Genomic DNA, 57,671 nt, shown 5'->3' on the forward strand with positions numbered 1-57,671 from the left:
TACAGACCGTCGACGTCCCAGTCCCGGTTGTCCGGGAACTCCGAGATCGCGTCGACCCCACCCGCCACCAACTCCCACAGCTTCTCCGGAGTGTCCACACCCCCCGGATAACGGCAGGCCATCCCGATGATCGCGATCGGCTCGTCGCTGGTGACCCGGGTGGTCGTCGTGGTCTCCGGCGCGGCCTGCGGGCCGAGCCGCGCGACCAGCTGCCCGACCAGGGCGGCCGGCGTCGGGTAGTCGAAGATCAGCGTCGCCGGCAACCGCAGGCCGGTCGCTGTCGCCAGCCGGTTACGCAACTCGACGGCGGTCAGCGAGTCGAACCCCAGCTCCTTGAACGCCCGCGTCGGGTCCACACCGTCCACCGAGGTGTGCCCTAGGATGACCGCGACCTGCGCGCTGACCAGGTCGAGCAGCGCCTCCGGCGAGGCCGGGATGGTGCTGCCGCTCGCGGCCACCGGTGCCTGCACACGCCGCCGGGGCACCCGTACGAGGCCGCCGAGCAGTGCCGGCAGCGTGCCGCCCGCGGCCCGTGCCCGCAGCGCCGCCCGGTCCAGGCGAGCCGCCACCACGAGTTCCGCCGGGCCGGCCAGCGCCGCGTCGAACAGGGCCAGACCAGCCTCACTCTCCATCGGCGCGACGCCGTTGCGGCTCATCCGCCCGATGTCGTCACCGGTCAGGTGCCCGGTCATCCCGCTGGCCGTGTCCCACAGGCCCCAGGCGATGCTGGTCGCCGGCAGTCCGGCTGCCCGCCGGTGCCGGGCCAGGCCGTCGAGATAGCCGTTGGCGGCCGTGTAGTTGCCCTGCCCCGCGCTCCCGAGCGTGGCCATCACGGAGGAGAAGAACACGAGGTGTACGTCGGTGAGCCGGTGCAGGTGCCACGCGGCGTCGGCCTTGGGCCGCCAGGCGGCGTCCAGGCTCTCGTCGGTGAGGTTGGCGATCGTCGCGTCACTCAGCGTGCCGGCCGTGTGCACCACAGCGGTCAGCGGCGGCGCGATGCCGGCGATCAGGTCGGCGAGCGCTTCCGGGTCGCTGGTGTCGCAGGCGACGACGGTGCCGATCTCGGCGAGTCGGTCGGCGCCGGGCGCGTCCGGCCCGCTGCGGCTGGCGAGCACGAGATGGCGGTAGCCGCGATCGAAGAGGTGCCGGGCGACGAGCGTACCGAGCGTGCCGGTGCCGCCCGTGATCAGAATCGTGCCGTCCGGATCGAAGGGTAGCGGCGCCGCCGGCACGGTGGCCGCCGGGACGAGCCGCGGCACGTAGCCACGGCCGTCGCGCAGCGCCAGCTGCGGCTCGCCCGAGGCGAGCGCGCCGGACACCGCCGCCCGGCTCCCCGCCGCGTCGTCGATGTCCAGCAGCACCACCCGGTCGGGCTCCTCGACCTGCGCGGTCCGCACCAGACCCCAGACGGCGGCGGCCGCCGGGTCCACGTCGTCCGCGGTGGCGACGGCGACACCCTTGCGGGTCACCACCAGCAACCGGGCGGCAGGGTCCGCTTCGGCGGCCAGCCAGTCACGCAGCCGACCCAGCACGTCGCGTACCCGGGCAACAGCCGATTCGGGCCCGCCGTCCGACGCGGCTGACGGCAGGTCGACGACCTCCGCGCCGAGCGCCGCGGCCAATTCCGGGTCACCGGCCACCGCCCAGCTGCCGGTCGCCGGGCTACCGGTGGGAACCGGTATCCAGGTCGTCTCGTACAGGGCGGTGTCCGGGGTCGCGGCGGTGGTCAGCGCCTGCGCGTCGACCGGGCGCAACGCCACCGCGTCGACGGCCGCGATCGGTTCACCCTCCGGGCCGGTGAGCAGCAGCTCGACCGAGTCCCGGCCGGCCGGCCGCACCCGCAGTCGCGCCGACGCCGCGGCTGTCGCGTACAGCCGCAGGCCGGTCCAGCTGAACGGCAGCCGGGGCCGGTCGGCGTCGCCGGCCGGGCCGAGGACGAGCGCCGCGTGCAGCGCCGCGTCGAGCAGCGCCGGGTGCAGACCGAACTCGGTCGCCTCGGCCTGCTGCTCGAGGGGCAGGGCCAGTTCGGCCCAGACGTCTGTTCCGTCCCGCCAGGCTGCCCGCAGGCCCTGGAACATCGGGCCGTACTCGTAGCCCTGCCCAGCCAGCTCCTGGTAGACCCCGGTGAGGTCGACCGGCTTGGCGGTCGCCGGCCGGGTGATCGCGGACGGTGCGCCGCCTACCGTGGCCAGCCGGCCGCTGGCGTGCAGCGTCCACTCGTCGCCGTCGTCCGGCCGCGAGTGGATCCGCAGCGGGCGGCTGCCGTCCTCGGCGGGCTCGCCGACCGCCAACTGCAGCATCACGGCCGCGGCCTCCGGCACTGCCAGCGGCGCGTGCAGGGTGAGTTCGTCCAGGCCGTCCAGACCGAACTGGGCGCCGGCGTGCAGGGCCAGTTCGGCGAAGCCGGTCCCGGGCAGGAGGACGGTGCCGAGCACCGCGTGGTCGGCCAGCCAGGGGTGGGTCCGCAGCGACAGCCGGCCGGTGAGCAGCAGGCCGTCGCCGTCGGGCAGCGCGACCAGCGCGCCGAGCATCGGATGGCCGGCCGCGGTCAGTCCGAGCGCGTCCGGCGAGGTGGCCGGGTGCGCCGGGCTCAGCCAGTAGCGCTGCCGCTGGAACTGGTACGTCGGCAGGTCCGGTCGAGGCCCGTCGGCGCGCAGACCCAGCGGCGCCCAGTCCACCCGTACCCCGGAGACGAAGACCTGCCCGAGCGAGCGCAGGAAGCGTTCCCGGCCGCCCTCGTCCCGGCGCAGCGACGGCACCGTCGTCGCGGCCACGGCCGGCTCGGTGTCGTCGATCGTCTCCTGCATGCCGACGGTCAGGACCGGGTGTGGGCTCGCCTCGACGAAGAGTTGGAAACCGTCGGCCAACAGGGTGCGGGTGGCCCGCTCGAACTCGACAGTCTCGCGCAGATTCCGGTACCAGTAGTCGGCGTCCAGCTCCGTGGTGTCCAGGTAGTCGCCGGTGACCGTGGAGCAGAACGGCACCTCGGCGGCCCGCGGTCGCACCGGCGCCAGCACGTCGAGCAGTTCCGCGCGGATCGCCTCCATCTGCGCCGAGTGGGACGCGTAGTCAACAGGCACCCGTCGCGCCCGGACGCCTTCGGCCTCGCACTCGGCCAGCAGCTCGTCCAGGGCGTCGTCGGCGCCGGACACCACTGTGGACGACGGCCCGTTCACAGTGGCGACGCTCAGTCGGCCCGCCCAGCGGCCCAGCCGATCGCGTACCTCCGCTGCGGGCAGCGTCACGGACGCCATTCCGGCGCCGCCGGTCAGTGCGGCGAGCGCCTGGCTGCGCAGGGCCACCACCCGGGCGGCGTCGGCGAGCGAGAGCGCCCCGGCCACGTACGCCGCGGCGATCTCACCCTGGGAGTGGCCGACGACCGCGCCGGGGCGCAGACCGCAGGCACGCCACAGCTCGGCCAGCGACACCATCACGGCGAACAGGGCCGGCTGCACCACGTCCACCCGATCCAGCGAGGGCGCGCCCGGCGCGCCCCGCAGCACGTCTTCCAGATCCCAGTCGGTGTGCTCGCGCAGCGCCTCAGCGCAGGCCCGCAACTGCCTGGCGAAGACGTCCACGGTGTCCAGCAGCTCGACAGCCATGCCGGCCCACTGGCTCCCCTGGCCGGGAAAGACGAAGACCACAGTGGGATCGGCGGCAGCCGCCGGGCCGGTGACCAGAAGCGGGTCGTCGCCCGCGCGGGCCAGTGCGGTCAGTCCGGCGGTCAGGCCGGCCCGGTCGTGGGTGACAAGCACGGCGCGGTGCTCGAAGAGCGCCCGCCCGGTCAGGGCCGTGGCCAGGTCGGCCGGGTTCACCTCCGGGTCGGCGGCGACGAGGTCGCGCAGCCGTCCCGCGTACTCGTGCAGGGCGGCCGGCGTGCGCCCACTCAGCGCCAGCGGTACCGGGCCGTCCGGCGCCGGCGCCGGCGCCGCGGTCTCGTTCGACACCGGCTGTTCGAGGATGACGTGCGCGTTCGTGCCACTGATCCCGAACGAGGACACGGCGGCGCGTCGCGGCCGGTCGGCCGGCCACGCCCGGGCCTCGGTCAGCAGCGCGACCGCACCGGCGGACCAGTCCACGTGCGGGGTGGGCTCGTCCACGTGCAGGGTCCGTGGCTGCACGCCGTGTCGCATCGCCAGCACCATCTTGATGACGCCGCCGACGCCGGCCGCCGCCTGCGCGTGACCGATGTTCGACTTGAGGGACCCCAGCATCAGCGGTTGGTCGGCCGGCCGGTCCCGACCGTAGGTGGCCAGCACCGCCCGCGCCTCGATCGGGTCGCCCAGCGTGGTGCCGGTGCCGTGCGCCTCGACCACATCCACCTCGGAAGGCTGGAGACGGGCGTTGGCCAGCGCCTGCCGGATGACCCGCTCCTGGGCCGGGCCGTTCGGCGCGGTGAGGCCGTTGCTGGCGCCGTCCTGGTTCACCGCGCTGCCGCGCAGCACGGCCAGCACCGGATAGCCGAGCCGTTCCGCCTCGGAGAGCCGGGCCAGCACCAGCATCCCGGCGCCCTCGGCCCAGCCGGTCCCGTCCGCGCCGGCGGCGAACGCCTTGCACCGGCCGTCGGGGGAGAGGCCCCGTTGCCGGCTGAACTCGACGAACATGCCGGGGCTGGCCAGCACTGCCGCGCCGCCGGCCAGGGCCAGGGCGCACTCGCCGTTACGCAGCGCGGTCGCGGCCAGGTGGATCGCGACAAGCGACGACGAGCACGCGGTGTCCACTGTGAGCGCCGGGCCGTGCAGCCCGAGGGTGTAGGCGATCCGCCCGGAGATGACGCTCGTCGTGGTCCCGGTGAGCAGGTACCCGTCCAGCCCGTCCGCCGGGTCGTGCAGCCGGGGGCCGTAGTCCTGGGCGGTGGCGCCGACGAACACGCCGGTCGCGGTGCCGCGCAGCGTGGTCGGGTCGACGCTGGCGCGTTCCAGCGCCTCCCACGAGGTTTCCAGCAGGAGTCGCTGCTGCGGGTCCATGGCGGTCGCCTCGCGCGGGCTGATGCCGAAGAACGCCGCGTCGAACTCGGCCGCCCCGGCCAGGAAGCCGCCCTGGCTCGTGTACGAGCGTCCGGTCGCGTCCGGATCCCGGTCGAAGAGATGCTCCAGATCCCAGTCGCGGTCGGCCGGGAACGCGCCGACCGCGTCGACCTCGTCGGCTACCAGGCCCCACAGCTTCTCCGGCGTGTCCGCGCCGCCCGGGTAGCGGCAGGCCATGCCGACGATCGCGATCGGCTCGTCCAGCGCCGCCGTGTACGCGGCCACGTCCGCGCCGCCATCCCCACCCGCCAGGAGCGTGCCCAGGTGAGCGGCGAGCGCGGCCGGGGTGGGGTGGTCGTAGGTGAGCGTGGACGCCAGCGGCCGGCCGATCTCCCGGCCGACAGCGCTGACCAGCTCGACCGCGGTCATCGAGTCGAAGCCGAGGCTCTTGAAGGTCTCGCCGGCCGGGACCGCGTCGGCCGAGCGGTGACCGAGGACGACGGCGACCGCGGACCGCACAGTGCCGAGCAGGTCCGCGACGGGCGCCGCCGGGGGTGCCGGCGGTGTGCCGACAGCGGGCTCGGCGCCGAGCCAGTGCCGTTCCCGCTGGAAGGCGTAGGTCGGCAGCGGAACCGGGACGGGCCGGTACGGCGCGAGCAGCGTGGCCCAGTCCACCGCCACGCCGTGCGTGAACAGTTGCCCGAGAGCCGTCACGAAAGCGGGCTCCGCCTGGCGGTCGCGACGCTGGGCCGGAACGAGCACCGCCTCCTCGGGCGCGAGGCAGTCGCGGACCAGCGGGATCAGCGTCGCGTCCGGTCCCACCTCGAGGTATCCGGTCGCGCCGGAGGCGGCGGCGGCGCGCACGCCGTCGGCGAAGCGGACGGCGGCGCGGATGTGCCGCACCCAGTACTCGGGGTCGCGCAGTTCCGGTCCGGCCGGCGCGCCGGTCAGGTTGGACACCACCGGCAGCTCGGGTTCGCGGTAGGTCAGCTGCTGTGCCACCTCCCGGAACCGGTCCAGGATCGGCTCCATGTGCGGCGAGTGGAAGGCGTGACTCACCCGCAGCCGGCGGGTCTTGCGGCCACGATCCCGCCAGGCCGCCTCGATCATCAGCACTGTCGCGGCGTCGCCGGAGACGACCACCGAGTCGGGACCGTTCACCGCGGCGATGTCGACAGGCCCGGCAAGGGTGGCGCGGACCTCGTCCTCGGTGGCTTGCAGGGCGACCATCGCGCCGCCCGACTGGGCCTCCTGCATGAGCCGGCCGCGCGCGGCCACCAGGGTGCAGGCGTCGGGCAGGTCGAGGACGCCGGCCACGTGCGCCGCCGCCAACTCGCCGATGGAGTGGCCGAGCAGCACGTCGGCGGTGACGCCGAGAGAGGCGAACAGCCGGTACAGGGCCACCTCGTAGGCGAACAGGGCCGGCTGGGTCCAGGCGGTCGAGTCGAGCAGGCCCCCTCTGGTGCTCTCCCGGGCGAACATCACCTCGCGCAGCGGGCGGTCCAGGTGGCGGTCCAACTCGGCGCAGATCTCGTCCAGGGCCGCCCGGAAGGCCGGCTGCGTCTCGTACAGTTCCCGGCCCATGCCGGGCCGCTGGCTGCCCTGGCCGCTGAACAGCACCGCCAGGCGCGGCTCCGGCGTCACCCGGCCGGTGACCACTCCGGCCGCGGGACCGCCGGCGGCGACCGCGTCCACCGCGGCGCGCAGCTCGTCCGGGTCGGCGCCGACCAGCACGGCGCGACTGTCGAACGCGGTCCTGGTGGTGGCCAGCGAGAAGGCGACGTCGACAGGTACGCCCGGGGACCGTTCGGCCAGTCGCGCCGCCTGGCCGCGCAGCGCCTCCGGGGTCTGTGCCGAGAGCACCCACGGCAGTGCCCCGGTCGCCGCCAGCCGCCGCGGTGCGGCGGCTGGGGCCGGCGCCTCGGTCAGCACCAGGTGGCAGTTGGCGCCGCCCATCCCGAACGAGCTGACGCCCGCGGTGAGTGGCCGGTCCGGGTGTGGCCACGCGCCGTGCTGCCGCTGTACGCGCAGGCGTAGCGCGTCCAGATCGATGTCCGGGTTCGGGGTCTCGTAGTTCAGGCTGGCGGGCAGCTCTCGGTGGCGGATCGCCAGCGCGGCCTTGAGCAGCCCGGCGATGCCGGCGGCACCCTCCAGGTGGCCGACGTTCGTCTTGGCCGAGCCGACAGCGAGCGGCTCGGCGGCCGGACGGGCCCGGCCGAGGACGGCACCGAGCGCTGTCGCCTCGATCGGGTCGCCGCGCCGGGTACCGGTGCCGTGCAGCTCGACGTACTGCACGCTGGCGGGGTCCACCCCGGCCCGCTGGTACGCCCGGCGCAGCATCGCGGCCTGCGCGTCGGCGCTCGGCACGGTCAGGCTGGGGGTGGCGCCGTCGTTGTTGAGCGCGCCGCCGGCGATGACACAGGTGATCGGGTCGCCGTCGCGGATCGCGAGGTCCAGCGGCTTGAGGACGACCATGCCGCCGCCCTCGCCGCGCACGTACCCGTTGGCGCGCGCGTCGAAGGTGAAGCACCGGCCGTCGGGGGAGAGGCCGCCGAACTTGGCGGTGGTGACGGTGGTCTCGGCGGCCAGGTTCAGGTTCACGCCGCCGGCCAGGGCCAGGTCGGCTTCGCCGCGGCGCAGCGCCTCGCAGGCGAGGTGGACGGCGGCCAGCGCCGATGACTGGGCGGTGTCCACCGTCAGGCTCGGGCCCCGCAGGCCGAGGACGTACGAGATGCGGTTGGCGATGACGCTGCGGTGCAGGCCGGTGATGGTGTGCGTGCCGATCGCCTCGATGCCCGCCCGGTAGGTCAGGGTGGCGTAGTCCTGTGCCATCGCGCCGATGAACACGCCGGTCTCGCCGCCGCGCAGCCGGTCCGGGACGATCCGGGCGTCCTCCAGCGCCTCCCAGGCCAGTTCGAGCATGAGCCGCTGCTGCGGGTCCATCTCCGCGGCTTCCCGAGGGGAGATGCCGAAGAAGCCGGCGTCGAATCCGTCCACCCGGTCGAGGAAGCCGCCGAACCCGGCGCCCGGGTTGCCCGCCGCCTCCGCGTGCCGTCCGGTGAATCCGGACGAGCCACGCCGGTCGGCCGGCAGTTCGGTGATGGCGCTCGTGCCGGTACGCAGCAGGTGCCAGAAGGCGTCGGGGTCCGGGGCCTGCGGTAGCCGGCACGACAGGCCGACGACGGCGATGGTGCGATCGGTCATGTCAGGTGTCCGTCCTTCGTCGCGGGATGGCCTTAAGCCGGGCGGGTCAGAGCTTCTCCAGGGCGTATCCGGCCTTGAGCCACTTGCTCGACTCGACGGCCAGGCCCACCGCGCGATCACCGCCGGCCATCCGGCGCAGCAGCCGCTCAAGCTGTAGGAACGGCAGCGCGTTGCCGTTGTTGCCGGTCTCGCTGATGCAGGACACCTCGAGCGCGCCGGGCAGGCCGAGCTGGTCGACGATCCGGCTGGTCATCCGCACCGAGAGCTGGGGTGGCAGGAGGTAGTCCACGTCGTCGTCCTGCCAGCCGAGATCGTCGAGTAGCTCGCGAAGGATCTCGCCGGCCATCCGCGGCACCGATTCCTCGATGGCCTTGTAGTCCTCTGTCGCCGCCGGACGGAGCGAGTCCCGGTCGGCCAGCCCGAACCAGTCCAGCACGTGGCCGGGCGCCCGCCCCCGCCCGGTCAGCCGGTTGAGCAGGCGGCGGATCACCACCCGGCCCGGCCCGGGTTCGCTGCTGAGCACGGCGGCGCCGGCCCCGTCGCCGAAGAGCACCACGTTGATCAGCTGGGCGGGTGGCAGGGCGGCCAGGTCAAGGCTCAGGTCGAAGTACTTCGCGCAGACGTCACCGCCGAGCACCAGCGCGGTGCGGTGCCGACCGGTGGTCAGCAGGGCCTGCGCCACGTCCAGTGCCTGCACCGCCCCGGCGCAACCGGTCTGCAGCTGGTAGGTGGGCAGGTCGTTGACGCCCAGCTGATCGGCGACCACGTTGACGGTGGCTGGCATCAGCTGGTCCGGCGTGGCCGTGCTCATCACGATGACGTCGATGTCGTCCGGGGTCAGGTCGGCCGACTTCAACGCCTGTTGGGCGGCCGCGGTGGCCAGCTCGGCCAGGTTCGAGTGGAGCTCACCGCTTGCCAGATCCACGCAGAGGTGCCGCTGGCGGGTGCCGACGAAGACGTCGACCCACTGCTCCCACAGGGTGTCCATGCCGAACCGGCGGGCCAGCGCAGCGTTGTCCACGGCCGGGCCGGGCAGAGCCGCGCCGGCGGACAACAGATAGGTCTCTGGAATACGCACGCTCGTCCCCCTCCTTGGGCGGCCAGCGAACCGGCCGTGCGCCGATGATCCGGAGTGGGGCTAAAGCAGCGCTTAGGAAGGGCTTGGCCGCCCGTGCCTGGACGGAAGAAGGCCCGGGCCGCACCGCGTCCCACGGGGAAGGGACGGGTGCGGCCCGGGCGGCCGGGGCGGGAGGATCAGACGGTCTCGTCGACGAGCGACATGGGGGCGGCCGGATCCGTCGACGGACGCCGACTGGGTGCCTCGACGGACAGGTGCGGCAACATCCGGTCCACCGGTCGGGGCAGCCACCAAGCACCCCGGCCCGCCAGGTGCAGCAGGGCGGGTACGAGCACGTTACGGAGCAGGAACGCGTCGAACAGCACGGCGATGGCCAGGCCGATGCCGAACTCGGCGACCAGCCGCTCGCCGATCAGGGCGAACGAGCAGAACACCAGCACCATGATGACGGCGGCGATGGTGATCACCCGGGTGGTGCCGCGCTGGCCGTTCAGGATCGCTCTGGTCGGGTCACCGGTGTTGGTCCACTCCTCGTGGATGCGGCTGATCAGGAACACCTGGTAATCCATCGACAGCCCGAACAGGATGGCCGTCATGAGCACCGGCAGGGTCGGGTCGATCGGCCCGGCGCCGCCGAATCCGGTCAGGTCGTCCAGCCAGCCCCACTGGAACAGCGCGGTGAGGACCCCGAAGGTGACGCCGACCGCCACCACGTTCATCACCGCCGACATCAGCGCCACGAAGACGCTGCGGAACGCGATAAGCAGCAGGATGGCCCCGAGCGCGATGACCACCGCCAGGAAGAGACCGAAGCTGTCGGTCAACACCTCGGCGAAGTCGTCGAACGTGGCCGTCACCCCGCCGACGTGGGCGCTTACCCCGCTGTTGGCGGTGACGGGCGGCAGGACGTCGTCGCGGAGCCGGTCGATGAGTCGGCTGGTGTCCTCGTCCTGCGGTCCGGTGGTCGGAATGACCTGGATGATGGCCGTCGACTTGTCGGCGCTGCTCACCGGCGGCGCCACCGAGGCAACCCCGGGCGTGCCGCGCAGCGCGTCCTGCAGGGCGGTGAGGGTCGCCGGGGCGACTTCACCCGCCGGGGTGCTGACCGCCACCACGAGCGGCCCGTTGATGCCGACTCCGAAGCCGGCTGACAGCGTGTCGTACGCCTTTCGGGTCGTCCACGACGCAGGGTCGTTGCCCGAGTCGGAGTGGCCCATCCGCATTGCGAAGAACGGTGCGGCAAGCAGCACCACCACGACGGCGACGACGCCGGTGAGCAGCGCCGGATGCCGCCGAGTGAACTCGTTCCACCGGGACGGCTTGCCCTCCACCACGTCAGCCGACTCCGGACCCTCGGCGGCCAGCCGGCGTCGCTCCCGACGGCTGAGGACCCGAAGCTTGAAGAAGCCGAGCAGGGCCGGCAGCAGGGTCACCGCGGCGAAGACGGTGAACAGCACTGTCACCGCGGCCGGCACCGCCATGCCGTCGATCAGCTCGACGCCGATCAGCAGCAGGCCGAGCAGGGCGATGCAGACCGCCAGCCCCGCGAAGAGGACCGCACGGCCGGCCGTGTTCAGCGCGCGGACGACCGAGTCCTCGACTGTCATGCCGGCCTTCAGGTTCTTGCGGTGCCGGGTGACCACGAACAGCGCGTAGTCGACGCCGACACCCAGCCCGACCAGCGCGGCCAGGGTGGTGGCGATGGTGGAGACACCCATCGCGTGGGACAGCAGACCGATGACCCCGGTGGCGGCGCCGAGGGCCAGCACCGCGACGATCAGCGGTACGAGTGTGGCGAGCAGCGAACTGAAGGCCAGGAAGAGCACCACGCCGGCGGCCAGGATGCCCACGATGGTGGGCAGCGACGGCGGTTGCTGCTGGCTCAGCGAGATGCCACGGCCGCCGAGATCGACGCTCAGGCCGTCGGTCTGCGCCTTCTGAGCGGTCTCCACCACGTCCTTGAACAGGGCGACGGGCAGGCCGTCGGCCGGCTCGTCGAACAGCACAGTCGCGTACGCCACGGTGCCGTCCGCGCTGATCTGGGCGGCGCCGGCAGGATCGTACGGGCTCACGACGCCGACGACGTGCTCGGAGGAGCGCACCTCGTCGAGCATCGGGAGGATCCGCGACTGGACCTGCGGGTCGGAGACCGAGCCGGAATCCACCTTCCACACGATCGTGTCCACGTCACCGGACTGTTCGGGGAAGGTCTTGCGCAGCAGGTCGTACGCGTCGGTGGAGTCGGTCCCGGAGGCGTTGAACGAGTCGGAGTAGGCGTTGCCGACGGCGCCACTGACCACGCTCACCCCGACCAGGCCCAGGATCCACAGCAGCAGCACGATCACCCGGTGCTGATAGCACCATCGGGCAAGTGATGTCATGTCCGTTTCCTACGCTTTCAATGTGATGTGTTGTGATGTGGGGTGGTCAGGGTAGGGCCGGCTCGACGGTGGGCAGAGCGGCCTCCGGTTCCGCGGCGGCACGCCGCCTGCGGATCACGGTCACTGTGATGATGAAGCCCGCGGCGGCCAGCACCGCTCCGGCGATGAACGCGGTGGCCATGCCGTCGGCCAGCACGATCCGTTGGACTAGGTCGGGGGCCAGGCCGGGGTGCGGCTCGCGGGCCGCGCTCTGCGACGCGGTGCCGAACACGGCGACCAGTACGGCGAGGCCGAGCGCGCCGCCGCCCCACTGCATCGACTCCAGGAAGCCGGACGCCGCCCCGGCGTCGGACTGCGGCACTCCACTGAGGATCGCCTGGTTCAGTGCGGTGAAGGCGAAGCCCGGGCCCATCCCGAGCAGCACCATCGGCCCGAGGATGCCGGCGGCGTAGGTGCTGTCGACGCTGAGCTGGGTGAGCCACGCCGAGCCGATGATGATCAGCGCGGTGCCGAACAGGATCAGCGGTTTGGCGCCGGTGCGGCGCAGCAGGCCGCTGGCCACCCCGCCGCCGATGAACAGCCCGGCGCACATCGGCAGGAAGGCCAGGCCGGCCCGCAGCGCGCCGTAGCCGAGCACGTTCTGCAGGAAGAGGGTGCTCAGGAAGGATGCGCCGACCAGTGGCGCGGACAGCAGGAGGATGTTGCTGTAGGACCCGGAGCGGTTGCGGTCGCGGAACAGCCGCAGCGGCAGCACCGGCTGCTCGGCCCGGCTCTCGATGAGGACGAAGGCGCTCAGCAGCACGACGCCGCCGACCAGTGCGACAACCGTGGTGCCCGCGGTCCAGCTGGTCGAGGCGGCGTGGATGAAGCCGTAGACCACCGCCGCGATGCCCAGCGTGGAGGTGAGCGCGCCGGCCAGGTCGAAGCGACCGGGGTGGCGGGCGGACTCGTTGACGAACCGCGGGGTGAGCACGACAAGCACCGCGCCGATCGGAACGTTGATGAACAGGACCGATCGCCAGCCCAGCCATGCGGTCAGCACGCCGCCGAGGATCATGCCGAGCACGACGCTGAGCCCGTACGCCGCGGTGACCGCGCCGAGTGCCCGGTCACGGGCCTTGCCCTCGGCGAAGTTGGTGGCGATCAGGGCCAGCGTGCCCGGGGCGGCGAACGCGGCGCCGAGGCCCTGGAGGATGCGGGCGCCCAGGAGCCACTCGTCGGTCTGTGCCACACCGCCGAGCAGGGAGGCCAGCGTGAAGACCACGATGCCGAGGATGAACAGCCGGCGTCGGCCGAGGATGTCGCCGGCCCGGCCGCCGAGCAGCAGCAGGCCGCCGAAGGTGAGGGTGTAGGCGTTCGCCACCCAGGCCAGGTTTGTCGGGCTGAAGTCGAGGTCCTGCTGGATGGTCGGTAGTGCGATGTTCATGGCGTTGCCGTCCAGCGCCACCATCAGTTGACAGGTGACGAGGACGAGCAGAGCGATGCCCGGGTGGGCCAGTGGCCGCGCCTCCGCAGCCGCGCCGCTCGATGTCTGGGCCGGAGCCGACATGCGTACCTCCTAATTGTGTGTGACACTGAACGGGCCGAAGCGTTGGCGCTTAGTGAACGGTGCGTTCACTATAGAGGTGAGTTTCCCCACGACGCAAGCGCCTGGGTCAGCTGTCGAGCACGGCGCGAGCTTCGGATGTGCTGCCGGCCCCGTGACAGACTGGGGAGTGTGCCGATGACTCCAATTTCCGCCACCGACAACGTCGCTCCCGCTCCCGTCAAGCGCCGCCGAGGCGACGTCCTGGTCCGAGCGATCCTGCGGGCGGTCATCGAGCAGCTGGAGACACTGGGCTACGCGAAGCTCAGCGTGGAGGGTGTCGCGGCCGCGGCCGGCACCGGCAAGGCGGCGCTGTACCGCCGCTGGTCGGGCAAGGAGGAGCTGGTGGCCGCGGCCCTGGCCGAGGTGCTGCCGTCGCCCGCCGAGGTGCCACGCACCGGCGACACGCGCGCCGACCTGATCGCGCTGCTGGCCTGCATGCGCGACTCCTTCAGCCAGCACGGCACCGCGTTCCAGGTGGTCAAGGCCGAAGCCGAGGCGGGCGAGGCGCTGCTCGCCGGTGTGGTGCAGCAGCGGGTGGTGCAGCCGTGCACCGAGGGCATCCGGGCACGACTGGCCGAGGCGGCAACCCGGGGTGAGCTTGGTGTCGCCGCCACCCAGCCGATGCTGGCGAACGTTGGCCCGGCCATGTTGATCTACCACACGTTGACCAGGGGCATCGATATCGCCGACGACTACCTGGACCACATCGTCGACGACCTGATCCTGCCCGCGGCCCGCTGACCGGGCCACGGGCAGGAGCCGCCGGTTCAGGCCGCCGGGCCGAACCATGACCGCAGGGCCGCAGCCAGGCCGGGTTCGACCACAGCCGGCGGCGTCCGCGGGTCCGCGGCCCAGGCCACGTAACCGTCGGGGCGCACCAGTAGCGCGTCCACGGCCAGGTCCGCGTCCTGGCCGACGACCCGGTCCACCCGATCCTTCCAACCGTTGGCCAGCTCCGTCACCGCGCCGTCCGCTGTGAAATCGAGCAGCACCGGACGGGCGCCACGCATCAGATCGGCAAGCCGGGTCGTGCCGCGCGCCGACGAGAAACGCACGTCCGGTGCCCAGCGGCCGGTCATCGCGTGCGGTTGCGTGGTGTCCGGCGCCGGGTAGTGCAGGTCCGTTCCCGCCATCACCGCCGTGATCGCGCCGAGTGTGTCCGGGTTGCCGATCAGCTCCCCGAACAGCTCCCGCAACGAGGTGACGTTGGCGCCCGGCGCCATCAGGGCGGCCTGGGCCTGGGTCTGCATCACGACCCGCTCAGCGGCCGGGCGGCGCTCCTGCTGGTAGGTGTCCAGCAGGCCGGGCGGCGCCCAGCCGTGCAGCGCGGCAGCCAGTTTCCAGGCCAGGTTCACGCCGTCCTGCAATCCCAGATTCAGCCCGGGGCCGTTGATCCCGGCATGCACGTGTGCGGCGTCCCCGACCAGGAAGACGCGGCCGGACCGGTACCGCTCGGCCACCCGGCTGTCACCGGCGAGTCGATACAACCGGTGCGGTCCAGGACCGGGTGGCTCGCTCATCGGCACCTCGGCCCCGAGGATGCGGCCCAGGCTCTCGGCGACCTCGGCCACCGTCGCCGGGACGGCCGGGTCGATGTGCGCCCGACCCCATTCCCAGGTCGCCACGATCTGCACACCAGGCTGGAACGAGCCGATCGCGTACGCGCCCCGGTCGTTGCGGTGATAGCCGAACGGGACCCGGCCCAGCTCCGGAGTCTCCAACCAACTGTTGCGCTGGAGGATGTCGTCCGAGCCCTGCTCGCCGCCCAGGACCTCGGCGGGCAGCACGACGTCCGCGCCCCGGGAGATGACATCCTGGTCGCCGTAGTCGGGGAACGGAATTCCGGCACTCTTGCGGATCGTGCTGTGCGCGCCGTCGCAGCCGACCAGGTAGCGGGCGACGATCTCCTGCTCGCCGTCCGGAGACCGGACCCGTACCCGAACCCCGTCGTCGTCCTGGTCGAAGCCGAGCACCTCGTGATCGCGGCGCAGATCCACGCCGAGCTCGGCGGCCCGCTCGCCGAGCCGCTCCTCGAGCACCGGCTGCGGGATACGCAGCAGGTACAACGGGTTGACCGGCAACTCGCGCAGGTCCAGCGGCACCCCGCCGAAGTTGAAGAACGGCGTGGTCACCGGGCCGTCCTGCCCTGCGCTGAGCCGGCCGTACAGGCCGCGCCGGTCGAGCAGTTCGAGCACCCGCCCGACCAATGCCTCGGCGCGGATGGCCCGGCTGCGCTCGGGCAGGCGCTCCAGGACCACCGGCCGCAGCCCGGCCAGCCGTAGCTCACAGGCCAGCATCAGCCCGTTCGGTCCGCCGCCGGCAACGACCACGTCGGCGGTCATCCCGTGCCTCCGGCGGCGGCGCGGGCCTCGGCCAGCAGGAACGGGCTGGCCGCGAGCTCGTAGCCACCGTCGACCGGCATCACCGTCCCGGTCGCGAAGCCGCTGCGCATCAGATACAGGTACGCCTCGGCGGCCTGGGCCGGCTTGCCCAGCTCGCGGGTGAGCAGTTGCCGACGCAGCGCCTTGTACATCACCTCCTGGTTGGGCAGATCGACGCCGCCGGTGGGCACCGGACCCAGCCGCACGGTGTTGACCCGGATCGGGCCGAGTTCGACGGCGAGCGCCCGGCTCAATGACTCGACCGCGGCGGTGACCCCGGACTGCGCCGACGTGCCCGGCGCCGGGCGCACCGAGATGATCCCGGAGGTGAAGGTGATCGACCCGGCCGGCCGGATGACGCCGACCGCGTGCTTCGCCGCCGTGAAGGCACCCCAGTACATGGTGCCGAAGAAGGCCTTCGCCGCGTCGAGGGGAATGTCGGTGATGGGGCGGATCCGGATGTGGTCGCCGGCGGTGTAGGCGAGGTGGTCGAACGCGCCGACCCGGGCGAAGAACTCGCGCACGTCGTACTCGTCCGAAACGTCCACCTGCTCGCCCCGGACGCCTGCGGGCAGGCTCTCCAGCGCCGCGTCGATGCGGGTCTTGGTGCGCGAGGCGACGACCACGGACGCGCCGTCCTCGGCCGCGGTGCGGGCCACCGCCAGCCCGATGCCGGAGGTGCCCCCGATGACGACCACCCGTTGGCCGGTCAGATTCATGCTTATCTCCTCACTTGCGCCCGGCGACGGCCGCCGGGATGGCGGGACGGCCCTCGCCGAGCACCTGGCTCGCGATCGGCGCGAGGAGCGCGAGTTCCTCCTCGCTCAGAGTCAGCTCGGTGGCAGCCGCGTTCTCGGCCAGCCGCTGCGGGCTGCGGGTGCCCGGAATCGGGGCCACGGGGACACCGTGGCGTTCGCCCTGCGCCAGCAGCCAGGCGAGGGCCACCTGGGCGGGGGTCACGCCGTGCCCCGCCGCGATGTCCTGGATCGGCTTGAGCAGGCCGGCGTTGTGCGGCGCGTTCTCGGCCGCGAAGCGGGGAATGGACTGTCGGAAGTCGTTCGGCGCGAGCCCTTCGGTCGAGGTCTGCGCCCCGGTCAGGAAGCCACGACCGAGCGGCGAGTACGGCACCAGGCCGATGCCCAGCTCGGCGCAGACCGGCACCAGTGAGGCCTCGGAGTCCCGGGTGAACAGCGACCACTCGTTCTGCACCGCGGCGAGCGGGTGCACGGCATGCCCGGCACGCACCTGCGCGGCGGTCACGTTGGACAGCCCGATGTGGCCGACCTTGCCCGCCGTCACCAGATCGGCCATCGCGCCGACGGTCTCCTCGATCGGCGTGCCCGGCGCCGGGAAGTGCAGGTAGTACAGGTCGATGTGGTCGATGCCGAGCCGAGACAGGCTCGCGTCGCAAGCCTCGCGGACGTAGGCGGCGTCGCCGCGCATGCCGACCGGGCGCCCGGTCGCCTTGTCCCGTACGGCGCCGAACTTGGTGGCCACGGTGATCGCCGACCGGTCGGTGCCGGCCAGGAACTCACCGAGCAGTTCCTCGTTGTCGCCGATGCCGTACGCGTCGGACGTGTCGAGGAAGGTGACGCCCAACTCCACGGCCCGACCCAGGGTCGCCAGCGACTCGGCGCGGTCGGCGTCGCCGTAGAACTCGCTCATTCCCATACAGCCGAGCCCGAGAGCGGAGACCGTCAGCCCGGTTTTGCCCAACGTGGTGGTGTGCATGTTCGCGTGCCCTTCGACGTGACGTGTCTTTTCGGTCGGCCGCCAGCATCCCGGCATCGGCTAGTGGAGTTCTTAAGCCGTTGTTAGGTGGCCGCCGGTCGATTTGGTCTCGCCTTAGGAACGGCAAAGGTCGGTCGTCGAGCATGTGCGGACCATGGCCGCGGGCCCGACGCTTCCGGCCACCGCACCCTCGAGGAGTGGCCGCATGCCTGATCCCGTGATCGTTGCCGGAGCCGGACCGACCGGCCTGATGCTCGCCACCGAGCTGGGGTTGGCCGGTGTGCCGGTGGTGCTGCTGGAACGCCGCGCCACGGTGCCGACCTGGTCGCAGACCTTCGGCTTCCACCTCAGCTCGCAACAGATGTTCCGGCAGCGAGGCCTCGACAAGTTCGACGGCGCTGGCCGGTTTCCCAGCTTCGACTGGGGCTTTCCCGGCCTGACCAACGCGGAGCCGGAGAAGTTCCCGATCGTCTTCCCGCAGCGGCGGGTGGAGAAACTGCTCGCCGACCGGGTCGCCGAACTCGGCGTGCTGACCCGGCGGGGACACGAGGTGGTCGGTGTCGAGGCCGACGCCGAGGGTGTGACCGTGACCGTGAACGGTCCCGACGGTGAATACTCCGTGCGCGGGAGCTACCTGGTGGGCTGCGACGGCGGCCGGAGTGTGGTGCGCAAGGCGGTCGGCATCGGCTTCCCCGGCACCGAGGCCACGTTGAGCGGCCGCACCGGCGATGTCGAGATCCTCAACGAGGAGTACCGCAACGGCATCGGATCACCGTTCTTCCCGACCGGTCTGGCCGCGACCGTGCAGAACCCGGACGACCCGAGCCTGTCCCGGGCCACGGTGGTGGAGTTCACCGCCGAGCGCCCGCCGGACGAGGTGCCGATCACCGTCGAGGAGTTCGTCGCCGCGTTCGAGCGGGTCTCCGGCATCACCCTCAAGGTCGCCAATTCGCCGTGGTTGACCCGGTTCGGTGACGCGACCCGGCTGGCCGAGCGGTACCGCGAGGGCCGCGTGTTCCTGGCCGGCGACTCGGCGCACATCCACTTCGCCTCGGCCGGCCAGGGCCTCAACACCGGCATCCAGGATGCCGTGAACCTGGGCTGGAAGCTGGCCTCGGTGCTGCGCGGATGGGCGGGCGACGAACTGCTCGACACCTACCAGCAGGAGCGGCTGCCGATCGGCCGGGAGGTGACCGTCTACCCGCAGGTCCAGATGTCACTGCTGCATCCGGCGGACAAGGCTGGACCGCTGCGGGAGTTCATCGCCGCGCTGACCCAGTTCGAGGAGGTGCGGCGCTACCTCATCGACCGGGCCACCGGCACCGGCATCCGCTATCCCATGGTCTACGACGGCGACCCCGCGCCTGAGCATCCCCTGCTGGGCCTGCGCGTGCCCGACCTGCCGCTGGTCACTGAGGATGGCCCGACCAGCCTGGCGGTGCTGCTGCAGTCCGGGCACGGGCTGCTGGTCCTGACCGGGGACGGCACCGCGGCCGAGGTCGCCGCTCCCTGGCGGGACCGCCTGACGCTCGTTCGGGCGACGAGCATCGAGGGCTTCGAGGACGGGGCGCTGCTGGTGCGTCCGGACGGCTACGTCGCGTACGCCGGAAGCGGCGCCGACGACGTGCTGCCGGCCGCGCTCCTGACCTGGTTCGGCCAGCCCGCGGCGGGGAGGGCCGTCTGATGAGCGACGTCCTGCCCGTGGTGGTGGCCGGTGCCGGGCCCACCGGTCTGATGCTCGCCGCCGAACTCGCGCTTGTCGACGTGCCGGTGATCGTACTGGACCGGCTGCCCGAGCCGATGAGCGCGGCCCGCGCGTTCGCCATCCACATGAGTTCGGTGCACATGTTCCACCAGCGCGGCCTCGACCAGTTCGAGGGTGCCCGTACCTTCATGAACTACAACTTCGGCTTTCCCGGCGTGACCGCGCTGGATGCGGCCGATCTGCCGCTGGTGGTGTCGCAGCGCCGGGTGGAGCAGGTGCTCGAGGACCGGGTCGCCGCCCTCGGCGTCCGCATCCGCTACGGCCACGAGTTGGTCGGGCTTGAGCAGGACGATCTCGGTGTCACCGTGCGGGTGCGTGGCGGCGGCGAAGAGTACGACCTGCGGGCCTCGTACCTGGTTGGCTGCGACGGCGGCCGGTCGACGGTGCGGAAGCTGGCCGATTTCGCGTTTCCCGGAACCGACTCCACGGTCTGTGGCCGCACCGGTGACGTCGAGATCCTCGACGAGCGCTACCAGGGCGGGATCGGTCAGCCGATCTATCCGACGGGCCTGGCTGCGGTCATTCCGCACCCGGACGAGCCGGGTATGTGGCGGGCCACCGCCATCGAGTTCGACTCGGACCGGGCCGGTGACGAGGTCCCGGTGACGCTGGAGGAGTTCCAGGCCGCCTTCCACCGCATCACCGGCATCGACCTGAAGATCGGCCGGTACGGATGGTTCACCCGGTTCGGCAACGCCACTCGCCTGGCCGAGCGCTATCGGGACGGTCGGGTTCTGCTGGCCGGCGACGCCGCGCACATTCACTTCCCGTCGGCCGGGCAGGGACTGAACACCGGCATCCAGGACGCCATGAACCTCGGCTGGAAGCTGGCCGCGGCAGTGCGCGGATGGGGCGGCGACGAGCTGCTCGACTCCTACCACCACGAACGCTGGCCGATCGGGCGGGAGGCCTGCGTCTACCCGCAGGTGCAGACCGCGCTCATCCACCCACCGCAGACCGCCCGCCCGTTGCGTGAGTTCATCGGTGCGCTGATGAAGTTCGACGAGGTGAGCCGCTACATCATCGAGCGGGCCACCGGCCTGGGCATCCGCTACCCGATGGCGTACGGCGGCGATCCGGCCCCCGAGCACCCGCTGCTCGGCTACCGGATCCCGGACATCCCGCTGCGTACCGCGGCCGGCGAGACCAGCGTGGCCGTGCTGCTGCGGGACGGTCGCGGGCTGCTGATCGACGCGCGCGGGGGCACCGCGTCACCTGGTTTCGAGGACTGGGCCGACCGGTTGCGGGTGGTCGCCGCGGAGCCCGCCGACGGGCTCGGCGGAGCCCGCGTGCTGGTTCGCCCGGACGGTCACGTCGCGTACGTGGACGTCGACGGCACCGGGGACGAACGGCTGCGCACGGCCGTCACCCACTGGTTCGGCACGGTGGACCCGTCGTCCGCCGCCCCCTCGCCCGCCATGTCAGTAGCCAAGTGATTGAGGAGCGCGACATGACCGAAGCACCAACCGTTCCCGGGCCTGTCCTACAGGCGCCCGCGACACTGGAAGAGCGCATCCGCCGCTGGAGCGTGTACCAGCCGTGGTTGCAGGAGGACCCGGTCACGTACTTCCGGGAGATCCAGGAGCACGCGCCGATCGTGTGGTCCGAGGAGTTGGGCGGCTACTGGATCGTCACGCGCTTCGCCGACATGGAGTGGGTGGCCCGCACCCCGGAGATCTTCTCCTCGAGCGTGCTGTCCATTCCGGCGCACCAGATGTCCGAGCACAAGCAGATCCCGATCCAGTTGGACGGCGACGACCACCGGATGTGGCGGCAGGCGCTCACCGATCTCTTCAACCCGGGCGTGGTCAACCACTTCGACGCCCAACTGCGGGAGGTAATCCGCGAGACGGTGGCGTCGGTGGCGGACAACGGGCGCTGCGAATTCATCGGCGAGGTCGCGTCGAGGCTGCCTGCGGAGGCCTTCCTGATCTTCTTCGGCATCGGCCGCGAGTACCTCAAGCAGATCCGCGAGTACAAGGACTGGCTGCTCCGGGCCATCCGACAGGCCGGCAACGACGACGAGATCAAGGCGGCCAACCGCCCGCTGCTGCAGTTCTTCAGCGACGCCATCGACCGGCGCCGCGTTGAGGGCTACGAGGGGCGCCGGGACGTGCTGAGCCGGCTGCTGCAGACGACCTTCGACGGCCGGCCGCTCACCCAGGCCGAGATGGTCAACGTCGCGTTCACCAACATGCTGGCTGCCTTCGACACCACCACCGCGATGATCAGTGTGGTCTTCACCTACCTCGCCGAGCATCCAGAGGTGCAGGACCTGGTGGTCCAGCACCCCGAGAAGATCCCGGCGGTGGTCGAGGAACTCGTTCGGCACGACCCGATCTCGGCGACCGCGCGGATCGTCACCGAGGACGTCGAGCGGCACGGGGTGCTGATGCGCGCTGGTGACCTGGTGCTGGTGCCCTGGGGGATGTCCGGCATGGACCCACGAGCCTTCAACGACCCGGAGCGGGTCGACTTCGAGCGCACGTCGACGCGCCAACTGGTCTTCGCCATCGGACCGCACCGGTGCATCGGCATGCACGTGGCCCGCCGGGTGCTCAAGCTGGGCGTCGAGGAGTGGCACGCCCGGGTGCCACGTTACCGGGTGACCGACGGCACCAGTCCGCTGCGTCGCTACACCACCGTGCGCGGTGTCTCCAGCCTGGATCTGAGCTGGGACCCGAAGGAGGAGTCATGAGAGTGCGGGTGGACACCGACCTCTGTCAGGGTCACGGCATGTGCGCGGCCCTGGCCCCCGAGGTCTACCGGGTCAACGAGGAGTCCGGGTTCAACCAGATGGGTGAGTTCGAGGCGCCCGACGACGCGCTCGTCGCCGTCGAGCGGGGCGTCGCGGCCTGCCCCGAGCAGGCCATCGACCTCCTCGTCGAGCGGGAGGCGAGACAGTGAGCGACGCCGAATTCGACGCCTTCCGCCGGACGGTCCGTACCGGTTCCGGCGAGATCAGCTATCTGGACGCCGGCTCCGGCCGGCCAGCCCTCTTCGTGCACGGACTGGGCACCAACGCGCACATCTGGCGCAACGTGATCGATCAGCTGCGCGGGGAGCGCCGCTGCATCGCGCTCGATTTGCCGTTGCACGGCCGCAGCCCGGCACTCGCCGGAAAGATGACGCTGCCGGCGCTGGCGGAGGCGGTGGAGGACTTCTGCTCCGCGCTCGACCTGACAGAGATCGACCTGGTCACCAACGACACCGGCGGCGCGGTCGGCCAGATCTTCGTCGCCCGGCACGGGCACCGCCTGCGCACGCTGACCCTGACCAACTGCGAGGCGCACGACAACCTCCCGAACGAGGCCTTCGCCGGCACCGTGGCTCTCGCCCGGGAGGGCAAGCTCGCCCCGCTCGCCGGCCGCATGCTCACCGACTTGGCGATGTCCCGGTCCAGCGGCCGGGGGATCGGCGCGAATTTCGAGCATCCGGATCGGCTCAGCGACGAGACACTGCGCGACTTCCTGGCACCGGTGGCCGGGTCGGCCGAATCGATCCGTCGCTTCGAGGAGCTGCTCGCCTCGCTCGACCCGGCCGACCTGCTCGCCGCCGAGACCGAGCTGCGCAAGCTGAAAACCCCCACGCTGATCGTGTGGGGCACCGCGGACCTGCACTTCGAGCTGAAGTGGGCGTACTGGCTGCGGGACGCCATCCCCGGCGCGACGGACGTGGTGGAGATTGACGGCGGGAAGCTCTTCTTCCCCTACGAGCGTGCCGGCGAGCTGGTGGCGGCCCTGCGCCGGCACTGGAACGGTAACTGACCGACAACGCGACACACCGATCGCCGGGCGCCCTTGGGCACCCGGCGATCGGTGTGTCCACCTCCTCAGGAGCAACGCGTCCATCCGACTCCCGCGTCCGAACAGTTGCATCGGCGGGGCCGTGCTGCCAGGTCCGGGCGCACGTCCCGAGCCGGCCTACGGCCGACACGGTCCAGCGGGGTACGGAAGCAGGGCAGGCGCGTGGGAATTACCGGGGACGGGTCAGCCGGCCGCGAACCCGGGCCGCCCGGAAGGCCAGGTTGATCACCGCGCGCTGCGGTGAGCGCGCCGCGCGCATCCGCAGGACCGACGAGACCGTCCACAGTTGCGTCTCGGCCACGTGGTCGGGTGCGCCGTGCACGTCGTCGTTGGTCAGCACCGAGAGCTGGCGTACGTGCCGGCGCAGGATGTCCCGGTCGGCCGGCGGGATGATCTCGTCCCTGGTGCTGACCGCGGCGGCGACCGGGATGTCCAGGGCGTCGAGCTGGTCGGCGGTCAGAGCCCACGGGCGTAGCCGGTCGGCGAGGCCTTCGACCGGGCTGCCGGTGAGGTGCGCCAGGGTGTCGACAGTGACCCGGGGTAGCGCACCGAACCACTCCCGGTCGGTGAAGAACGCGTTGATCGGCGCTCCCGCCGCCACCACGCCTCGAATCCGATGATCGTCCACGGCGGCGCGTAGCGCCAGGTGCCCGGCGAAGCTCGGCGTGACGGCGTAGGTCCGGCTCACGTCGGCGCCGTCGGCGACGGCGTCCAACAGAGCGGGGATCATCCGCCAGCTCTTCTCGTCGTACGGCGCGGTGTTCTCGCCGACCCCAGGCAGTTCGGCGACCAGCCCGGCCATGCCAAGCCGAGCTGTCTGGCGCAACACCGGTCCCCACTGCTCCTTCACCGTCACGATGCCCGCCATCACCAGTAGCAGCGGCTTCCGGTCGGTGCGCGACAACCCGGCGGTCCAGCAGCGCACGGTGCCACCGTCGTGGGCGACGGCCAGCGGCGCGATCGACGGATGATCCCGGCGCCACCGGTCGAAGGTGTCCACGCAGCGGCGCAGCGCCTCGGCTCGGGCCGGACCGTCGACGAACGGGAAGCGGGCCAGGTTGTAGGCCCGGCAGGCTGACAGCAGGCTCCCGGAGCGCTCGAACCGCTCGCCGGCCCTGATCCAGCCGTCCACCCAGGAGCCCGACCGGTCGCCGTCGTCGTGTTCGATGGCGCTCAGCACGCTGGCGTAGCCGGGGATACGCTGCGCCCGGGCGTGCACGACAACGAACTGCTTCAGCTCGCCCATGTTGTTCACCGGGTGGCCGCCGCAACGGCGTCGGAGACCGGGCTCGGCGCGTAGGCCTCGAGCCCGTCGCGGATCTCGGTGAGCACGTCGGCGGCCTCGGCGCCGTCGATCACCCGATGGTCGAAGGCGAGGCTGAGCCGCATCATCGGGGCGATCGCGAGGCCACCGTCACGCACCACCGGCCGGTCCAGGATGCGACCGACGCCGAGGGTCACCGTGGTGCCCCCGACCGAATGGAAGCCGTCCACCGCCGCGTGTCCGAGTGAGGTCAGCGCGAACGTGCCGAAGGTCCGCGGCCGCCGGGACAGCGGGCGCACCACCCGGCGGAACGCGAACGGCCGCACCGGCCAGGGCAGCCGGTGCAGGGCCCGGACGCCGGCGAACTCCGGCATGACCGCCGGGTCGTTGTCCCGGTAGTGGTCGACCTGCCGCTGCACCTCGTCCAGCCCGCTACGGTCCAGGTCGGGCAGCACCGCGGAGAGCACCACCCGCTTGCCGGCGAGCGTCTTGTCCAGAGTCAGCTTGCCGCTCACCGTGTCGTACCGGCTGATTCGCGGGCGGATCCGGCCCCGGACCGCCGCGTTCGCCTCCGGGTGCCGGGCCAGCACGCCGGCCGCCACCACCAGCAGGTAGCTGACGATCGAGTACCGGCGACCGGCCGCCCGTGCGGTCAGGCGGTGCGCCCGCACCGCGCTCATGTCCACCTCGGTGTCGAGGAAGACCGGCGAGAACTGCCGGATCTCGTCGAGGAAGTGCAGGGTATGCCGCCGCTGCGGCGCGACCGGTCGTACGCTCACGCCGGCACCGCCAGCGCGTAGACGTCGGTGAGACTCTGCGCCTCGAGGAGATTGACGAGCGAGATGCTGCGCCCGGTGGCCCGCTCCAGCGCCGACGCCAGCCAGAGCATGTGGACCGAGTCCCAGCCCGGCACCTCGTCGAAGGAGCGGCCAGCGTCACCCGCGTCGATCGGCAACCCGATCTCGTCGCGGATGAGGGTGACGAGATCGTCGATGCTGTTCATCGGTTACTGCCTCCTTGGCCGTCGTCCAGGTCAATGTGCTCGGGGTGGATGGGCAGGTCGGTCAGGTCGTGCTGGAACACGACGGCGTCGCCATCCGTGCCGATCTCGGCGAATCCGTAGCGCGGCAGGAGGTCGCGTACCGTCCTGTTCTTGGCGGTGGGGCGGTAGCGGCCGAGCACCCTGCGGACTCCGTCGTGCCGCGCGGCTCGCAGCACCGCGGCCAGGCATGCCTGCTCGATGCCGCGGGCGAACACCCGGCAGCTGAGCAGAAAGTTGTCGATGTGGAGACGGTCGCCGTCGCGCCGGGTCAGGATCACCCCGACCAGTCCGTTGTCACCGAACCGGTCGGCCGAGCGGATGGTCAGGATCCGCTGCGCCGGATCGGCGGCGCGAGCCCGCACCTGCGCCGGTTGCAGCCGCTCTGTGGTCAGGTTGAACTGGTTGGTGCGCAGGGTCAGTTGGGACACGCGTGCCAGATCGGCGTCCGTCAGCGAGGCCAGTCGCACCCGAACACCGAGTTCGCGCAGGTAGTCGGCGATCGATTCGAAGGTTTCCAGGAAGTCCGCGCGGGCCAGCTCGTCCCGGTACTGCGCCGGCCGACCCCGGTCCTCGACAGCCAACTCCCGGACGTCGAACCAGCCGTCGCGCAGCAGGGCCGGCACGTGCCCGGCCGGCTCCTCGCTCACCGGTACCACGGTCACCCCGGGCAGCTCCCGCCGTACCAGCCCGCACTCGTAGGGGTTGTCGTCGACGAAGACGAAGCTGTCCACCCCGAGGTTGAGGGTCGTGGACAGCTCACGCAGGTTCTCGTGCTTGGGCCGCCAGTTCGCGACGACTCGGACGAAGTCCTCGCCCCGCAGCGTCATTCCGGGGTGTTCGCGCAGCACGGCATGCACCGGCTCGGGGTCGTTCTTGCTCACTGCGGCCACCAGCACGCCCTGCGAGCCGAGCTGCTTGACCACCGACTGGAAGGCCCGGAACGCCTCGCCGCGGAAACTGTCCCGCACCTCGATGCCCTCCGGGCCGTCGTCGCCGAGGACCCCACCCCAGACCGTGTTGTCCAGGTCGAGCACCAGGCACTTGCGGGTCATACCGGACAGGTGCCGCCCGAGATGGCCAACCTCCTGGGCGTACGCGGCGAGCAGGCCCGGTGCGAGGTGTGCCTTGGCGTAGGTGCTGAGGGCCGGGTCGTACGCCGCGACACCGTCGGAGAGGATCGGATCCAGGTCGAGGCAGATCACCGGAGGGTGCTCGGCGGCGAGCCGCAGCAGCCGGGCGTTGCCCTCGCGCCAGATCGCGCCGAGGGTGGCCCGGGACCGGTGGTCGATGAGCTGGGCGGTGAAGCGCCGGGGCAGCGGCAGCGTGTTCAGCACCAGGGTGCCGGTGTTGGCGCTCGCGAATGTCCGGACCAGGCCGGCCACCACCTCCAGGTGGGCCTGGAAGGCCTGGGCCACCTGGTCGGGGGTCCACGGCACCGGTAAGCGGTCGAAGACCACCTGTGGGTCGAGCACGCAGAGGGTGATGTGCGGCTGCGTGCGATAGAGGCCGCTGTCCGGGTCGCCCAGCTCGAAGACGTAGCTGTCGTGGTCGGTCAGGTGCGGACGCAACAGGATGCCGTGCCGGGCCAGCTCGGCGGTCAACGCCGGAACCAGCATGGCGAGCGTGCCGTGGCCGGTCAACGCCGCGGTAAGGGTCGGGGTACCGGGGTGTTCTCGCAGCACCTCGTCGGGGTCGAGCCGGGCGAGCAACCGGCCGGCCCGCAGCCGGGCGTCCCCGGTGAGCGGCGCGATCAGACGAGCCACGCTTGGGTAGTCGACGGCAAGCCGTCCCGCCTGGTGCAGGTCGAGCAGCGTCTCGGCGCTCACAGTGCCGGTCACCGGGCCTCCGATGTCGTGTAAATCCAATTGCTGGCGATCATCGGCGAGCGTTCTAAAGAACGCCTAATGCGGTCCTTCCGGCCGTCCGGGTTGCCCGGCGTCGGAGTGGCGCTACTGAGTCGGAAGTTAGGGGTCTGCTGGCGGCTTCTGGGGTTAGTTCGACGGCGGCTCGCTCCTACCGTTGGCCCAGTACCTCTCCGCACCGTCGGACGATTTCCGCACCGCCCGAGAGGAATTCGAATAGATGCGATATGAAGTGCTGGGTCCGCTGCGAGTTGTGGACGGTCAGGGTGTGTCGTCGATCAGCGCCAAGAAGGTCGAGACGCTGCTGGCCGTGTTGCTGATACAGGCCGATCAGGTGGTGTCGCAACACGACCTCGTCACCGCGATCTGGGGTGAGAGCCTGCCCCGCCGCGCGTCGGCCGCGATGCACGTCTATGTCTGCCAGTTGCGCCGCTTCCTCAACCGGCCCAAGAACACCGCCATCGTCACGCGTCCACCCGGCTATGTGCTGCACCTCGGAGACGATGTCCTGGACGTGAACGACCTCCAACGGCTCGTTCACGAAGGGCGGACGCTGCGCCGGATCGGCCGACACGCGGAGGCGGCCGAGAAGTTCCGAGCCGGGCTGTCGCTGTGGCGTGGTCCGGCCTTCGACAACCTGCGCGACTGTCACATGATCGACAGGTATGCCACCTGGCTGACCGAGCTGCGCCTGGAGTGTATGGAGCTGTTCAACGACTCCAACCTGGCCATCGGCCGCCACCAGGAGTTGGTCGGCGATCTCTACACCGCGATCGCGCAGTACCCGCTGCGAGAGGCCTTCTATCGTCAGCTGATGCTCGCCCTCTACCGTTCCGAGCGGCGTGCCGACGCGCTGGTCGTCTACCAGCGCGCGTGGGAGACGCTCGACCGCGAGCTTGGTCTGGAGCCGTGCCGGCCGCTGCGCGAGCTGCACCAGGGCATCCTGCGCTCTGACGGGCGACTCGGCACCGCTGGCCCGCGAGCCGAACGGCTCACGACGGCCGGACTGGCGAGCTGAGCTGCTGGTCCAGGATCCGCACCACCGCATCCTTCCCGGCGACCAGGTAGAAGTGGTCGCCGGGAAGTTTGTGCAGGGCGAACGGCCCGGAGGTGTGCTCCGCCCAGGCCTGCGCCTCCTCCTCGGACGTGCGCGGATCGGCGTCGCCGAAGATCGCGGTGATCGGGCAGGTGACTCGTTGGCCCGGGCGGTGCCGGTAGGACTCAATCGCGGTGTAGTCGGCCCGCAGCGCCGGCATCACCATCGCCACCAGTTCCGGGTCGCGCAGCACGGCCGGGTCGGTCCCACCCAGCTCGACGACCTCGGCCAGGACGCCGGCCGCGTCCCGCTGATGGATCCGCTCCTCCCGGTAGCGTGACGGGGCCCGTCGGCCGGAGGCGAACAGATGGGCCGGCGCCGGCCGGCCGGCGTGCTCGAGTCGCAGCGCCACCTCGTACGCCACGATCGCGCCCATGCTGTGCCCGAAGAAGGTGAGCGGCCGGTCGTCCGGCCCTGCCAGCGCCTCGGCGATCTGCTCGGCCAGCGCGCCGATCTCGCTGACCTGCGCTTCCGATCGTCGCTCCTGCCGGCCCGGGTACTGCACCGCGAGCACGTCGAACCGGCCGCTCAGGGTGGCCGAGTAGGGCAGGTAGAAGCTGGCCGCGCCGCCCGCGTGCGGGAAGAGCAGCAGGCGCTCGGTGGCGGCTTTCGGCGCCGGATGGAACCGGCGCAGCCACCGGCCGGGGTCGACCACTGTGCTGGTCATCGCGAACCGTCCCTTCCCATGACGTGAGGCTGACAGGGAAATCGTAGGAAGGTCGCGGACCCGTAACCCACCCCTAGTGACCCCTAGATCGTCCGAACGGCCGAGTCCCTAGTCGCTCCCTTTTCTGGACAAGCCCGTCCGGATCACATAACGTAAACGGGACAAGTATTCCGTTTATCCGTACCTGATCAAGGAGACGGGCGATGCAAAGACCGCAGGGCACTCCCTGGACCGTGGCGGACGTGCCGGACCAGACCGGCAGGGTGGCAGTGGTGACCGGGGCCAGCACCGGTCTCGGCTTCGAGGTGGCGTCCGTCCTGGCCGCGCGCGGAGCCACGCTGGTGCTCGCCTGTCGCAACCGGGAGCGCGCGATGGCGGCCGCGCGGCGGATCACCGAGGCGACGCCGGGCGCACGGGTGAGTATCCAGCAGGTCGACCTCGCCTCGCTGGCATCGCTGACCCAGGCGGCCGAAGAGCTCGGCACCGAGCACGAGTTCATCGATCTGCTGATCAACAATGCCGGTGTGATGGTCCCGCGCCAGGACACCACGGCGGACGGTCACGAGCTGCACCTGGGGGTGAACCACCTCGGCACCTTCGCGCTGACCAGCCTCCTGATCGACCGCCTGCTGCCCACTCCGGGCTCGCGGATCGTGACGGTCAGCAGCGTGGCTCACCGCAATGCCCGGCTCCGGCTGGACGATCTGCAGTCCAGCGCCAACTTCAAGTGGGGCGAGGCGTACGCCCAGTCCAAGCTGGCCAACCTGTTGTTCACCTATGAGTTGCAGCGACGGCTGGCCGCCATCGGCGCGGAGACCATCGCGGTGGCCGCGCATCCGGGCAACGCCGACACCGAGTTGGTCCGAGACTTTCCACTGCAGCAAAAGATCATCGGCAGCCCACTGGTGCGCTGGGCCACGAAATGGCTCTTCCAGCATCCGCCCGAGGGGGCACTGCCCCTGCTGCGAGCCGCCACCGATGCCGCCGTCCGCGGCGGGGAATACTACGGGCCTTCCGGCTTCCGCGAATACACCGGAAGCCCGGTCCTGGTCGAGTCGACCGGTCAGTCGCACGACCTCGACGCCCAGCGGCTGCTCTGGGCGGCGTCGGAGCGACTCTGCGGCGTCTCGTTCGGGCCCGTCGTCGCATGAAGTCGTGCACCCTGCCCGGCGACCGGCCAGGGTGCACCCGCCCTGGCCCGCTCCGGTCAGGCGCCGCCGTTGCGTGGCCGGGCTTGGTGGACGCCGCTGTCGGCGTCATTTCGGACGGGCTGGCCGTGGCATCCGGGGGTCGGGACGTAGGCCGCGTCGGATGATTCCGATGAGGCGGCCACGTGCCTCGGAGTCGACGCCGAAGCGTTCACGGGCCAGGCAACCCTCGAGCAGGGCCTTGATGTCGGCCACGGTGATCTCAGGGCGGACGCCGCCGGCGGTCTGGGCACCGTCGAGCAGGTCGGCCAGCGCGGTGCCGAAGTCGTACGCCGCCGCCGAGGCGGCGGCCTCCACATCGAAGCCGGCGTTGGCCAGCGCCTCAGCCAGCCCGCGGTCGGTCGACCCCTCGGCGACCAGGACCGTGAAGAACTCGAAGAACGCGTCGATCGGCGCCAGCCGTTCGTGCAGTTCGCGCGCGCGGCGCACGAGCTGCTCGGCCCGCTCGTGCACGATCGCCCCGAACAGGGCTTCCTTGGTGGGGAAGTGCCGGCTCACCGTGCCGGTGCCCACCCCGGCTCGGCGGGCGATCTCGGCGACGCTCACCGAGGTGCCCTCGGTGGCGAACGCGGTGATGGCCGCCCGGAGCACCAGCTCGCGGTTGCGTCGGGCGTCGGCTCGCAGCGCCCGAGCGGGTTGCTCCGAGGACGCGGCAGGGCGTTGCATGTCCGGTGACGCCACACCTACCTCCGGTAGCCAGTTGATAGACAAGCGGAACGGACGTCCCCTATCCTACGCGGGCGATCGGCGGTGTCCACGCGCCGCTGGGATCTTGTTGGCACCGCATGACCGACGACGTTCGTCCGGTGCCGATCATCCATCATCAAGCCAGCAACAGGGGTGAGGGGTGGCGTCTTCGATGGCTGGCGGGCGGATATGCCTGCGCGAGCGGGGTGGCCCGCTGACGGAGAGGTCCTCGGTGCAGACGGCGAGCGGGTCGACCGCTCACCGCAGGCAGCATCACCCGGTGGTCGGCGGCACCTCGAAGCCGGCCGCGAGGGGCGGGGTTTTGCTCTCAAGTGGGAGGAGCGTCCCGCTCGACCGCCTCCTCCCGGGCCTGGTCCTGTGTGGAGCGACGATCGGCCGCGCACGTGGGTCCGACGTCATCGGCCGCGACCAACCACGCTCTCTCGCGGGTCATTCCCGGGTCCCGAGGGTAAGACATCGTTCACTTTCCCGAAACATTGTTATCCAGGTTGGGAGGAACGTCCGAATTCTCATCACTAGGTTGACCCGCGGGTAGTGAGATCTAGGTCACTCGATCTGGTCGAGGACATTTCTCCTCGATGATTCGTGGTTACATGGCGCAAAATCAGATTTGCGCTTTGGGAATATGCACCGGGCGAGGCGATCGCCATGATCTTGAGCGCCGCGCGGTGATCGAAGCGCATTGGCGTTGAAAGCGACAGTTGACCCACGGGAGGTGCATCTGGGCGCGACCGGTCTTCGATCTATACACAATTGAACGCGACATCTGCCGCCATCGAACCGACATTTTTCCTGTGTTTCTCGATAGCTGTGGGATGTCTTTCCGTTGAGCCGGTCGGCCCTGGGGGGGTCGGCGGCGTTCGCTGCCTGCGGCGGCGCTGTCTTGGTCGGAAGCACAGAGCCTAACGGGGGCGTTGGATGACTCTGGTCGAACGAACATATCAATGGCGAGCATGCGAGGAACTGCTGAGCGGGGCACTCCGCGGGAACGGCGGAATCGCTCTGATCACCGGCCCGGCCGGGAGCGGTAAGACCAGCCTTTTGCAGGAGTTCGTCGAGCGAGCCGCACGCGCTGGTTGTCAGGTGCTGACCGCCACCGGCTCGCACGGCGAGCAGGAGGTGCCGCTGGGCATCGTGGGCCAGTTGCTCCACCGGGCGGATCTGCCGGAGACGGAAGCGGCCACCGTGACCGACCTGCTTGCCGAGGTGGCCCTGACCTGGTCCACCTCACCGGGCGACACCACGAACCCGGTCGCGATGCACACGCTGCAGCGACTGTGCCTGCCGATTCTCCGGCTCGGCGCCGCGGCGCCGCTGGTCATCGTCGTGGACGACATGCATCTGGCCGATCGCCCGTCGCTGCAGTGCCTGTCCTATCTCGCCCGCCGCGCGCGGCACGCGCGCGTACTGCTGCTGCTCAGCGAGGGAACACGGCGCTACTGGCAGGACCGTTTCCTGCGGGCCGACATGGTCCGCAACCCCAACTGTCGGCAGATTCCCGTACGGCTGCTCAGTCCGGTCGGTGTGGAGGGGGTGTTGCGAGCCACCTCCGCCGCGACCGACGCCTCCTTGGTCGCCGAATGCTCGGTGCTGACCGGGGGCAACCCGTTGCTGCTGCGAGCCCTCATCGAGGACAGCGAAGGCCACTGGGCCGGCGGACGGCCGACACCCGGCGACCGGTTCGCCGACGCGGTCGCCGACTGCCTGTACCGCTGCCAGCCCACCACCAGTGACGTGGCCCGGGCGCTCGCGGTGCTTGGTAACGGGTCGACGGCTCTGCTGGGCCAGATGCTCGGCAGGAGCGCCGAGGAGGTGGTCCACGAGCTCGCGCTCCTGGTCGACGCCGGCCTGGTGGAGGACGGCAGCTACCGGCATCCTTCGTTGCGAGCAGCGGTGCTGGCCGGGATCGAACCACGTGAGTTGGCTCCATTGCATGGCGCGGCCGCCCGAGTGCTGCACGGCGCCGGCTTCCCCCAGGGCGCCGTCGCCGACCACCTTCTCGCCGCGGACCGGGTGACGGAGGCGTGGGCGGCACAGACGCTGTGCGACGAGGCGGTGCGGGCGCTCGGCGAGGGCGATCTCGACCGCACACTCAACTACCTTCGCGCGGCTCAGACGCCGAACGATGACGAGACATACCGGGCCACCGTTGCCGCACTGCTGGCCAGAACCGAGTGGCGCCGCGACCCCGCCCGGGCGCTGCGCTGCCTGCACGGACTGCTGACCGCCGAGGGCGACCTGCGGTCCGTCGTGCGCTGCCGGATGATGGCCGTGCACCTGCTGCTCTGGCACGGCAGGCCCGGTGAGGCGATCGACACGATCAGCGGCCTGTTCGACCGGGACGACCTGGACGAGCAGGCGGTGACGACAGTCGGGATGACCATCCTGTGGCTGTCCTCGCTCTTCCCTGCCGAGGCCAACCGTCTGCATCGCCGATGGGCCGCGCTGATGCGAGCCCGGCCGGATTTGAACACGAAGACGGCGCAGCGGCAGACCGTGGCCTTGCTGCGGCGGTCCGCGAGCCGGGGACCGGACGCCAAGACGATCGAGTTGGCACGTGGACTGCTGGACCGTTCACCGATCACCGACGGCGCCCTGCCGACTCTGTTCACCGCGTTGTCGATCCTGATAGTCGCGGGCCGGACGGACCTGGCCGTGGGGTGGTGCGACCGGCGGCTGGTGGAGGAGCCGGTCAGCCGGACGCCCACCTGGCGGGCGTTGATCCTGGCACTGCGAGCCGAGATCATGCTGCGCCGCGGCGCCGTTGCCGAGGCGCACGCCACGGCGAGGACGGCGCTGTCCACCATCTCACTGGAAGGCTGGGGGGTAGCCCTCGGCGGAGTGTTGGCGACCCTGATCACGGGCTCGACGCTGGCCGGGGACTACGCGGCCGCAGCCGGGTATCTGGAGGTCGCGCTGCCGGCGAGCACCCTGACCACGCCCTTCGGCCTGAAGCACCTCTACGCCCGGGGCACCTTCTATCTGGCAACCGACCAGGTGCAGGCCGCAGTCCGCGACTTCCAGTCGTGCGGCCGGATGGTCAAGGCTTGGCAGTACGACGTGACGGGGGTGGTGCCGTGGCGACTGGGCCTCGCCCAGGCGTACCTCAAGCAGGGGTTTCGACGGCAGTGCCGGGAGCAGGCGAACAAGCAGCTCAGACTGCTCGGCGACCGCTACCCGGAGGTCCGCGGCGCGGCCATGGCGGTGCTCGCCGCGGTCAGCTCACCGGAGCAGCGACTGTCGCTGCTCGAAGAGGCTGCCGAGTTGCTGATGGCGGGCGAGGACCGGGTCACGGCCGCGTGGGCGTGCGCTGAACTCGCTGACGCGCTGCGGGCGGCGGGCCAGCTGAACCGCGCGCGGATGGCTGATCGCACCGCCCGGGAACTCGCCGAGCAGTGCGGTTGCCGGCCATTGCTGGAGCGCCTGAACCGGGCCGAACCGGAGCCGGCCACCAATGGCGCGCGACTGGCGAGCGTCGACGCGTACGGGTCGGAGAGCCTCAGCGATGCCGAGCGGCGGGTCGCCGCACTGGCGGCGTCCGGCTACACCAACCGTGCCGTCGCCGACCAGCTCTACATCACGGTGAGCACGGTTGAACAGCATCTCACCCGGGCGTACCGGAAACTGGGGATCCGGCAGCGCGGGGAATTGGCCGCGGCGCTCGACGACCGGATCGACGAGGGTGTTAACGGCGCCAGCCACGCGGCCGTAGACGTCTGAGCGGCAATTACGGCTGGGCGCCGTCCGGCCACGCTGCCCGACGGCGCCTCGTCACTCTGCCGTTTTGGTCCGCATCGTCCAGCGGAAGATGGGCACGCCGGTCTCGGTGAATTCGTTGATCCGTTCGAAATGCTCCCACCCGTTGTAGAACATGACCTTCACCTTGTGGTCCGTCATGGACACGTGGGTGCTGCGCAGGTCCTCGGGCATGTAGCCGGGGCCACCTTCCAGGCGACATTCCTCGTACAGGGTCTCGGACATGATTCGACACCTCCCTAGTGTCGTGCCGAATTCCGTGGCGAATCGGGGTCTCGGACGCCCGCTCGTGGCCGTCACGTTAAAGCCGCTGGTAAATGCTTGTCAACCCTGCTAGGAATTGACGCCAGCGATGGGGGAACGCTTAAGAACGGTATTAGCGGCAGAAAAGAACGATCCTTAAAATTGTTCTCGCAACCCGCTTAGGAGCCCTGTCATGCGAGCTTTACGAGCAATCTCTGGTTTGTGGCGCACACGAGTCGTCCCATGGCTGCGTACCAACGGAGACGACCTGGTGATGAGTTTCAGCATGGTCAGCGTCACCGTCCTCCTCCTGCCGGCCGATCTGCTGCTCAAGCTGCGCGCCGAGAAGGACGAGCAGCCCGACGAGACCGACGGTGATCCGCCCGGACACGACCTTCCCGAGCGGCCGCTGACCACGGCGGAGCAGCACGCCTGGCAGACCCTGACCGCGACCCTGCAAACCGACACCGAATAGCGCCCCGACGGGAGCTCAGATGCCGATGCCGCCCACCAACGAAGCCGCCGGGTCCCACCGAATCCTCCGCATCGACCGGGTGGTCATCCGGTTCGCCGGCGACTCGGGCGACGGCATGCAGCTGACGGGTGACCGGTTCACCTCCGAAACAGCCCAACTGGGTAACGACATCTCCACGCTGCCCAACTTTCCGGCCGAGATCAGGGCGCCCGCGGGCACCCTGCCGGGCGTGTCGAGCTTCCAGGTGCACTTCGCCGACTACGACATTCTCACCCCCGGCGACGCGCCCGACGTCCTGGTCGCCATGAACCCGGCGGCGCTCAAGGCGAACCTCTCCGACCTTCCGGCCGGCGCCGACATCATCGTCAATACCGACGAGTTCACCCCACGCAACCTGGCCAAGGTGGGCTACGCGGCCAGCCCGCTCGACGACGGTTCCCTCGCCGATTTCGCGGTGCACCCGGTCGCGCTCACCTCGATGACCGTCGACGCGGTGAGCGAGCTGGGAATTTCCAAGAAGGACGCCGAGCGGGCCAAGAACATGTTCGCGTTGGGCCTGCTGAGCTGGATGTATTCGCGGCCCTTCGAGTCGACCCTCAGGTTTCTGGAGCGGAAGTTCGCGAAGCGACCGGATCTGGTCACGGCGAACAAGGCCGCGTTCCAGGCGGGCTGGAACTTCGGGGAGACCGCCGAGGACTTCGCGGTCCGGTACGAGGTGAAACCAGCGAAGATGCGCCCCGGCACCTATCGCAACATCACGGGCAATCAAGCCCTCGCGCTCGGCCTGGTGGCAGCGGCGGTCCGGTCGAAACTGCCGCTGTTCGTCGGTGCCTACCCGATCACCCCGGCTTCGGACATCCTGCACGAACTGTCGAAGCACAAGCGGTTTGGAATCACCACGATGCAGGCCGAGGACGAGATCGCGGCGATCGGCGCGGCCCTGGGCGCCTCCTACGGTGGCGCGCTCGGCGTGACCACCACCTCCGGTCCGGGCGTGGCGCTCAAGGGCGAAACAATCTCCCTGGCCGTCGCCCTCGAACTGCCGCTGGTGATCGTCGATGTGCAGCGGGCCGGCCCGTCCACGGGGATGCCGACCAAGACCGAGCAAGCCGACCTGAACATTGCGTTGTACGGCCGGCATGGGGAGGCGCCGCTCGCGGTGATCGCGCCGAAGTCGCCGTCCGACTGCTTCCACGCGGCGATCGAGGCGGCCCGGATCGCGCTGACCTACCGCACCCCGGTGATCCTGCTGTCGGACAACTACGTGGCCAACGGATCCGAGCCGTGGCTGCTGCCCGATGCGGGTGAGCTACCCGACCTCAGCGTCACGTTCGCCACCACGCCCAACGGTGACGACGGACGATTCCTGCCGTACCTGCGCGACCCGTACACCCTGGCCCGGCCCTGGGCCGTCCCCGGCACGCCCGGCCTGGAGCACCGGATCGGTGGCCTGGAAAAGGCCGACAAGACCGGGGACATCTGTTACGACCCGGACAACCACGAGTTCATGGTCCGCACCCGGGCGGCCCGGATCGAGGCGATCGACGTACCAGCTGTCGAGGTCGAGGACCCGGACGCGGACAACGGCGACCGACAGGGCGGCCGGGTGCTGGTGCTCGGCTGGGGATCGACGTACGGCCCGATCGGCGCGGCCTGCCGGGCACTGCGCCAGCGCGGGCTGCCGATCGCCCAGGCGCACCTGCGCCACCTCGCCCCGCTGCCGGCCAATCTCGGTGCGGTGCTCGCGGGCTACGACAAGATCGTCGTCCCGGAGATGAACCTGGGCCAGTTGGCCCATGTCATCCGGGCGAGATACCTGGTCGACGCGGTCCCGTTCAACCAGGTCAGCGGCCTGCCGTTCACCGCCGCGACGCTGGAAAGCCTGCTTGAGGACGTGGTCAAGAATGGCTAGCCCCACCATCCCGCTCACGCCGGTCACGCTGACGGCGAAGGACTTCAAATCCGACCAGGAGGTGCGCTGGTGCCCAGGCTGCGGTGACTATGCGATCCTCGCCGCCGTGCAAGGGTTCCTGCCCGAACTCGGCATCGCGCGGGAGAACATCGTCTTCGTCTCGGGGATCGGCTGCTCCTCGCGGTTCCCGTACTACCTGAACACGTACGGGATGCACTCGATCCACGGTCGCGCCCCGGCGATCGCGACCGGCCTGTCGGTGTCCCGGCCGGACCTGTCGGTCTGGGTGGTCACCGGCGACGGCGACGCGCTCTCCATCGGTGGCAACCACCTGATCCACGCGCTCCGCCGGAACGTCAACCTCAAGATCCTGCTGTTCAACAACCGGATCTACGGTCTGACCAAAGGCCAGTACTCACCGACCTCCGAACTCGGGAAGATCACCAAGTCCACGCCGGACGGTTCGGCGGACCCACCGTTCAACCCGCTCTCGCTGGCGTTGGGGGCCGAGGCCACGTTCGTGGCGCGCACCATCGACTCCGACCGCAAGCACCTCCAGTCGGTGCTCCGCGCCGCCGCCGAGCATCAGGGCAGCGCGCTCGTCGAGATCTACCAGAACTGCAACATCTTCAACGACGGTGCCTTCGAGCTGATCAAGGATCCGACCAGCCGCGACGACCACCTGATCCGCCTCGAACACGGCCAGCCGATCACGTTCGGCGCCGAACGACGGTTCTCCGTCGTACGCGCGGACGGCGGCCTCGGCCTGGAGGTCCAAGAAGGTGGTCAGGCCGTCGTCCACGACGTCGCCGTCGAGAATCCGGCGTACGCCTTCGCCCTGACCCGACTCTCCGGCTCCGACCTGGGCACCACCCCGATCGGCGTCCTTCGCGATGTTCACCGCCCCAGCTACGGCGAGCTCGTCCAGAGGCAACTGCGGGACGCAGCCGTCGACGCGAGCCCTGAGCAGCTGCTGAACGAGCTACTTCAGCAGGCCGACACCTGGACCACGAAGGAGACGCCGTAGTGTCCGTCACCACGCGAAGCCCGGCGACCCTGGATCTCTGGCGCGAGCTGGCCCTGCCGGTGCTCCGCAAGACCGGAGAGGTCGCCGACGCGGCCGACGTCGACCGCATCCTCGCCACGACCACCGACGACGGCGTCACGATCGCACCGTTGTACGTGGACAGTCACGCGGTGCCGGAGGTGCACCCCGCCCCGGGCCCGTGGGACGTCCGCCAGCAACTCACGGACGAGGCCGATCTCGCCGAGGAGGTGGCCGGCGGCACGACCTCGCTCTGGCTCGTCAGCGAGGACGTGCCGCCCGCGGTCCTGTCGAGTGGTCTCTGTCTGGTGCTCGACGCCGGCCCGCAGACCGAGGTGGCCGCCGACGCTCTCCTGCGCCAACTGCACGACCGCCCGGTGCCACTGTGCGGAAACCTCGGCGCCGATCCGCTGGGCCTGGCGGTCCGCACCGGTCGGTCACCCCGGCTGGAGCCACTGACCCGGCTCGCGCGCCGCTGTGTCGAGGAGCACCCGCCGCTGCGGGCCGCCACCGTGGACGCCACCACCTACCACGATGCCGGTGCGCCCGACGTGCTGGAGTTGGCATACGCGCTGGCCGCGGGAGTCACGTACCTTCGAGAGCTGACCGCGGCGGGCCTTGACCTGCGGACCGCGATGGGTCAGATCGAGTTCCGCTACGCGGTGGGCTGCGACCAGTGGCCGGCCATCGCCAAGCTCCGCGCCGCCCAGTTGCTCTGGACCCGGGTGGCCCGGGCTGCCGGCGTCTCCGGACCCCTGCGCCAGCGTCAACACGCGGTCACGTCCCGGACGATGATGACCGCCCGCGCTCCGTGGACGAACATCGTCCGGTCCACCGTGGCCGCATTCGCCGCTGTCGTGGGTGGGGCGGACGCAGTGACCGTTCTGCCCCATGACGGGTGCCGCGGCCCGTCCGGCGCGGACGCCCGGCGGCTGGCTCGCACGACTCACGCGGTGCTGCGGCTGGAGACCGAGGCCGGGCGCGTTCAGGACCCGGCCGCCGGCTCCTGGTACGCCGAGCAACTAACCCGTGACCTGGCACTCGCCGCGTGGGACCGATTCCGCGCCGTCGAGCGCAACGGCGGCATGGTCGCCTCCGTCGCCGACGGCACGGTCGCCGCCGAACTCGCTGAGGCAGCGCAGCGGCGCCGAGCCGACGTCCGCCGCCTGCGCCGCCCGATCGTCGGCGTCACCGAGTTTCCGGCTCTGGACGAGGACCCGCCCGCGACCCTCACCGACGGCCGGCACGCTGTGGAGTTCGAGCGGCTGCGGGACCGCGCCGCGGACGGGAAGGTGTCCCCGATCGGCCTGGTGGTGCTCGACTCACCGGCCGCGGCCGCCGACACCGCGATCGTCGAGCGGATCCTCCAGGTCGCCGGCCTGCGCACCACCGAGGAGGTGTCCACCGCGACGGTGGTGTGCGTCTGCGGGCTCGACGGCGGCCCGATCCCCGAGCGATTGCGCCGTCCGGGGGTACGCCTCTGGGCCGTCGCCGTGCCGACGGCCGGCGTGATCGCGGACGGCTTCCTCTACCCGGGCTGCGACGCGGTGGCCGCGCTCGCGGCGATTCTGGACCAGGCGGGAGCGCCACGATGATCCCGGACTTCGGCGACCTCGAGTTCGGCGAGCCCGAACCGGCTCTGGTCACCAGCCAGAGCAGCGCCGGTGACACGCTCGAAGGCATCCCGTTACGGCACCGGTACACCGTCGGCGGCGTCGGCGGCGGCGTGCCCGGCGCACCGCCGTTCCTCCGTGGCCCCTACCCGACCATGTACACCACCCAGCCGTGGACGATCCGTCAGTACGCCGGCTTCTCCACGGCCGAGGAGTCCAACGCCTTCTACCGCCGCAACCTCGCGGCAGGGCAGACCGGCCTGTCGATCGCCTTCGACCTGCCCACGCATCGCGGCTACGACTCCGACCATCCTCGGGCGCGCGGCGACGTCGGGATGGCCGGCGTCGCCATCGATTCCCTCCTGGACATGCGTATCCTCTTCGACGCCATCCCGCTCGACCGGACGAGCGTGTCGATGACCATGAACGGGGCCGTGCTTCCGATCCTGGCGCTCTACATCGTCGCGGCGGAGGAGCAGGGGGTTCCCCCGGAGAAGCTCAGCGGGACCATCCAGAACGACATTCTCAAGGAGTTCATGGTCCGGAACACCTACATCTATCCGCCCGCGCCGTCGATGCGGATCGTGGCCGACATCCTCGCCTGGACCGCAGCCCGGATGCCCCGATTCAACTCGATCTCCATCTCCGGCTATCACATGCACGAGGCCGGAGCCACCGCGGATCTGGAGCTCGCCTACACGTTGGCGAACGGCCTTGAGTACCTACGCGCGGCCCGCGACGCCGGCTTGGACATCGACAAGATCGCTCAGCGGCTGTCGTTCTTCTGGGCGGTCGGCATGAACTTCTTCATGGAGGTCGCCAAGCTGCGGGCCGGCCGCGTGCTCTGGTCCGAGTTGGTGTCCGGTTTCGGGGCGCACAGCCCCAAATCGCTGAGCCTGCGTGCGCACTGCCAGACCTCGGGCTGGTCACTGACCGCGCACGACGTCCTGAACAACGTGGTGCGTACCGCTGTGGAGGCGATGGCCGCGACCCAGGGGCACACCCAGTCGCTGCACACCAACGCCTTCGACGAGGCGCTCGCCCTGCCGACCGACTTCTCCGCGCGGATCGCCCGGGACACCCAGCTCCTGCTGCGGGATGAGGCCGGCACCACCCACGTGATCGATCCGTGGGGCGGCAGCGGGTATGTCGAGCACCTGACCGCGGGCCTGATCGCCCGGGCCAGGACGCATCTCGCCGAGATCGAAGCGGCCGGCGGCATGATCCGGGCAATCGGGCAGGGGCTGCCAAAGATGCGGATCGAGGAGACCGCGGCGCGGACGCAGGCCCGGATCGACTCGCGTCGGCGCCCGGTGGTCGGCCTGAACGTCTTTCCCGCGCCGGAAGGGGAGCGGATCGAGGTGCTGAAGGTGGACAACGCGGCCGTGCTGCGGGCCCAGACCGAGCGCCTGCGCCGGCTGCGGGAAGTCCGGGACGAGGTTGCCTGCAGCGCTGCCCTGGAGGCGATGGTGGCGGCCGCGGCCGGCCCGTCCAACGCCACCGGGCCGGGCAACCTGCTGCACTGCGCCGTGGATGCGGCGCGGGCCGGAGCGACGGTGGGGGAGATGTCGGCTGCGCTGGAGCGCGTGTACGGGCGGCATGTCGCCACCGTCCAGACGGTGTCCGGTGTCTATCAGCGGGAGAGCGGCGATGACAGGGCGGTCCGGGACGCCCGGGCGGCGGTCGCCGCGTTCGCCGTCAGACACGGCCGTCGACCCCGGATCCTCGTCGCCAAGATCGGGCAGGATGGACACGATCGTGGCCAGAAGGTCGTCGCCGGGGCACTCGCCGATCTGGGTTTCGACGTGGACGTCGGGCCCCTGTTCCAGACGCCTCGCGAGGTCGCCACTCAGGCGGTCGACGCCGACGTGCACATGGTCGGGGTGAGTTCTCTCGCCGGCGGCCACCTCAGCATGCTGCCCGAGCTGCGGGCCGAGCTGGTGGCGATGGGCCGCGGCGACATCCTGGTGGTGATCGGCGGGGTCATCCCGCCGGGCGACCACGATGCGCTGCGGTCGGCCGGCGCGGCCGCGATCTTCGGTTCCGGGACGGTGATCGCACAAGCCGCTCAGAAGTTGCTGGCCATCCTGGACGACCGCGTTGGCAGCACTGGGTGAGCACCGCTGTGGACGCCTGCGCGGAGGCGGTCCTCGCCGGCTCACGGGCCGCGATCGGCCGCGCCATCACGATGCTCGAGTCGACGCTGCCGGCCGACCGCGACAATGGCCGCAGACTGCTGCGCCAGCTCGCCCCACACCGCGGGGGCGCCCACCGGATCGGCGTCTCGGGCGTGCCCGGCGCCGGCAAGTCCACGCTGATCGACGCACTCGGCGCCCTGCTGATCGAGCGCGGGCACCGGGTGGCGGTGCTGGCCGTGGACCCGTCGTCGGAGCGCACCGGTGGCAGCATCCTGGGCGACGCCACCCGGATGTCCCGGTTGGCGGCGGCACCGGGGGCGTACCTGCGGGGGTCACCCTCGTCCGGGCGGCTCGGCGGCCTCGGCCGCGCCACCGCTGCGGCAGTGGCGGTGGTGGAGGCAGCCGGATACGACGTCGTGCTCGTGGAGACGGTCGGCGTCGGCCAGTCGGAGACCGCCGTGGCTGCCATCGTCGACACCTTCCTCCTGCTCGGACTGGTGGGGGCGGGCGACGACCTGCAAGGGCTGAAGATGGGCGTGCTGGAGCGCGCCGATCTAATCGTGATCAACAAGGCGGACGGCGACCGCGACAAGCCTGCCCAGGCCGCAGCGCGCCAACTGGCGGCGGCGCTGCGGCTGCTGCCCCGTGACGGCCGGCCGGTGCCACCCGTGCTGACCTGCAGTGCCCTCGACGGCACCGGGCTGGTCGAACTCGTCGAGCGGCTGGCCGCCAGGTACCGGTCTGGCACCGAGTCGGGCGATCTGGCGCGGCGCCGGTGTGAACAGAGCATCGAGGCGATCCGGGTGCAGGCCCGGCATGCGGTCCTGGACGAACTGGCCGCGGTGCCGATGCCAGCCGGGGTGGACGCCGCGGTGGCGGCCGGCACACTCGCGGTGGCCGATGCCGCCGATGAGTTGGTCCGGGCGTACCACGACAGGATCCTCGCGTGAACCGGAGCGCCCGGGTCCGGGTGGTGGCGTCGTGATCGAACGGATCCTGCCGTCCGTCGCGGCCACGGCCGAGGCCTTCGACGACGAGTTGCCGGCCCCGCTCTTCCCGGAGGAGGAGCCACTGGTCGTACGAGCGGTCGCCAAGCGTCGCCGCGAGTTCGCGACCGGGCGGCGCTGTGCCCGGGAGGCGCTGGCGAAGCTCGGGCATCCCGCTGTCCCGCTGACCGCAGGGGAGCGAGGAGCGCCACGGTGGCCGGACGGTGTGGTCGGTAGCATCACCCACTGTGCGGGATACCGGGCCGCGGTGGCCGCTCCCGCCACGCTGCTGAGCGCGGTGGGTGTCGACGCCGAGCCGCATGAGGCGCTGCCGACCGGGATCCTGGACGTCATCGCCGGCGCTGCTGAGCGCGACCTGATCGCCCGGCTCTGCGCGAATGATCCGTCGGTACATTGGGACCGGCTGCTGTTCTGCGCCAAGGAGGCGGTGTACAAGGCGTGGTTTCCGTTGACCCGCCGGTGGCTGGGTTTCGACGACGCCGCCGTGTCGCTCGACCCGATCGGCCGGCGGTTCGCGGCGCGTCTGCTGGTGCCCGGACCGGTCGTCAGCTTCTCCGGGCGGTGGATGGTGGACCGTGGACTGCTGCTGGCGGCGGTGGCGCTGTGCAACGGCGCCACCACCGGATCGCTGGTGGCCGCCGGATGACGGCGTGTCGTTCGGTGGGCCGCCGCTCTGCGCGCCCTGGCCGGGTCACTTTGCCCTGAGCTGGCTCTTCTGCACCTTGCCGAGAGCGTTGCGGGGCAGTGCCTCGACCACGCGCACCTGTCGGGGCCGTTTGTGTGTCGACAGCTGTCGGGCCACGAACTCGATCAGTTGCGCCTCATCGATCCCGTCACCCACGACGTACGCCGTCACCTGCTGGCCGAGATCGGGGTGCGGTGTACCCACCACCGCGGCCTCCCGGACACCCGGATGCGCCAACAGCGCGTCCTCCACCTCCCCAGCGCCGATCCGATAACCGCCGCTCTTGATCAGGTCGGTGGCTGACCGGCCGACGATGCGATGCCAGCCGTCCGGACCGATCGTGGCCACGTCGCCGGTGCGGAACCATCCGTCCCCGGTGCGGGTGGCCGCGTCCGCGTCGGGCCGGTTCAGGTACCCGTCGAAGAGGGTCGGGCCGCACACCTCGAGTTCGCCCATCGCCACGCCGTCGGTGGGCATCGAGCGGCCCTGCTCGTCCACCAGGCGGGTGCATACCCCCGGCAGCGGCAGACCGACGGCGCCCGCGCGGCGGGGGCCGTCGGCGGTGGCGCTCACCGTGATCAACGTTTCGGTCATCCCGTAGCGCTCGACGATCTGGTGGCCGGTGAGCCTGGTCAGGTCGGCGAACACCGTCGCGGGCAGGGCGGCGCTGCCCGACACCAGTAGCCGCGCGGCGCGAAGGGCTCGGGCCGAGGTCTCGTCGGCGGCGATCCGGGACCAGATGGTGGGGACGCCGAAGTAGAGGGAGCCGGCCGCTGCCGCGTACCGCTGGGGGCGGGGTTGGCCCACGTGGTGCAGCCGGCTGCCCACTCGCAGGGGGCCGAGCACGCCGAGCACTAGGCCGTGCACGTGGAACAGTGGCAGGCCGTGCACGAGCAGGTCGTCCGGCGTCCACTGCCAGGCCGCGGCGAGCCCGTCGAGGCAGGCGGCGATGGCTCGGCGGGACAGCGTCACGCCCTTCGGCGCGCCGGTGGTGCCACTGGTGTAGAGAATCAGCGCGACGCTGGCCGGATCCGGCTCCGGATGGCTGGTATCCGATCCTCGTCCCAGGTCAATCGGAATGGTCGGAAGCCCGTCGGGTGTCTCCCGGCGCTCACCGCGAGCCGGCACGAGCATCGCTCCGGGCGCCGAGTCACGCAGAATGTGCTCGCGTTCCATCGGGCCGGCGTCCGGCGGCACCGGTATCACCGCGGACCCGGCCAGCAGCGCACCGACCACACCGACCACCGTGTGCAGGCTGGCAGTCGCGTCGACAGCCACACGGTCCACACCGCGCAGGTCGTCGGCCACCGCGGCGGCGAGCCGTCGCATCCGCACCCACGAGGCTGCCTGGTCGTCGATCCGGATCGCATCCGGGCTCTCGTCGGTTGACGCGAGCAGCCAGCTCAGCAGCACCAGCACGTGACCCTTCTCGTCGTACCCTGCGGTGCGCAGCCGATCCGGTCAGGGTTGTGGGTGTAGCTGACGCCTGCCGCCCGCACCACCGGACATGTCGAACCTAGCCGGGCCTACCGGAGCGGGCCACCCCTACTGAAAGCGCCATCCCGCACGGGGCGCGTGACGCCGTCCGGCTCCGGGTGGGTGCCGGATTAGGGGTGCGGTAGGGGTGCTCCCAGGGCGGCCGGGATTCCTACCCTGGGCTGGGACATCCACGCTGGTTCGGGGAGGGTTCGCATGAGCGTCGAGGGTAAGTGGCAGTTGACGACCGACAGCCCGTTGGGCAAGCAGCGGCTCCAGCTCGACCTGCAGACCGCCGGAGACCGCGTCACGGGAACCGTCACCAATCTCGACAACGGTCTGACGACTGAGGTGCTTGACGGCGCGGTGTCCGGCGCCGACCTCCACTGGAAGATGAAGATGTCGAAGTTCAACGTGACTCTGACCTTCACCACCGTCGTCGACAAGAACACCATTGCCGGCACGGTGAAGGCTGGCATGTTCGGCAGCTTCCCGGTTTCGGGCGTACGCGAGTAGTCGATCGGCGTCGGGTCAGGCGTGGTTCGGGCGCCTCGTCGGGGCGCCGACCGCGTTTCGCGCAGCTGGATCAGCCGGTGTCGCCGAGGTGTTGCCAGGTGGACGCGATGGCGGTTTCCAGCGCGGCGCGCATCTGCTGCGGATCGGCGGCCATCCGGGCCGCCACCTCGGCGTCGGAGTAGAGCATGGTGATCGCGCCGACCAGGGTGCCCACCATGGCACCGACCAGTGCCGAGGCGGTCACCGGGTCCAGCGTGTCGGGATAGGCGTCGAGCAGCGCTCGGACGATCTCGCGTTGACCCTCCAACACCTTGCGCACGGCGCCGGCCTGCAGTGCCGGTGTCTGGAGGATCAGGTCGGCGCGGAGGCGCTCGGACTGGCCCAGGGGGTCGGTGTCGGAGTTGAGAACCGAGTGGAACGCCCGGCGCAGCAGCTGCGCCGGGGTCTCGTCCGGACCGGGCTGCGCCAGCACGGCGGTGAAGAGCTCCAGCTTGAGCGGGGGATCGTCGAACAGCACGTCCTCTTTGCTGGCGAAGTGGACGAAGAAGGTGCGCGGCGAGACGTCGGCGGCGGCCGTCACGTCGGCGATGGTGGTCTCGTCGTACCCCTTGCTGGCGAACAGTGCGATCGCCGCGTCAACGAGCGCCTGTCGGGTGCGCGCCTTCTTCCGCTCGCGAAGGCCCATGTTGCCAGTCATCGCTGCATCCTACAATCTTGGACGTTGCAGCTATTGCAATATTACACCCAATGTATTTACTGTGTGGGCATGGAGAGAACCCTTGAGCGGTTGGGGCGCACGACCGCCCGGCACCCGTGGCTCACGATCGCGGCCTGGGTCGTGACCGCCATGGCGTTGCTCGGCGTGGCTCAGGCCAGCGGCGGCGCCTTCGTCAACGAATTCCGGATTCCCGGCGCGGAGTCGCAACGTGCTGTGGACCTCACCCAGAAGCACTTCGCCGAGCTCGGTGCCGTCAGCGCCGACGTCGTCTGGCACAGCGACAGCGGTACGCTCCGCGATCCGGCCAAGGCCGACGCCATCCGCGCGGTGGTCGCGGACTTCGCCGGACAGCCAGACGTCCGGTCCGCCGCCGATCCGCTGGTCGAGGGGGGCGGTCAGCTCAGTGCTGACGGCCGCACCGCGATCAGTTCCGTGCAGTACGACAAGGAGCTCGGCGACCTCACCGCCGAGCAGAGCGAGCGGCTCGACACCGCGGCCGACAAGGCTCGTGCCGCCGGGATGACTGTGGAGTTCCGTGGCCTGGTGGTGGATCTCGCTGCCACCCCGGAGACCAGCGGCTCGGAGCTCATCGGCGTCGGCGCGGCGCTGCTCATCCTGTTGATCGCGTTCGGTTCGGTGGTCGCCGCCGGACTGCCCGTGTTGGTTGCCGTGCTCGGGTTGATGGCCGGCACCGCACTGGTGTTGATCGCCGGAACCAGCATGGACATCCCGGCCATCGCCCCGATCGTGGCAGTGATGCTCGGTCTGGGGGCGGGTGTCGACTACGCGTTGTTCGTGATCACCAGGTTCCGGCACTACCTCTCGACCGGCATGCCGAAGGCCGACGCCGTCGGGCGGGCGCTCGCCACAGCAGGCCACGCGGTGCTGTTCGCCGGCGCCACAGTGGTGGCGGCGATCCTCGGCCTGCTACTCACCGGCATCCCGTTCATCGGCGGCATGGGCGTGGCCGCGGCGTTGACCGTCAGCATGACGATGCTCGCCGCTCTGACCCTGCTGCCGGCGGTGCTCGGGCTGCTGGGGCCGAAGGTCAACGCCCTGCGCATCGGCCGTCGACGCAAGGACGCGCCGGTCGCCGGAGAGCCCGGGGCTGCTCAGGCACTCGGCGGCTGGGGTCGGTGGGCGGACCGGGTCGCGAAGAACCGCTACGCGTACGCCACCGGCGCTCTGCTGGTCCTCGTCGTGCTCACGATCCCGATGTTCAGCCTGCGGCTGGGCACACCGGACGACGGCAACGCCCCGACGAGTTTCACCCAGCGCAAGGCGTACGACACTGTTGCCACGGAGTTCGGCGCCGGCTGGAACGCACCGTTCCTTGTCGTTGCCGAGCTGCCGAGCGGTGGCCAGGGCGACGCGATGCTACAGAAGCTGAGCAGCGGCCTCTCGGCTGATCCGGAAGTGTCACTGGTGACTCCGGCCCAGCCGAGCCAGGACGGTGGCTTCGCGCTGCTCACCGTGGTACCCAAGCACTCGCCGCAGGACGCCGAGGTCAGTGACCTGCTGCACCGCATCCGCGATGACGTGGCACCGGCGGCCGAGCAGGGCACCGACGGACGCATCTATCTCGGTGGTCCCACCGCTTTCGTCACCGACCTGTCCGACGCGGTCGGCAGTCGGCTGCCCTGGATGGTGCTCGCCGTGCTGGTAGTGGCGGCGCTGCTGCTGATCGCGATGTTCCGGGCGCCCGTGATCGCCATCAAGGCGGCGGTGATGGCGCTGCTGTCGATCGGCGCGGCGTTCGGCGTCCTGGTGGTCATCTTCCAGTGGGGCTGGGGCCTGTCGCTGATCGGCATCGACGAGCCTGTGCCGATCATGTCGATGGTGCCGATGTTGTTGTTCGCGGTCCTCTTCGGGCTCTCGATGGACTACGAGGTGTTCCTGCTCTCGGCCATCAAGGAGGAGTACGACAGCGGCCACGACGCCCGGCGCGCCATCCTGGTCGGCGTGGACAGCACGGGTCGTCTGATCACCGCCGCCGCGGCGATCATGACGGTGGTGTTCCTGTCCTTCGTGCCGATCCAGGACACCAGCATCAAGATGATCGGCATCGGCCTGGCGACCGCTGTCATCGTCGACGTCACCGTCATCCGGCTCGTGCTCGGACCGGCGGTGCTGAGCATTCTCGGCTCGGCCGCCTGGCGTCGATGGCCGGGTTGGCGTAACCAGGACCAGTCGGTGCCGCGGCCGGCGCTCCGGCGTCCGCCGCTCGTTCCCGACAGTTACTGACCCGGTCGAAGGAACGCAGCCTGCGACGGACGACCACAGCAAAAGGCAGGGAGATCCGACTCCCTGCCACTTCTAACTTATAGCGTACCGGGGGGCTTGCGGCAAGACCGGGGTCGTGCCGCAGAATCGGCGGCCGGACACGGCACCGACGAGTAAACGGGGGCACGACGTGGGTCTGTTGTCGTTGTACGGGGGGCGCGGCTACCGCGATCCGCGGACGGGGTCGGCACGGTGGTCGCGGGAGTTTTCGGCGGATGCGGCGCGACGGAGCACGGCGGCCCGGGAGGTGTGGCGATGATCGAGCAGTATGTCGTGGATCTTCGAGAGGTCGACCAGACCCAGGTCGCGCTCGTCGGCGGCAAGGCCGCGCACCTGGGCGGGCTGTCGCGGATCGACGGCATCCGCGTGCCGGCGGGTTTCTGCGTCACCACGGCCGCCTTCCGGCGGATCGTGGCGGAAGGGCCGGCGATCGGCGATCTGCTCGATCAGCTGTCGCGCCTGAGTCCGGATGACCGGGAGCCGATCCGCGCGCTCAGCGCCGAGGTCCGCCAGCGAATCGAAGGGACCGCCATCCCTGGCGATCTCGCGGCGGCGATCACCCGTGCGCTCGCTGTGCTCGGCGAGCGATCGGCCTACGCCGTGCGTTCCAGCGCGACGGCGGAGGACCTGCCGACGGCCTCCTTCGCGGGCCAGCAGGACACCTACCTCAATGTCCTGGGCCCGGCGGCGATCCTTGCGTACGTCAGCCGGTGCTGGGCGTCGCTGTTCACCGAGCGGGCCGTGACCTACCGGCTGCGCAACGGCTTCGACCACCGAAAGGTCGGCATGGCAGTGGTCGTGCAGCAGATGGTCTTCCCGCAGTCGGCCGGCGTCCTGTTCACGGCCGACCCCGTCTCCGGCAACCGGAAGGTCGCCACCGTGGACGCCAGCTTCGGCCTCGGCGAGGCCCTGGTCTCCGGCCGGGTGAACCCGGACGTCTTCACGGTGCGCGAAGGTGTGGTCGTCGCCAGGGCGATCGCCGCCAAACAGGTCGCCGTGCACGCCCTGCCGGGTGGTGGAACGCAGGAGGTGGCGATCGACCCGCAGCGCCGGGAGCAGCCGGCGCTGACGGATGCGCAGGTCGTGCGGCTCGTGCGACTCGGGCGACGGATCGAGGCGCAGGCCGGCTGTCCGCAGGACATCGAATGGTGCCTGGTCGACGATGACTTCCAGATCGTGCAGAGCCGGCCGATCACCACGCTCTTCCCCATCCCCACCGCCCGCGACCAGGAAAACCACATCTATCTCTCCGTCGGCCACCAGCAGATGATGACCGACCCCATGAGGCCGCTGGGCCTGTCCATGTGGCAGCTGACGGCCATGGCGCCGATGCACGAGGCTGGCGGCAGACTGTTCGTCGACGCGACCCGGATGCTGGCCTCGCCTTCTAGCCGTGCCGGCTTCCTGGAGATGTCCGGCCGGACCGATCCGCTGACCCGGGACGCGCTGGAGACCGTCCTCGACCGCCCCGGCTTCGTTCCGGCGCTGCCGGACAGCGGTCCCGGTGGCCCGCCGGTCGGCGCGGCGTCCGCCCCGATCGCTACCGATCCGGCCATCGTCACCCAACTGATCAAGCGCAGCGAGGCGTCCATCGCCGCCCTACGCCACGACATCGCCACGTTGACCGGACCAGCGCTGTTCGACTTCCTGCTGGAAGCCTTCGTGGAGCACAAGCGGGATCTCGGCGATCCCGTGAGCATGCAGGCGATCATGGCGGGGATGGAGGCCACCTGGTGGCTCAACGACCGGCTGGGGGAATGGCTCGGCGAGAAGAACGCCGCCGACACCCTCACGCTGTCCGCCCCCGGTAACGTCACGTCGGAGATGGGGCTCGCGCTGCTCGACGTCGCGGACGTGATCCGTCCGCATCCGGAGGTGGTGGCATTCCTGCGGGGCGTCGAGGACGACGGCTTTCTGGACGAGCTGCCGAAGGTCGCCGGCGGGACCGAAGCGCGCGACGCCATCGAGGCATACCTCGACCGGTACGGCATGCGCTGCGTCGGCGAGATCGACATCACGAGACCGCGTTGGCGCGAACGCCCCGCCACGCTCCTGCCCGTGCTCCTCGACAACGTCGCGAACTTCGCGCCGGGCGCCGCCCAGCGGCGCTTCGAGCAGGGGCGGCAGGATGCTGAGAAGAAGGCGCAGGAGGTGTTGGTGCGCCTGCGGGCGCTGCCAGACGGGGAGCAGAAGGCCGACGAGACCAAGCGGATGATCGACCGGGTCCGGACCTTCATCGGCTACCGGGAATACCCGAAGTACGGCATCATCAGCCGCTACTTCGTCTACAAGCAGGCCCTGCTGGGAGAGGCCGAGCGCCTCGTGCGGGCCAACGTGCTCCGCGAGCGGGAGGACGCCTTCTACCTCACGTTCCAGGAGTTGCACGACGTCGTGCGCTCGAACCAGGTGGACGACACGCTGATCGAGCAACGCAAGGACGCGTTCCGGTCGTACCAGGCGCTCACACCGCCCCGGGTGCTGACCTCCGATGGCGAGGCCATCACCGGGGCGTACCGGCGCGACGACGTGCCGGCCGGCGCCCTGATCGGCCTACCGGTTTCCGCCGGCACCATCGAAGGGCGCGCCCGCGTCATCCTGGACCTGGCCCAGGCTCATCTCGAACCGGGTGACATCCTCGTCACGGCGCACACGGATCCGAGCTGGACGCCCCTCTTCGTCGGCATCGCGGGCCTGGTGACAGAGGTCGGGGGACTGATGACACACGGCGCGGTGATCGCCCGGGAGTATGGCCTGCCGGCTGTCGTCAGCGTGGTGGACGCCACCCGGCTGATCTCCGACGGACAGCGGATCCGCGTACACGGCAGCGACGGGTACGTCGAGATTCTGCCGTGACCGACCGGTCGCCGGCGCGGTCGCCCGCCGACGGTGCGGTGGCGCAGCCAGTGGTGGCACCGTCGCCAGTCTTCTGGCTAGAACGGGAATCGACCCCGGTGCCAGCGCCAGTGCCGGCCGGCGTTCAGGTGGTCGACGACCGCACGCTGGAGCACTGTGCCGCGCGGTAACTGGTCGAGTGGGGTGGTCAGGGTGCGGAACGCGAACCGCAGCACCTCGACATCGGCGTCCAGCCCCTCCGGTTCCTCGTAGGGGTCCAGCTCGAACCGCTGCTGGAACCGGATGATGTTGGAGTCCTCGGGCAGGTACTCCCGCAACTGTGGGTCGAGCAGCCAGGAGCCGCACGCGAACGCGGTGTAGCGCTCGTCGGGAAAGTGGCGTGGGAAGAACGCGCGGGCCTCGTCGAGCGATGCCGCGACGGCCTCCGGGGTCAGCGGCCCCGCCTCGGGGACGTGCAGGTCGATGACGGTGCCGCCGCGCTGGTGCTGCAGTCGGCCCAACTCGTAGAGGCCGCCGCGCGCGTGCAGCGTCAGCCAGCTCTGCATGACCGGCCAACCCTCGCGGTGCATCCGCCGGTCGATCGCGAGGTTGCGGCCCAGGTCGGCGAGGGTCGCCCAGGACACGTCATCGGTGATGCCGTGGTCGCGGTGGTAGCCCCGGACGACGTCGACCAGGGCCAGGTACGCGTACACGTAGAGGTGCCGCCAGGCCGGACCTCGTTCGCGCGGCAGCTCCGGACCGGGCGACAGCCAGCCGTGGCCCCCGAGGTCGGCGAGAACCAGAGCGGTCGAGCGGTCGAGCAGCCAGCGCAACTCCGGGGTCCACAATGCCGAGTCGGGGTCGGGCCAGCCCGCCATGATCTCGGCGGCGTCGTCCGGCCGTACCGCGAGCCGGTCGAGGATCGCGGGCGCGTCGGCCCTGGCGGGCAGCGGGGCCGACGGCCGGTCGTTCGCCAGGCGGTGCACGCGGTCGACATCCTCGACGGGTACCCCGAGCCGGTCCGCGGTGACGTCCAGATCCACGCGGCCGATCGTACCGGCAGTGGATCGTCCCGTCCGGCGTCAGCTGTCCCGGCTCGGGGGCTTCGGTAGTCCCTCGGCGTTCTCCGCCGCCGAGCACCGTTTGTCGGTATCCGAGTCCCCACCCGCCGTAAGAGGGCACGTCGGGCGGCCCGGGGGTCCGGTGGCAACCCGCTCGCTGCCGTTGCTAGAGTCAGATTGTTGCTTCAGCAAATTTACTGCCAGCAACTACTTTCGACGAAAGGACCCCTCCCATGGCCAAGCTCGCCGTCATCTACTACTCCTCGACCGGCACCGTCCACGCCATGGCCAAGCGGCTCGCCGAGGCCGGCGAGAAGGCCGGCGCCGAGGTGCGGCTGCGCCAGGTTCCGGAGCTTGCCCCGCAGGAGGCCATCGCCTCCAACGCCGCCTGGAGCCAGCACTTCGACGCAACCAAGAGCGAGGCGAAGGCGACCGCCGACGACGTCGTCTGGGCCGACGCGGTGCTGTTCGGCACCCCCACCCGGTACGGCAACGTCTCCAGCCAGCTCAAGCAGTTCCTCGACACCCTCGGCCCGCAGTGGGGGCAGGGTCTGCTGGCCGACAAGGTGTACGCCGGTTTCACCGCCTCCATGACCGCCCACGGTGGGCAGGAGTCGACGCTCCTGGCGCTCTACAACACGATCCACCACTTCGGCGGTCTGGTCGTCGCACCCGGCTACACCGACCCGCTGAAGTTCGCCGACGGCAACCCGTACGGCGTCTCGCACGTCACCGGCGGAAGCAACGACGCGCCGCTGGGCGACGCGCAGCTCAACGCCCTCGACCACATGGCGCAGCGAGTGGTCACCATCGCCAGCAAGCTCACCGCCTGACCGTCCCCGCGCGGTGCCGCAACCGGCCGAGCGAACACAACCGACCTGCCTGGGGCCGGTTTCCCGGCGGTGGAAACCGGCCCAGGCAATCGCCTGGCCAGCGGGCTACGGAGCAACGAGGAGGGTTCGATCAACACCAGCGCCGATCGGATAGCGGCGTCGTATGCCGACGCCATCAAGGTTCTCTGCGCGGTCACCCCGAAGGGCTGGTACGCCGAGCGGGGCACCGCCACAGCTGCGGTGACCCAGGCGGGGGTGGCGTCGCTGAACGTGGCCTACGACACGACACTGGAGCCGGATCTCGGGTCACTCGACAAGCTGGCGGTCGAGGTAGGCAGGCAGGCCGAGCACTGGTCGATCATGGTTCGAGGTGAGGCGGACGACGAGGTCCGCGATCTCGCCGCCCGGCACGGCTTGCTCAGTCGCAGTGCTCTGCCGTTGCTGGCCTGCACCGCGGGTGACGTCGTGTTCCGGGCCGGCACGACGCGGCGCGAGTCGATCCGCCAGGTCCGCGCGGCGGAGGCCGGCCTCTACACCGACACCCTCACGCGGGGCTTCGAAGCTCCAGAGGACGCCTTCGGTTCGCTGATGGGCGGCGGTGTGCTCGACGCCGACCCGGTCGCCGGCTATTTGGCCGAGGAGTCCGGCCGACCCGTCGGCACCGGGCTCGGGTTGCGGACTCACGGCGTGCTCGGCGTGTTCAACATCGCCGTGCTGCCCGCCGCACGAGGCCGTGGAGTGGGCCGAGCGATCACGGAAGCCGTACTGCGGGATGGCATCGCGGCCGGCGCGGAGGCCGCCTACCTGCATCCGAGCGCGATGGGCCGACCGCTCTACGAGGCGATGGGCTTTCGCCTCGTCGAGAACTGGACGATCTTCCAAGCCATCATGGATTGAGGCGCGGTCCGGAGCGAGAGGGGCAACAGAAGTGGGTTTCAGCGACGATGTTCGCGCGGCCTTCCGCCGGGGCGAAACCGACGCGGTGGTGCGAATGAGCGAGGTCGAGATCGACAGGGCGCGGGCGGCCGGCGATCCGTCGGGGGAGGTGGAGGCCCGGTACAGCCTCGCCCGGGTCGCCATCCGTGGTGGTGACCTCCCTGGCGGGGAGGCCCGCGCTCGGGAAGCGCTGGTGGTTGCCCTCCGGTCCGGCGATCGGAGCCTGGAGGAGCGGCCCCGCCACGTGCTGGCCGCCGTGGCCCGGATGTCCGGCGACCTGACCCGGGCCCGGCAGCTCTATCGGGAGAGCATCGCGCTCAACGAGGCTCTGGGCCAGCCCAAACTCGTCAACTCGGAGACCCACAACCTCGGGTTCTGCGAGTTGGGTCTCGGCAATCTCGACGCGGCGGCGGCGTTCTTCGCCGCGAGTCGGGAGAGGGTCTTCCGGAACGGCTGGGCGGACTTCGTCCCGTACGTCTGCCTGGCGGGCGCCGCGCTCGCGTCGGCCCAGGGCGACCACGCGCGGGCCGGTCGGATGGTCGCCGTCACGGACGCCGCATTCGCGGCGCTGGGTCAGGTGCCCGACCCCGATGACGCGGCCGACCTGGCGGCCGTGCGGGTGGCCGCGGTCGAGGCGCTCGGCGCGACCGGCTTCGCCGCGGAGTACGCGCAGGGCCAGCATCTCGAACCGCGTGCGGCGTTCGTCGACAGCGCCGACTGACGCGATCGACACCCACGGCGCTGACGGCCCCGGCTACCCGGCTCGCCGCTGCTCCGCGACCGCCGCGATGGCGGCATGTGGCCGATGGCCGCCTTCGCTGGGCCGTTGTTGGCGTTCGACCTCCCGGAAGCCGGCCCGGCCGAGTCGCTCGGACACGTCGTCGGGGGGCCAGCGGTAGGCGGTCACCACCTTGTGGTCGAACGGGCCGATCTCGTCGGCGTCGAAGAAGCCCAGCACCAATCTCCCGCCCGGGGCCATCGCCCGCCGGAACTCACTGAGTACGCCGTCGAACTCCGGTGGCGGCAGGTGGATCAGTGAATACCAGGCCAGGATGCCGTCGACGGAGCCGGTGGGGACGTCGAGGTGTTCGAACGACCCGAGGTGGAACTCGACGCCCGGGTGGGCCGCCTGTGCGTGGGTGATGAACTCGGGGACCAGGTCGATCCCCCTGGCGTCGACGCCCAGCGAACGAAGGTAACCGGTGAGATGGCCCGGGCCGCAGCCCAGGTCGAGCACCGTGCCGGGCTGACCTGCCAGATGTCGACCGATGAAGGCGAGGTCGTCGGGGTCGACCTGTTGGCTCGTGCCGAACAGGTCGATGTAGAGATTTGCGATGGAACCGTACGCCTGCCGAACCTTCTCCCTCTGCACCCTCGGAACTATACGAGGCCCGGGTGCCGACACGCCGTACCGCTGGGGTGGGCGAGTGGGTGGTGACGGAGCATGACGCGGAGCCGGTCGGCGTCGGAGTGACCGAGCGCGCCGAGGATGTCCAACGCCCGCAGCCAGGCGAGCAGGGCGGCCTCCGGGTCGCCCGCCGCCTGGTGGCTCTCCCCGGCGTGGGTGAGCGTGTCGGCCTCGTAGTAGCGGTCGCCAAGATCTCGGAACAGCTCCACCGCCCGCTGGTAACAGGCGGTGGCCTGCTGGTAGTCGCCGAGATGGTGGTGGGCGTAGCCGATGCTGTCCCAGGTGTTGGCCTCACCGAACCGGTCGCCCACCTCGCGTACCAGGTGCAGCGCCCGCCGGCAGTGCCGCAGGGCCGCGCCGTGATCACGGAGTTGGGCGTACTGCCAGCCGACCGAGTTGAGGGCGCGGGCACGGCCCAGACCACGGCGGACGCTGGCGGCAGCCCAACGATCGGCGAGCAGGTCGGCGGCGGTCAACGCCGTCTCGTGGGTCGTGGCCCAATCCTGCCAGTGGCCCTTGCGGTCGAAGAAGTCGGCCATCGTCCAGGCCAACCGCCACGCGTGCGCGTACAGCCCGTCCTCGGCCGCGCGGCTCACCGCGTTGAGCAGCACCGGATGCTCCGCCATGAACCAGGCCATCGCCTGTCCGGCATCGGTCGGCGCCACCGCCGCGACGCCACTGTGGACGATGCCCAGGTCGATCGGATCGCGGAAGGGCTGCAGGAGCCGGGCACCGGCGTAGGCGATGTGCAGATAGGAGTCGAGCACCCGGCGCACGGCAGCCCGACGCTCACCGTCGCTGTCGAGGTCGTGGGTCAGCTCGGTCGCGTAGACGCGCAGCAGGTCGTGGATCGCGTACCGGCCGGGTGCGTGCTCGATGACCAGGTGGGTGCGGGTCAGCTCGGTCAGCAGCGCCCGGGCCTCGCGCAGCGAGACACCGGCCAGGCTGGCCACGGCCGGCACGGCGATGTCCGGACCGGGATGCAACCCCAGCAGCCGGAACATCCGACCGGCCGCTGGGCTCAGCGCCCGGTAGGACCACGAGAAGACGGCGCGTACGTCGGTGGTCGGGTCGCCGCCGTCGAAGGCGTCCAACGCGTCGGCCGCGTCGCGTAGCTCCCCGGCCAGGCCGCCAGCGGGAAGTGCTCGGCGTGCACTGTGGCATCGCGACGGTCCGAGCATCCGGCCCTGCCATGCGACGATTTCCGGCATGACAGACACCGCGTCGGCGCTGACCGACATTCGCGCCCAGATCGACGAGTTGGACGCGGCGCTCGTCGGGCTGCTCGCCCGCCGGGAGGCCCTGGTCCGGCGGGCGGCCCCGCTCAAGAGCGACAAGCAGTCGGTCCGTGCCCCGGACCGGGTGGCGCAGGTGGTGGCCCGGGTCCGCACGCTGGCGGACGACGCCGGCGCGGACCCGGACCTGATCGAGCGGATCTACCGCGACATGATCCAGGCCTTCATCGACATGGAGACCGACGAGCACCACCGGATCACCGGCGACTGAGCGTTCCGGCCGCAACGTTCAGGCCAACCCAGCCGCGGCGGCGAACGACGCCTTCAGCGCGTGGACCCAGTAGGACGGGCACGGTTTCGCATCGAGCTGCAACACCATGGAGTGGACGAGCATCGACGGCTGACGACCGTCCGGACCGCCTCGGGTCGACGGGGCGAGTGTGCTGACCTCTGCCATCTCGCGTTTGTGGTGTCAGCCGGTTGGGCACAAAATCATCATGGCGAATGAACGAGTCAAGTCCGTCGGCGGCTACTTCATGCGACTTCTCGGCGGGGTGGCGGTCATCGTGGGTCTGCTGGGGCTCTTCGCGGTTCTGGCCCAGGGCAACCTCATCGGGGTGGTCCTCAGCATCATCTTCATCGTGGGTGGTGCGATCCTGCTCAAGCGTTCCGGGGACCGCAGCGGACCGGGCCGGAGGGAAAAACGACCCGCGTGACCTACCCGGATCGCCGTGATAGAGCAGCGAAGGGC

The 57,671-nt window shown here is 70.8% G+C and carries 44 protein-coding genes; 24 read left to right on the forward strand and 20 right to left on the reverse strand.

Annotated features, from left to right (window positions below):
- The 4 genes from ABZU25_RS27945 to ABZU25_RS27960 form a co-directional block, all read right to left on the reverse strand.
- The coding region (locus tag ABZU25_RS27945; protein WP_355032337.1) for a type I polyketide synthase at positions 1–8,171 on the reverse strand (8,171 nt) is incomplete at its 3' end.
- 46 nt (positions 8,172–8,217) lie between these two features.
- Positions 8,218–9,249 carry a 3-oxoacyl-ACP synthase III family protein gene (locus ABZU25_RS27950; protein ID WP_355032338.1) on the reverse strand — a complete coding sequence of 344 codons (1,032 nt, stop codon included), beginning with the start codon at positions 9,247–9,249 and terminating at the stop codon, positions 8,218–8,220.
- Between the two features lie 176 nt (positions 9,250–9,425).
- The gene (locus tag ABZU25_RS27955; RefSeq protein ID WP_355032339.1) at positions 9,426–11,630 is read right to left on the reverse strand and encodes an MMPL family transporter; all 2,205 of its coding nucleotides are present in this window, start codon (positions 11,628–11,630) and stop codon (positions 9,426–9,428) included.
- Between the two features lie 46 nt (positions 11,631–11,676).
- A complete protein-coding gene (locus tag ABZU25_RS27960; protein ID WP_355032340.1) occupies positions 11,677–13,179 on the reverse strand; it encodes an MFS transporter in 1,503 nt (500 codons plus the stop codon).
- A gap of 174 nt (positions 13,180–13,353) precedes the next feature.
- Between ABZU25_RS27960 and ABZU25_RS27965 the strand changes: the two genes are divergently transcribed.
- On the forward strand, positions 13,354–13,959 hold the full coding sequence (locus ABZU25_RS27965; protein WP_355032341.1) for a TetR-like C-terminal domain-containing protein: 606 nt from the start codon (positions 13,354–13,356) through the stop codon (positions 13,957–13,959).
- Positions 13,960–13,985: 26 nt separating this feature from the next.
- Here the strand turns inward: ABZU25_RS27965 and ABZU25_RS27970 are convergent, their stop codons facing one another.
- From ABZU25_RS27970 to ABZU25_RS27980, 3 genes are read right to left on the reverse strand one after another with little or no spacing between them, the layout of a single operon-like run.
- Positions 13,986–15,560, reverse strand: a complete 1,575-nt coding sequence (locus ABZU25_RS27970; protein ID WP_355032342.1) for an FAD-dependent monooxygenase — start codon at positions 15,558–15,560, stop codon at positions 13,986–13,988.
- A complete protein-coding gene (locus tag ABZU25_RS27975) occupies positions 15,557–16,318 on the reverse strand; it encodes an SDR family oxidoreductase (protein ID WP_355032343.1) in 762 nt (253 codons plus the stop codon). Before ABZU25_RS27975 ends, ABZU25_RS27970 begins: the two co-directional genes overlap by 4 nt.
- 10 nt (positions 16,319–16,328) lie before the next feature.
- A complete protein-coding gene (locus tag ABZU25_RS27980) occupies positions 16,329–17,387 on the reverse strand; it encodes an aldo/keto reductase (protein ID WP_355032344.1) in 1,059 nt (352 codons plus the stop codon).
- Positions 17,388–17,535: 148 nt separating this feature from the next.
- Between ABZU25_RS27980 and ABZU25_RS27985 the strand changes: the two genes are divergently transcribed.
- The 5 genes from ABZU25_RS27985 to ABZU25_RS28005 are packed head-to-tail and all read left to right on the forward strand — an operon-like array spanning position 17,536 to position 22,862.
- On the forward strand, positions 17,536–19,014 hold the full coding sequence (locus ABZU25_RS27985; RefSeq protein WP_355032345.1) for an FAD-dependent monooxygenase: 1,479 nt from the start codon (positions 17,536–17,538) through the stop codon (positions 19,012–19,014).
- The gene (locus ABZU25_RS27990; RefSeq protein ID WP_355032346.1) at positions 19,014–20,531 is read left to right on the forward strand and encodes an FAD-dependent monooxygenase; all 1,518 of its coding nucleotides are present in this window, start codon (positions 19,014–19,016) and stop codon (positions 20,529–20,531) included. Before ABZU25_RS27985 ends, ABZU25_RS27990 begins: the two co-directional genes overlap by 1 nt.
- Before the next feature lie 14 nt (positions 20,532–20,545).
- Complete coding sequence (locus tag ABZU25_RS27995; RefSeq protein ID WP_355032347.1) at positions 20,546–21,793, forward strand: cytochrome P450; 1,248 nt, start codon at positions 20,546–20,548, stop codon at positions 21,791–21,793.
- The gene (locus ABZU25_RS28000) at positions 21,790–22,002 is read left to right on the forward strand and encodes a ferredoxin (protein ID WP_355032348.1); all 213 of its coding nucleotides are present in this window, start codon (positions 21,790–21,792) and stop codon (positions 22,000–22,002) included. Before ABZU25_RS27995 ends, ABZU25_RS28000 begins: the two co-directional genes overlap by 4 nt.
- A complete protein-coding gene (locus tag ABZU25_RS28005; protein ID WP_355032349.1) occupies positions 21,999–22,862 on the forward strand; it encodes an alpha/beta hydrolase in 864 nt (287 codons plus the stop codon). Before ABZU25_RS28000 ends, ABZU25_RS28005 begins: the two co-directional genes overlap by 4 nt.
- A 208-nt stretch (positions 22,863–23,070) precedes the next feature.
- Here the strand turns inward: ABZU25_RS28005 and ABZU25_RS28010 are convergent, their stop codons facing one another.
- The 4 genes from ABZU25_RS28010 to ABZU25_RS28025 are packed head-to-tail and all read right to left on the reverse strand — an operon-like array spanning position 23,071 to position 27,045.
- On the reverse strand, positions 23,071–24,147 hold the full coding sequence (locus ABZU25_RS28010) for an alpha/beta hydrolase (RefSeq protein WP_355032350.1): 1,077 nt from the start codon (positions 24,145–24,147) through the stop codon (positions 23,071–23,073).
- A gap of 5 nt (positions 24,148–24,152) precedes the next feature.
- The gene (locus tag ABZU25_RS28015) at positions 24,153–24,944 is read right to left on the reverse strand and encodes a 2-oxo acid dehydrogenase subunit E2 (protein WP_355032351.1); all 792 of its coding nucleotides are present in this window, start codon (positions 24,942–24,944) and stop codon (positions 24,153–24,155) included.
- Positions 24,941–25,168 (reverse strand): acyl carrier protein, encoded by a 228-nt coding sequence (locus tag ABZU25_RS28020; RefSeq protein WP_355032352.1) that lies wholly within the window; start codon positions 25,166–25,168, stop codon positions 24,941–24,943. The genes ABZU25_RS28015 and ABZU25_RS28020 overlap by 4 nt, the downstream gene beginning before the upstream one ends.
- Positions 25,165–27,045: an HAD-IIIC family phosphatase gene (locus ABZU25_RS28025; RefSeq protein ID WP_355032353.1), complete on the reverse strand. Its 1,881-nt coding sequence runs from the start codon at positions 27,043–27,045 to the stop codon at positions 25,165–25,167. Before ABZU25_RS28025 ends, ABZU25_RS28020 begins: the two co-directional genes overlap by 4 nt.
- A gap of 244 nt (positions 27,046–27,289) precedes the next feature.
- Between ABZU25_RS28025 and ABZU25_RS28030 the strand changes: the two genes are divergently transcribed.
- Positions 27,290–28,087: an AfsR/SARP family transcriptional regulator gene (locus tag ABZU25_RS28030; RefSeq protein WP_355032354.1), complete on the forward strand. Its 798-nt coding sequence runs from the start codon at positions 27,290–27,292 to the stop codon at positions 28,085–28,087.
- On the opposite strand, the gene ABZU25_RS28035 is transcribed toward ABZU25_RS28030, so the two are convergent.
- On the reverse strand, positions 28,062–28,832 hold the full coding sequence (locus tag ABZU25_RS28035) for an alpha/beta fold hydrolase (protein WP_355032355.1): 771 nt from the start codon (positions 28,830–28,832) through the stop codon (positions 28,062–28,064). The genes ABZU25_RS28030 and ABZU25_RS28035 overlap by 26 nt on opposite strands.
- A gap of 203 nt (positions 28,833–29,035) precedes the next feature.
- Here ABZU25_RS28035 and ABZU25_RS28040 point away from each other — a divergent pair, with 203 nt between their 5' ends.
- Positions 29,036–29,983: an oxidoreductase gene (locus ABZU25_RS28040; protein ID WP_355032356.1), complete on the forward strand. Its 948-nt coding sequence runs from the start codon at positions 29,036–29,038 to the stop codon at positions 29,981–29,983.
- 105 nt (positions 29,984–30,088) lie between these two features.
- Here the strand turns inward: ABZU25_RS28040 and ABZU25_RS28045 are convergent, their stop codons facing one another.
- Positions 30,089–30,706, reverse strand: a complete 618-nt coding sequence (locus tag ABZU25_RS28045) for a helix-turn-helix domain-containing protein (RefSeq protein WP_355032357.1) — start codon at positions 30,704–30,706, stop codon at positions 30,089–30,091.
- 960 nt (positions 30,707–31,666) lie between these two features.
- On the opposite strand from ABZU25_RS28045, the gene ABZU25_RS28050 reads away from it, so the two are divergent.
- The gene (locus tag ABZU25_RS28050) at positions 31,667–34,468 is read left to right on the forward strand and encodes an AAA family ATPase (RefSeq protein WP_355032358.1); all 2,802 of its coding nucleotides are present in this window, start codon (positions 31,667–31,669) and stop codon (positions 34,466–34,468) included.
- Positions 34,469–34,519: 51 nt separating this feature from the next.
- Here the strand turns inward: ABZU25_RS28050 and ABZU25_RS28055 are convergent, their stop codons facing one another.
- A complete protein-coding gene (locus ABZU25_RS28055; RefSeq protein ID WP_355032359.1) occupies positions 34,520–34,729 on the reverse strand; it encodes a DUF5988 family protein in 210 nt (69 codons plus the stop codon).
- Positions 34,730–35,021: 292 nt separating this feature from the next.
- Between ABZU25_RS28055 and ABZU25_RS28060 the strand changes: the two genes are divergently transcribed.
- The 7 genes from ABZU25_RS28060 to ABZU25_RS28090 are packed head-to-tail and all read left to right on the forward strand — an operon-like array spanning position 35,022 to position 43,583.
- Complete coding sequence (locus ABZU25_RS28060) at positions 35,022–35,222, forward strand: hypothetical protein (RefSeq protein WP_355032360.1); 201 nt, start codon at positions 35,022–35,024, stop codon at positions 35,220–35,222.
- 25 nt (positions 35,223–35,247) lie between these two features.
- The gene (locus tag ABZU25_RS28065) at positions 35,248–37,134 is read left to right on the forward strand and encodes a 2-oxoacid:acceptor oxidoreductase subunit alpha (RefSeq protein WP_355032379.1); all 1,887 of its coding nucleotides are present in this window, start codon (positions 35,248–35,250) and stop codon (positions 37,132–37,134) included.
- Positions 37,127–38,161, forward strand: coding sequence for a 2-oxoacid:ferredoxin oxidoreductase subunit beta (locus ABZU25_RS28070; RefSeq protein ID WP_355032361.1), 1,035 nt, complete (start codon positions 37,127–37,129; stop codon positions 38,159–38,161). The genes ABZU25_RS28065 and ABZU25_RS28070 overlap by 8 nt, the downstream gene beginning before the upstream one ends.
- Positions 38,161–39,774 carry a methylmalonyl-CoA mutase family protein gene (locus ABZU25_RS28075; protein WP_355032362.1) on the forward strand — a complete coding sequence of 538 codons (1,614 nt, stop codon included), beginning with the start codon at positions 38,161–38,163 and terminating at the stop codon, positions 39,772–39,774. Before ABZU25_RS28070 ends, ABZU25_RS28075 begins: the two co-directional genes overlap by 1 nt.
- Positions 39,771–41,909, forward strand: coding sequence for a methylmalonyl-CoA mutase (gene scpA / locus ABZU25_RS28080; RefSeq protein WP_355032363.1), 2,139 nt, complete (start codon positions 39,771–39,773; stop codon positions 41,907–41,909). The genes ABZU25_RS28075 and scpA overlap by 4 nt, the downstream gene beginning before the upstream one ends.
- Positions 41,906–42,880: a methylmalonyl Co-A mutase-associated GTPase MeaB gene (gene meaB / locus ABZU25_RS28085; RefSeq protein WP_355032364.1), complete on the forward strand. Its 975-nt coding sequence runs from the start codon at positions 41,906–41,908 to the stop codon at positions 42,878–42,880. Before scpA ends, meaB begins: the two co-directional genes overlap by 4 nt.
- A gap of 31 nt (positions 42,881–42,911) precedes the next feature.
- Positions 42,912–43,583, forward strand: coding sequence for a 4'-phosphopantetheinyl transferase superfamily protein (locus tag ABZU25_RS28090; RefSeq protein WP_355032365.1), 672 nt, complete (start codon positions 42,912–42,914; stop codon positions 43,581–43,583).
- Positions 43,584–43,628: 45 nt separating this feature from the next.
- On the opposite strand, the gene ABZU25_RS28095 is transcribed toward ABZU25_RS28090, so the two are convergent.
- Entirely contained in the window at positions 43,629–45,038 is a 1,410-nt protein-coding gene (locus ABZU25_RS28095; protein ID WP_355032380.1) for an acyl-CoA synthetase, read from the reverse strand.
- A 276-nt stretch (positions 45,039–45,314) separates the two neighbouring features.
- Here ABZU25_RS28095 and ABZU25_RS28100 point away from each other — a divergent pair, with 276 nt between their 5' ends.
- A complete protein-coding gene (locus tag ABZU25_RS28100; RefSeq protein WP_355032366.1) occupies positions 45,315–45,614 on the forward strand; it encodes a hypothetical protein in 300 nt (99 codons plus the stop codon).
- A 70-nt stretch (positions 45,615–45,684) separates the two neighbouring features.
- Here ABZU25_RS28100 and ABZU25_RS28105 read toward each other — a convergent pair whose 3' ends face one another.
- Positions 45,685–46,311 (reverse strand): TetR/AcrR family transcriptional regulator, encoded by a 627-nt coding sequence (locus tag ABZU25_RS28105; RefSeq protein WP_355032367.1) that lies wholly within the window; start codon positions 46,309–46,311, stop codon positions 45,685–45,687.
- A 24-nt stretch (positions 46,312–46,335) separates the two neighbouring features.
- Between ABZU25_RS28105 and ABZU25_RS28110 the strand changes: the two genes are divergently transcribed.
- Together ABZU25_RS28110 and rph are read left to right on the forward strand one after the other, a co-directional pair.
- Positions 46,336–48,576, forward strand: a complete 2,241-nt coding sequence (locus ABZU25_RS28110) for an MMPL family transporter (RefSeq protein WP_355032368.1) — start codon at positions 46,336–46,338, stop codon at positions 48,574–48,576.
- 294 nt (positions 48,577–48,870) lie between these two features.
- Positions 48,871–51,468, forward strand: a complete 2,598-nt coding sequence (gene rph / locus ABZU25_RS28115) for a rifamycin-inactivating phosphotransferase (protein WP_355032369.1) — start codon at positions 48,871–48,873, stop codon at positions 51,466–51,468.
- Positions 51,469–51,545: 77 nt separating this feature from the next.
- Here the strand turns inward: rph and ABZU25_RS28120 are convergent, their stop codons facing one another.
- Positions 51,546–52,490 (reverse strand): acyltransferase domain-containing protein, encoded by a 945-nt coding sequence (locus ABZU25_RS28120; RefSeq protein ID WP_355032370.1) that lies wholly within the window; start codon positions 52,488–52,490, stop codon positions 51,546–51,548.
- A gap of 251 nt (positions 52,491–52,741) precedes the next feature.
- Here ABZU25_RS28120 and wrbA point away from each other — a divergent pair, with 251 nt between their 5' ends.
- From wrbA to ABZU25_RS28135, 3 genes are all read left to right on the forward strand, one after another.
- Complete coding sequence (gene wrbA / locus ABZU25_RS28125; protein ID WP_355032371.1) at positions 52,742–53,341, forward strand: NAD(P)H:quinone oxidoreductase; 600 nt, start codon at positions 52,742–52,744, stop codon at positions 53,339–53,341.
- Positions 53,342–53,410: 69 nt separating this feature from the next.
- Positions 53,411–54,238, forward strand: a complete 828-nt coding sequence (locus tag ABZU25_RS28130) for a GNAT family N-acetyltransferase (protein ID WP_355032372.1) — start codon at positions 53,411–53,413, stop codon at positions 54,236–54,238.
- 94 nt (positions 54,239–54,332) lie between these two features.
- Positions 54,333–54,998 carry a tetratricopeptide repeat protein gene (locus ABZU25_RS28135; protein ID WP_355032373.1) on the forward strand — a complete coding sequence of 222 codons (666 nt, stop codon included), beginning with the start codon at positions 54,333–54,335 and terminating at the stop codon, positions 54,996–54,998.
- A gap of 33 nt (positions 54,999–55,031) precedes the next feature.
- Here the strand turns inward: ABZU25_RS28135 and ABZU25_RS28140 are convergent, their stop codons facing one another.
- Positions 55,032–55,649, reverse strand: a complete 618-nt coding sequence (locus ABZU25_RS28140) for a class I SAM-dependent methyltransferase (protein WP_355032374.1) — start codon at positions 55,647–55,649, stop codon at positions 55,032–55,034.
- An 8-nt stretch (positions 55,650–55,657) separates the two neighbouring features.
- Positions 55,658–56,896 carry a tetratricopeptide repeat protein gene (locus ABZU25_RS28145; protein ID WP_355032375.1) on the reverse strand — a complete coding sequence of 413 codons (1,239 nt, stop codon included), beginning with the start codon at positions 56,894–56,896 and terminating at the stop codon, positions 55,658–55,660.
- Between ABZU25_RS28145 and ABZU25_RS28150 the strand changes: the two genes are divergently transcribed.
- Positions 56,895–57,191 carry a chorismate mutase gene (locus ABZU25_RS28150; RefSeq protein WP_355032376.1) on the forward strand — a complete coding sequence of 99 codons (297 nt, stop codon included), beginning with the start codon at positions 56,895–56,897 and terminating at the stop codon, positions 57,189–57,191. The two genes, ABZU25_RS28145 and ABZU25_RS28150, sit on opposite strands and share 2 nt — an antisense overlap.
- 18 nt (positions 57,192–57,209) lie before the next feature.
- Here the strand turns inward: ABZU25_RS28150 and ABZU25_RS28155 are convergent, their stop codons facing one another.
- Complete coding sequence (locus tag ABZU25_RS28155) at positions 57,210–57,377, reverse strand: hypothetical protein (protein ID WP_355032377.1); 168 nt, start codon at positions 57,375–57,377, stop codon at positions 57,210–57,212.
- A gap of 40 nt (positions 57,378–57,417) precedes the next feature.
- Here ABZU25_RS28155 and ABZU25_RS28160 point away from each other — a divergent pair, with 40 nt between their 5' ends.
- Positions 57,418–57,636, forward strand: coding sequence for a hypothetical protein (locus tag ABZU25_RS28160; protein ID WP_355032378.1), 219 nt, complete (start codon positions 57,418–57,420; stop codon positions 57,634–57,636).
- Positions 57,637–57,671: the final 35 nt, after the last annotated feature.

The sequence above is a fragment of the Micromonospora sp. NPDC005215 genome, from assembly GCF_040607915.1.
Classification (GTDB): domain Bacteria; phylum Actinomycetota; class Actinomycetes; order Mycobacteriales; family Micromonosporaceae; genus Micromonospora.

Coding starts and splice junctions, on each gene's coding strand:
- ABZU25_RS28065 (WP_355032379.1), top strand. CDS start 35,248: ATGCCGCCCACCAACGAAGCCGCCGGGTCCCACCGAATCCTCCGCATC.
- ABZU25_RS28155 (WP_355032377.1), bottom strand. CDS start 57,377: ATGGCAGAGGTCAGCACACTCGCCCCGTCGACCCGAGGCGGTCCGGAC.
- ABZU25_RS28150 (WP_355032376.1), top strand. CDS start 56,895: ATGACAGACACCGCGTCGGCGCTGACCGACATTCGCGCCCAGATCGAC.
- ABZU25_RS28055 (WP_355032359.1), bottom strand. CDS start 34,729: ATGTCCGAGACCCTGTACGAGGAATGTCGCCTGGAAGGTGGCCCCGGC.
- ABZU25_RS28045 (WP_355032357.1), bottom strand. CDS start 30,706: ATGCAACGCCCTGCCGCGTCCTCGGAGCAACCCGCTCGGGCGCTGCGA.
- ABZU25_RS28050 (WP_355032358.1), top strand. CDS start 31,667: ATGACTCTGGTCGAACGAACATATCAATGGCGAGCATGCGAGGAACTG.
- ABZU25_RS28035 (WP_355032355.1), bottom strand. CDS start 28,832: ATGACCAGCACAGTGGTCGACCCCGGCCGGTGGCTGCGCCGGTTCCAT.
- ABZU25_RS27960 (WP_355032340.1), bottom strand. CDS start 13,179: ATGTCGGCTCCGGCCCAGACATCGAGCGGCGCGGCTGCGGAGGCGCGG.
- ABZU25_RS28145 (WP_355032375.1), bottom strand. CDS start 56,896: ATGCCGGAAATCGTCGCATGGCAGGGCCGGATGCTCGGACCGTCGCGA.
- ABZU25_RS27955 (WP_355032339.1), bottom strand. CDS start 11,630: ATGACATCACTTGCCCGATGGTGCTATCAGCACCGGGTGATCGTGCTG.
- ABZU25_RS28105 (WP_355032367.1), bottom strand. CDS start 46,311: ATGACTGGCAACATGGGCCTTCGCGAGCGGAAGAAGGCGCGCACCCGA.
- wrbA (WP_355032371.1), top strand. CDS start 52,742: ATGGCCAAGCTCGCCGTCATCTACTACTCCTCGACCGGCACCGTCCAC.
- ABZU25_RS28160 (WP_355032378.1), top strand. CDS start 57,418: ATGGCGAATGAACGAGTCAAGTCCGTCGGCGGCTACTTCATGCGACTT.
- ABZU25_RS28020 (WP_355032352.1), bottom strand. CDS start 25,168: ATGAACAGCATCGACGATCTCGTCACCCTCATCCGCGACGAGATCGGG.
- ABZU25_RS28100 (WP_355032366.1), top strand. CDS start 45,315: ATGAGCGTCGAGGGTAAGTGGCAGTTGACGACCGACAGCCCGTTGGGC.
- ABZU25_RS28000 (WP_355032348.1), top strand. CDS start 21,790: ATGAGAGTGCGGGTGGACACCGACCTCTGTCAGGGTCACGGCATGTGC.
- ABZU25_RS28060 (WP_355032360.1), top strand. CDS start 35,022: ATGAGTTTCAGCATGGTCAGCGTCACCGTCCTCCTCCTGCCGGCCGAT.
- ABZU25_RS27990 (WP_355032346.1), top strand. CDS start 19,014: ATGAGCGACGTCCTGCCCGTGGTGGTGGCCGGTGCCGGGCCCACCGGT.
- ABZU25_RS27985 (WP_355032345.1), top strand. CDS start 17,536: ATGCCTGATCCCGTGATCGTTGCCGGAGCCGGACCGACCGGCCTGATG.
- ABZU25_RS27980 (WP_355032344.1), bottom strand. CDS start 17,387: ATGCCGGGATGCTGGCGGCCGACCGAAAAGACACGTCACGTCGAAGGG.
- ABZU25_RS27965 (WP_355032341.1), top strand. CDS start 13,354: ATGACTCCAATTTCCGCCACCGACAACGTCGCTCCCGCTCCCGTCAAG.
- ABZU25_RS28135 (WP_355032373.1), top strand. CDS start 54,333: ATGAGCGAGGTCGAGATCGACAGGGCGCGGGCGGCCGGCGATCCGTCG.
- ABZU25_RS28010 (WP_355032350.1), bottom strand. CDS start 24,147: ATGGGCGAGCTGAAGCAGTTCGTTGTCGTGCACGCCCGGGCGCAGCGT.
- rph (WP_355032369.1), top strand. CDS start 48,871: ATGATCGAGCAGTATGTCGTGGATCTTCGAGAGGTCGACCAGACCCAG.
- ABZU25_RS27970 (WP_355032342.1), bottom strand. CDS start 15,560: ATGACCGCCGACGTGGTCGTTGCCGGCGGCGGACCGAACGGGCTGATG.
- ABZU25_RS28070 (WP_355032361.1), top strand. CDS start 37,127: ATGGCTAGCCCCACCATCCCGCTCACGCCGGTCACGCTGACGGCGAAG.
- ABZU25_RS28040 (WP_355032356.1), top strand. CDS start 29,036: ATGCAAAGACCGCAGGGCACTCCCTGGACCGTGGCGGACGTGCCGGAC.
- ABZU25_RS28030 (WP_355032354.1), top strand. CDS start 27,290: ATGCGATATGAAGTGCTGGGTCCGCTGCGAGTTGTGGACGGTCAGGGT.
- ABZU25_RS27975 (WP_355032343.1), bottom strand. CDS start 16,318: ATGAATCTGACCGGCCAACGGGTGGTCGTCATCGGGGGCACCTCCGGC.
- ABZU25_RS27995 (WP_355032347.1), top strand. CDS start 20,546: ATGACCGAAGCACCAACCGTTCCCGGGCCTGTCCTACAGGCGCCCGCG.
- scpA (WP_355032363.1), top strand. CDS start 39,771: ATGATCCCGGACTTCGGCGACCTCGAGTTCGGCGAGCCCGAACCGGCT.